This is a genomic window from Microbacterium sp. Y-01 (assembly GCF_003856715.1).
GTDB lineage: Bacteria > Actinomycetota > Actinomycetes > Actinomycetales > Microbacteriaceae > Microbacterium > Microbacterium algeriense.
This window is the reverse complement of record NZ_CP024170.1, coordinates 3,277,034-3,332,369: the sequence shown is the minus strand read 5'-3', so window position 1 is coordinate 3,332,369 and position 55,336 is coordinate 3,277,034. Positions and strand designations below refer to the sequence as shown.

General features: G+C 69.6%; 51 protein-coding genes, 1 tRNA gene and 1 pseudogene (2 of these 53 cut by a window edge). 31 read left to right on the top strand and 22 right to left on the bottom strand.

Translation table 11 applies throughout. The annotated features are described in order from the left end of the window. The 4 genes in view from CSX12_RS16015 to cydC are tightly spaced (at most 14 nt apart) and all read left to right on the top strand, a layout consistent with a single transcriptional unit that may run on beyond the window. Positions 1-1,303, top strand: partial view of a cytochrome ubiquinol oxidase subunit I gene (locus tag CSX12_RS16015; protein ID WP_017202741.1) — the 3' portion only. The gene continues 113 nt to the left of window position 1, outside the view; the window shows 1,303 of its 1,416 coding nt (coding positions 114-1,416); the start codon falls outside the window, past its left edge; the stop codon is at positions 1,301-1,303. Between the two features lie 14 nt (positions 1,304-1,317). After that, positions 1,318-2,346, top strand: a complete 1,029-nt coding sequence (gene cydB / locus CSX12_RS16010; protein WP_017202742.1) for a cytochrome d ubiquinol oxidase subunit II — start codon at positions 1,318-1,320, stop codon at positions 2,344-2,346. Then, complete coding sequence (gene cydD / locus CSX12_RS16005; RefSeq protein WP_124896433.1) at positions 2,343-4,022, top strand: thiol reductant ABC exporter subunit CydD; 1,680 nt, start codon at positions 2,343-2,345, stop codon at positions 4,020-4,022. Before cydB ends, cydD begins: the two co-directional genes overlap by 4 nt. After that, positions 4,019-5,686, top strand: coding sequence for a thiol reductant ABC exporter subunit CydC (gene cydC / locus CSX12_RS16000; protein WP_124896432.1), 1,668 nt, complete (start codon positions 4,019-4,021; stop codon positions 5,684-5,686). The genes cydD and cydC overlap by 4 nt, the downstream gene beginning before the upstream one ends. Before the next feature lie 8 nt (positions 5,687-5,694). Here the strand turns inward: cydC and CSX12_RS15995 are convergent, their stop codons facing one another. Then, the gene (locus CSX12_RS15995; RefSeq protein ID WP_026049791.1) at positions 5,695-6,471 is read right to left on the bottom strand and encodes a hypothetical protein; all 777 of its coding nucleotides are present in this window, start codon (positions 6,469-6,471) and stop codon (positions 5,695-5,697) included. 125 nt (positions 6,472-6,596) lie between these two features. Here CSX12_RS15995 and CSX12_RS15990 point away from each other — a divergent pair, with 125 nt between their 5' ends. The 3 genes from CSX12_RS15990 to CSX12_RS15980 all read left to right on the top strand — a co-directional run bounded on the left by CSX12_RS15990 (position 6,597) and on the right by CSX12_RS15980 (position 8,158). Continuing rightward, positions 6,597-7,643 (top strand): hypothetical protein, encoded by a 1,047-nt coding sequence (locus tag CSX12_RS15990; RefSeq protein WP_124896431.1) that lies wholly within the window; start codon positions 6,597-6,599, stop codon positions 7,641-7,643. Positions 7,644-7,688: 45 nt separating this feature from the next. Further along, a tRNA-Ser gene (locus CSX12_RS15985) sits at positions 7,689-7,779 on the top strand. Between the two features lie 85 nt (positions 7,780-7,864). Beyond that, a complete protein-coding gene (locus CSX12_RS15980; RefSeq protein WP_017201815.1) occupies positions 7,865-8,158 on the top strand; it encodes a hypothetical protein in 294 nt (97 codons plus the stop codon). A gap of 230 nt (positions 8,159-8,388) precedes the next feature. On the opposite strand, the gene CSX12_RS15975 is transcribed toward CSX12_RS15980, so the two are convergent. The 3 genes and pseudogenes from CSX12_RS15975 to CSX12_RS15965 form a co-directional block, all read right to left on the bottom strand. Beyond that, complete coding sequence (locus CSX12_RS15975; RefSeq protein ID WP_241160490.1) at positions 8,389-9,468, bottom strand: CPBP family intramembrane glutamic endopeptidase; 1,080 nt, start codon at positions 9,466-9,468, stop codon at positions 8,389-8,391. Positions 9,469-9,700: 232 nt separating this feature from the next. Then, positions 9,701-10,456, bottom strand: a pseudogene (bla, locus tag CSX12_RS15970) (class A beta-lactamase); the annotation flags it as partial. Between the two features lie 250 nt (positions 10,457-10,706). Beyond that, positions 10,707-11,318, bottom strand: a complete 612-nt coding sequence (locus CSX12_RS15965; protein WP_124896429.1) for a helix-turn-helix domain-containing protein — start codon at positions 11,316-11,318, stop codon at positions 10,707-10,709. An 87-nt stretch (positions 11,319-11,405) separates the two neighbouring features. Here CSX12_RS15965 and CSX12_RS15960 point away from each other — a divergent pair, with 87 nt between their 5' ends. Together CSX12_RS15960 and CSX12_RS15955 are read left to right on the top strand one after the other, a co-directional pair. Next, positions 11,406-12,050, top strand: a complete 645-nt coding sequence (locus CSX12_RS15960) for a hypothetical protein (protein WP_124896428.1) — start codon at positions 11,406-11,408, stop codon at positions 12,048-12,050. A 20-nt stretch (positions 12,051-12,070) separates the two neighbouring features. Next, complete coding sequence (locus CSX12_RS15955; RefSeq protein ID WP_164479595.1) at positions 12,071-13,000, top strand: type II CAAX endopeptidase family protein; 930 nt, start codon at positions 12,071-12,073, stop codon at positions 12,998-13,000. Positions 13,001-13,365: 365 nt separating this feature from the next. On the opposite strand, the gene CSX12_RS15950 is transcribed toward CSX12_RS15955, so the two are convergent. The 3 genes from CSX12_RS15950 to CSX12_RS15940 form a co-directional block, all read right to left on the bottom strand. After that, positions 13,366-13,845 (bottom strand): SRPBCC family protein, encoded by a 480-nt coding sequence (locus CSX12_RS15950; RefSeq protein WP_124896426.1) that lies wholly within the window; start codon positions 13,843-13,845, stop codon positions 13,366-13,368. Positions 13,846-13,855: 10 nt separating this feature from the next. Beyond that, positions 13,856-14,236 carry a metalloregulator ArsR/SmtB family transcription factor gene (locus CSX12_RS15945; RefSeq protein ID WP_124896425.1) on the bottom strand — a complete coding sequence of 127 codons (381 nt, stop codon included), beginning with the start codon at positions 14,234-14,236 and terminating at the stop codon, positions 13,856-13,858. 82 nt (positions 14,237-14,318) lie between these two features. After that, entirely contained in the window at positions 14,319-15,260 is a 942-nt protein-coding gene (locus CSX12_RS15940; RefSeq protein ID WP_124896424.1) for a LysR family transcriptional regulator, read from the bottom strand. 120 nt (positions 15,261-15,380) lie between these two features. On the opposite strand from CSX12_RS15940, the gene CSX12_RS15935 reads away from it, so the two are divergent. From CSX12_RS15935 to CSX12_RS15915, 5 genes are all read left to right on the top strand, one after another. Then, positions 15,381-16,385, top strand: a complete 1,005-nt coding sequence (locus CSX12_RS15935) for a DUF1852 domain-containing protein (protein WP_124896423.1) — start codon at positions 15,381-15,383, stop codon at positions 16,383-16,385. A 20-nt stretch (positions 16,386-16,405) separates the two neighbouring features. Next, a complete protein-coding gene (locus CSX12_RS15930; RefSeq protein ID WP_124896422.1) occupies positions 16,406-17,440 on the top strand; it encodes a methionine synthase in 1,035 nt (344 codons plus the stop codon). Between the two features lie 103 nt (positions 17,441-17,543). Next, positions 17,544-18,194, top strand: a complete 651-nt coding sequence (locus CSX12_RS15925; RefSeq protein ID WP_124896421.1) for a GNAT family N-acetyltransferase — start codon at positions 17,544-17,546, stop codon at positions 18,192-18,194. A gap of 104 nt (positions 18,195-18,298) precedes the next feature. Then, on the top strand, positions 18,299-18,919 hold the full coding sequence (locus CSX12_RS15920; RefSeq protein WP_124896420.1) for a cyclodeaminase/cyclohydrolase family protein: 621 nt from the start codon (positions 18,299-18,301) through the stop codon (positions 18,917-18,919). Positions 18,920-18,969: 50 nt separating this feature from the next. Further along, a complete protein-coding gene (locus CSX12_RS15915; RefSeq protein ID WP_124896419.1) occupies positions 18,970-19,410 on the top strand; it encodes a hypothetical protein in 441 nt (146 codons plus the stop codon). Here CSX12_RS15915 and CSX12_RS15910 read toward each other — a convergent pair. The 3 genes from CSX12_RS15910 to CSX12_RS15900 all read right to left on the bottom strand — a co-directional run bounded on the left by CSX12_RS15910 (position 19,383) and on the right by CSX12_RS15900 (position 21,937). Beyond that, the gene (locus tag CSX12_RS15910) at positions 19,383-20,318 is read right to left on the bottom strand and encodes an aminoglycoside phosphotransferase family protein (RefSeq protein ID WP_241160489.1); all 936 of its coding nucleotides are present in this window, start codon (positions 20,316-20,318) and stop codon (positions 19,383-19,385) included. The two genes, CSX12_RS15915 and CSX12_RS15910, sit on opposite strands and share 28 nt — an antisense overlap. Before the next feature lie 47 nt (positions 20,319-20,365). Then, entirely contained in the window at positions 20,366-20,812 is a 447-nt protein-coding gene (locus CSX12_RS15905; protein ID WP_124896418.1) for a hypothetical protein, read from the bottom strand. Between the two features lie 84 nt (positions 20,813-20,896). Further along, entirely contained in the window at positions 20,897-21,937 is a 1,041-nt protein-coding gene (locus CSX12_RS15900) for an alpha/beta hydrolase (protein ID WP_124896417.1), read from the bottom strand. A gap of 113 nt (positions 21,938-22,050) precedes the next feature. On the opposite strand from CSX12_RS15900, the gene CSX12_RS15895 reads away from it, so the two are divergent. Next, positions 22,051-23,061 carry an alpha/beta hydrolase gene (locus CSX12_RS15895; RefSeq protein ID WP_124896416.1) on the top strand — a complete coding sequence of 337 codons (1,011 nt, stop codon included), beginning with the start codon at positions 22,051-22,053 and terminating at the stop codon, positions 23,059-23,061. Positions 23,062-23,076: 15 nt separating this feature from the next. Here CSX12_RS15895 and CSX12_RS15890 read toward each other — a convergent pair whose 3' ends face one another. Continuing rightward, positions 23,077-24,777 carry a long-chain-fatty-acid--CoA ligase gene (locus tag CSX12_RS15890; protein ID WP_124896415.1) on the bottom strand — a complete coding sequence of 567 codons (1,701 nt, stop codon included), beginning with the start codon at positions 24,775-24,777 and terminating at the stop codon, positions 23,077-23,079. Positions 24,778-24,871: 94 nt separating this feature from the next. Between CSX12_RS15890 and CSX12_RS15885 the strand changes: the two genes are divergently transcribed. Next, positions 24,872-27,679, top strand: a complete 2,808-nt coding sequence (locus CSX12_RS15885) for a hypothetical protein (protein ID WP_124896414.1) — start codon at positions 24,872-24,874, stop codon at positions 27,677-27,679. 40 nt (positions 27,680-27,719) lie between these two features. Here the strand turns inward: CSX12_RS15885 and CSX12_RS15880 are convergent, their stop codons facing one another. Both CSX12_RS15880 and CSX12_RS15875 read right to left on the bottom strand, forming a co-directional pair. Further along, a complete protein-coding gene (locus CSX12_RS15880) occupies positions 27,720-28,781 on the bottom strand; it encodes a zinc-dependent alcohol dehydrogenase family protein (RefSeq protein ID WP_124896413.1) in 1,062 nt (353 codons plus the stop codon). Between the two features lie 117 nt (positions 28,782-28,898). Next, on the bottom strand, positions 28,899-29,948 hold the full coding sequence (locus CSX12_RS15875) for an SDR family oxidoreductase (protein ID WP_124896412.1): 1,050 nt from the start codon (positions 29,946-29,948) through the stop codon (positions 28,899-28,901). Positions 29,949-30,034: 86 nt separating this feature from the next. Here CSX12_RS15875 and CSX12_RS15870 point away from each other — a divergent pair, with 86 nt between their 5' ends. Both CSX12_RS15870 and CSX12_RS15865 read left to right on the top strand, forming a co-directional pair. Next, positions 30,035-30,346, top strand: coding sequence for a metalloregulator ArsR/SmtB family transcription factor (locus CSX12_RS15870; protein ID WP_017201783.1), 312 nt, complete (start codon positions 30,035-30,037; stop codon positions 30,344-30,346). A gap of 55 nt (positions 30,347-30,401) precedes the next feature. Beyond that, the gene (locus CSX12_RS15865; RefSeq protein ID WP_017201782.1) at positions 30,402-30,767 is read left to right on the top strand and encodes a cupin domain-containing protein; all 366 of its coding nucleotides are present in this window, start codon (positions 30,402-30,404) and stop codon (positions 30,765-30,767) included. A 10-nt stretch (positions 30,768-30,777) separates the two neighbouring features. On the opposite strand, the gene CSX12_RS15860 is transcribed toward CSX12_RS15865, so the two are convergent. After that, positions 30,778-32,550: a 2-isopropylmalate synthase gene (locus CSX12_RS15860; RefSeq protein WP_124896411.1), complete on the bottom strand. Its 1,773-nt coding sequence runs from the start codon at positions 32,548-32,550 to the stop codon at positions 30,778-30,780. A 186-nt stretch (positions 32,551-32,736) separates the two neighbouring features. Between CSX12_RS15860 and CSX12_RS15855 the strand changes: the two genes are divergently transcribed. The 4 genes from CSX12_RS15855 (at position 32,737) to CSX12_RS15840 (ending at position 34,931) form a co-directional block, all read left to right on the top strand. Beyond that, the gene (locus CSX12_RS15855; protein WP_124896410.1) at positions 32,737-33,405 is read left to right on the top strand and encodes an FCD domain-containing protein; all 669 of its coding nucleotides are present in this window, start codon (positions 32,737-32,739) and stop codon (positions 33,403-33,405) included. A 331-nt stretch (positions 33,406-33,736) separates the two neighbouring features. Then, a complete protein-coding gene (locus tag CSX12_RS15850) occupies positions 33,737-34,081 on the top strand; it encodes a hypothetical protein (RefSeq protein ID WP_124896409.1) in 345 nt (114 codons plus the stop codon). A gap of 170 nt (positions 34,082-34,251) precedes the next feature. Continuing rightward, the gene (locus CSX12_RS15845) at positions 34,252-34,584 is read left to right on the top strand and encodes a hypothetical protein (RefSeq protein WP_017201778.1); all 333 of its coding nucleotides are present in this window, start codon (positions 34,252-34,254) and stop codon (positions 34,582-34,584) included. A 68-nt stretch (positions 34,585-34,652) separates the two neighbouring features. Continuing rightward, on the top strand, positions 34,653-34,931 hold the full coding sequence (locus CSX12_RS15840) for a hypothetical protein (protein WP_124896408.1): 279 nt from the start codon (positions 34,653-34,655) through the stop codon (positions 34,929-34,931). A 4-nt stretch (positions 34,932-34,935) separates the two neighbouring features. On the opposite strand, the gene CSX12_RS15835 is transcribed toward CSX12_RS15840, so the two are convergent. Together CSX12_RS15835 and CSX12_RS15830 are read right to left on the bottom strand one after the other, a co-directional pair. Then, positions 34,936-35,508 carry a GNAT family protein gene (locus CSX12_RS15835; protein ID WP_124896407.1) on the bottom strand — a complete coding sequence of 191 codons (573 nt, stop codon included), beginning with the start codon at positions 35,506-35,508 and terminating at the stop codon, positions 34,936-34,938. 76 nt (positions 35,509-35,584) lie between these two features. Next, positions 35,585-38,779, bottom strand: coding sequence for a right-handed parallel beta-helix repeat-containing protein (locus CSX12_RS15830; protein WP_124896406.1), 3,195 nt, complete (start codon positions 38,777-38,779; stop codon positions 35,585-35,587). Positions 38,780-38,930: 151 nt separating this feature from the next. Here CSX12_RS15830 and CSX12_RS15825 point away from each other — a divergent pair, with 151 nt between their 5' ends. Both CSX12_RS15825 and CSX12_RS15820 read left to right on the top strand, forming a co-directional pair. Further along, on the top strand, positions 38,931-39,635 hold the full coding sequence (locus CSX12_RS15825; protein WP_124896405.1) for an O-methyltransferase: 705 nt from the start codon (positions 38,931-38,933) through the stop codon (positions 39,633-39,635). 67 nt (positions 39,636-39,702) lie between these two features. Beyond that, positions 39,703-40,083, top strand: coding sequence for a VOC family protein (locus tag CSX12_RS15820; RefSeq protein WP_124896404.1), 381 nt, complete (start codon positions 39,703-39,705; stop codon positions 40,081-40,083). Positions 40,084-40,094: 11 nt separating this feature from the next. Here CSX12_RS15820 and CSX12_RS15815 read toward each other — a convergent pair whose 3' ends face one another. After that, positions 40,095-41,495, bottom strand: coding sequence for a threonine/serine exporter family protein (locus tag CSX12_RS15815; protein WP_124896403.1), 1,401 nt, complete (start codon positions 41,493-41,495; stop codon positions 40,095-40,097). 67 nt (positions 41,496-41,562) lie between these two features. Continuing rightward, the gene (locus CSX12_RS15810; protein WP_017201773.1) at positions 41,563-41,769 is read right to left on the bottom strand and encodes a hypothetical protein; all 207 of its coding nucleotides are present in this window, start codon (positions 41,767-41,769) and stop codon (positions 41,563-41,565) included. A 161-nt stretch (positions 41,770-41,930) separates the two neighbouring features. Here CSX12_RS15810 and CSX12_RS18545 point away from each other — a divergent pair, with 161 nt between their 5' ends. Further along, on the top strand, positions 41,931-42,095 hold the full coding sequence (locus CSX12_RS18545; protein ID WP_017201772.1) for a hypothetical protein: 165 nt from the start codon (positions 41,931-41,933) through the stop codon (positions 42,093-42,095). A gap of 171 nt (positions 42,096-42,266) precedes the next feature. Here the strand turns inward: CSX12_RS18545 and CSX12_RS15805 are convergent, their stop codons facing one another. Beyond that, the gene (locus tag CSX12_RS15805) at positions 42,267-43,301 is read right to left on the bottom strand and encodes a LacI family DNA-binding transcriptional regulator (RefSeq protein WP_017201771.1); all 1,035 of its coding nucleotides are present in this window, start codon (positions 43,299-43,301) and stop codon (positions 42,267-42,269) included. A gap of 111 nt (positions 43,302-43,412) precedes the next feature. Between CSX12_RS15805 and CSX12_RS15800 the strand changes: the two genes are divergently transcribed. From CSX12_RS15800 to CSX12_RS15775, 6 genes are all read left to right on the top strand, one after another. After that, a complete protein-coding gene (locus CSX12_RS15800) occupies positions 43,413-44,714 on the top strand; it encodes an extracellular solute-binding protein (protein WP_124896402.1) in 1,302 nt (433 codons plus the stop codon). A gap of 55 nt (positions 44,715-44,769) precedes the next feature. Next, a complete protein-coding gene (locus tag CSX12_RS15795) occupies positions 44,770-45,663 on the top strand; it encodes a sugar ABC transporter permease (RefSeq protein WP_124896401.1) in 894 nt (297 codons plus the stop codon). Beyond that, positions 45,660-46,520 (top strand): carbohydrate ABC transporter permease, encoded by an 861-nt coding sequence (locus tag CSX12_RS15790; protein ID WP_017201768.1) that lies wholly within the window; start codon positions 45,660-45,662, stop codon positions 46,518-46,520. Before CSX12_RS15795 ends, CSX12_RS15790 begins: the two co-directional genes overlap by 4 nt. Continuing rightward, on the top strand, positions 46,517-49,126 hold the full coding sequence (locus CSX12_RS15785) for an alpha-L-rhamnosidase (protein ID WP_241160488.1): 2,610 nt from the start codon (positions 46,517-46,519) through the stop codon (positions 49,124-49,126). Before CSX12_RS15790 ends, CSX12_RS15785 begins: the two co-directional genes overlap by 4 nt. Before the next feature lie 60 nt (positions 49,127-49,186). Further along, positions 49,187-50,509: an NAD(P)/FAD-dependent oxidoreductase gene (locus CSX12_RS15780; RefSeq protein WP_124896400.1), complete on the top strand. Its 1,323-nt coding sequence runs from the start codon at positions 49,187-49,189 to the stop codon at positions 50,507-50,509. 69 nt (positions 50,510-50,578) lie between these two features. Continuing rightward, positions 50,579-51,472 carry a formylglycine-generating enzyme family protein gene (locus CSX12_RS15775; RefSeq protein WP_124896948.1) on the top strand — a complete coding sequence of 298 codons (894 nt, stop codon included), beginning with the start codon at positions 50,579-50,581 and terminating at the stop codon, positions 51,470-51,472. A 26-nt stretch (positions 51,473-51,498) separates the two neighbouring features. Here CSX12_RS15775 and CSX12_RS15770 read toward each other — a convergent pair whose 3' ends face one another. The 3 genes from CSX12_RS15770 to CSX12_RS15760 all read right to left on the bottom strand — a co-directional run. Further along, positions 51,499-53,757 carry a glycoside hydrolase family 3 N-terminal domain-containing protein gene (locus tag CSX12_RS15770; RefSeq protein ID WP_241160620.1) on the bottom strand — a complete coding sequence of 753 codons (2,259 nt, stop codon included), beginning with the start codon at positions 53,755-53,757 and terminating at the stop codon, positions 51,499-51,501. Between the two features lie 95 nt (positions 53,758-53,852). Beyond that, positions 53,853-54,725 (bottom strand): carbohydrate ABC transporter permease, encoded by an 873-nt coding sequence (locus CSX12_RS15765; RefSeq protein ID WP_017201763.1) that lies wholly within the window; start codon positions 54,723-54,725, stop codon positions 53,853-53,855. Then, on the bottom strand, positions 54,722-55,336 hold the 3' portion of the coding sequence (locus tag CSX12_RS15760) for a sugar ABC transporter permease (protein WP_051000795.1). The gene runs 324 nt beyond the window's last position; 615 of the gene's 939 nt are visible here — the last part of the coding sequence; its start codon lies off the right edge, out of view; it ends in the stop codon at positions 54,722-54,724. Before CSX12_RS15760 ends, CSX12_RS15765 begins: the two co-directional genes overlap by 4 nt.

Genomic DNA, 55,336 nt, shown 5'->3' with positions numbered 1-55,336 from the left:
CCAGACCGCGTGGGTGCGCACCGCCAAGGTCCAGTACCTGCACCTCACCCGCTTCTTCGGCAAGATCTTCCTCATCAACTTCGCGATGGGCGTGGTCACCGGCATCGTGCAGGAGTTCCAGTTCGGCATGAACTGGTCCGACTACTCCCGGTTCGTCGGCGACGTGTTCGGCGCCCCGCTGGCGTTCGAGGGTCTGCTCGCGTTCTTCTTCGAGGCGACCTTCATCGGTCTGTGGATCTTCGGCTGGGACAAGCTCCCGCAGAAGCTGCACCTCGCCACGATCTGGTGCGTGTCGATCGGCAGCATCCTCTCGGCGTACTTCATCATCGCGGCCAACGCGTTCATGCAGAACCCGGTCGGATACACCTTCAACGAGGCCACCAACCGCGCCGAGCTCACCGACTTCTGGGCGCTGCTGACCAACCCGGTCGCGCTCGCCGCGTTCCCGCACACGATCTTCGGGGCGCTGATGTTCGCCGCCGGCGTCGTGATCTCGGTCTCGGCCTGGCACCTCTCCCGCGGCCAGCACTTCGACACCATGCGCATCTCGCTCAAGTTCGGGCTGTGGGCGATGATCGTGTCCACCGCGGGCGTCGTGCTCACGGGTGATCAGCTCGGCCTCGCGATGTACGCCGCACAGCCGATGAAGATGGCAGCAGCGGAGGCGACGTTCAACACCGTGTGCGGTCCGGACGCCTCGTTCAGCATCTTCACGCTCGGCACACCCGACGGCAGCTCCGAGCTGTTCTCGATCCGCGTGCCGTACCTGCTCTCGCTGCTGTCGACGCACACGCTCGACGCCTGCGTGCACGGCATCAACGACCTCAACGCGGAGTACGCGCAGACCTACGCGTCGACCGGGCTGACGGACTTCGCTCCGATCCTCTGGATCACGTACTGGGCGTTCCGTTGGATGATCGGCCTGGGCATCGCCGCCGCGCTCGTCGCCGTCGCCGGTCTCTGGGTCACTCGCAAGGGTGCCAAGAAGCCCGTCGCCCCGTGGATGTGGAAGGTCGCCATCTGGTCCTTCCCGCTCGCGCTGGCCGCCAACATCATGGGCTGGGTGTTCACCGAGATGGGCAGACAACCCTGGATCGTGTTCGGGTTGATGACGACGCAGGACGGTGTCTCGCCGGGCGTCAGCGGGCTCGAGGTGCTGATCTCGCTCATCGCCTTCACCGCGATCTACGCCGCGCTCGCCGTGGTGGAGATCCGGCTCATCATCCGGGCCGCGCAGAAGGGCCCTGACACCGAAGAACAGCCGCACGAAGAGACGGCCCAGCTGCCGTCGGTCGTCTACTGAGAAGGAGGAGCATCATGGATCTCGCAACGCTCTGGTTCTTCATCGTCGCCTTCTTCTTCGTGGGCTACTTCGTCCTGGACGGCTTCGACTTCGGCGTCGGGATGTCGCTGCCGTTCCTCGGCAAGGACGACGTCTCCCGCCGCCAGGTCATCAACACGATCGGCCCGGTCTGGGACCTCAACGAGACCTGGGTCATCGTCGCCGGCGCCGTGCTGTTCGCATCGTTCCCCGAGTGGTACGCGACGCTGTTCAGCGGGTTCTATCTGCCGCTCCTGCTCATCCTGCTGGCGCTGATCCTGCGCGGCGTCTCGTTCGAGTACCGTCACCAGCGCGAGGGCCGGAAGTGGAAGCAGGGTTTCGACCGCATGATCGTGATCGGCTCGGTCGTGCCGGCGCTGCTGTGGGGTGTCGCGTTCGGCAACATCGTGCAGGGCGTCGCGATCGATGAGAACCACATCTACGTGGGCGGCTTCTTCTCCCTCCTGAACCCCTACGCGCTGCTGGTGGGCGTCACCACGCTGCTGCTCTTCTTCCTGCATGGGGTGCTGTTCGTGGCGCTCAAGACCGACGGTCAGGTGCATGAGGATGCGCATCGACTGGCGAAGCAGGCCGCCATCCCCACGATCCTCGTCGCGGCCGCAACGGTGATCTGGACGGTCGCGATCGCGATGGGCCGGGAGGCTCCGCTGCTCTGGCTGGTCATCGGAGCCGGGGCGCTCGCAGCAGTCAGCCTGATTGCCGCCGTGGGGTTCTCGCTCGTCCGTCGTGACGGGTGGGCGTTCTTCGCCGGCATGCTCACGGTCATGTTCGCCGTGGTCATGCTCTTCTCCGCGCTGTTCCCGTACGTGATGCCGTCGACGATCGACCCCGCCTACAGCCTCACGATCGCGAACGCCTCCAGCACGCCGTATACGCTGCAGATCATGAGTTGGACGGCCCTGATCGCGATGCCGCTCGTGATCGCGTACCAGGCGTGGACCTACTGGGTCTTCCGCAAGCGCGTCACCCGGACCTCCATCGAGGGGGCTCCGGCGCACGCGTGAAACCCGTCGATCCGAGACTGCTGAAGTACGCAGGTGCCGCGAGGGGCTTCCTCGCGGCATCCGCGTTGATCGGCATCGTGCAGACAGCCGTCACGATCGTCTTCGCCTGGCTGCTGACCGATGCGATCACGGGAGCCATCGCGGGTCGCGACGTCTCCGGCTCGCTGCTCTGGCTGCTGCTGACGGCGTTGCTGCGGGGCCTGCTGATCGCGGCTTCGGACGCGGCAGGCACCCGCGCGGCGGCGAAGACCGGGATGCAGCTGCGTTCCGCTCTGATCGCCGCCGTCGGACGCCTCGGTCCCGGGTGGCTCGCGCAGCGGAACCAGGCCGCGCTCGCGGTCACCGCCGGGCACGGACTGGAGGCGCTGGACGCGTACTTCGCCCGCTACATCCCGCAGCTGGTCCTCACCGTGATCGCGACGCCCGTGCTGGTCGCGGTCATGTGGTGGCAGGACTGGCCCAGCGGCTTGACCGCCGTGATCACGCTGCCGCTGATCCCGCTGTTCCTGATCCTGATCGGCATGGCGACCCGCACGGTGCAGACCCGGCAGTGGCAGACGCTGCAGCGGCTCGCGGCCCGCTTCGCCGACACGGTGCAGGGGCTGTCGACGCTGCGACTGTTCGGGCGTGACCGCAGGGCGGCCGACCGCATCGAGGTCACGGCCGAGGAGTACCGCCGCGAGACCATGAAGGTGCTCCGGTTCTCGTTCCTGTCGGGCTTCGCGATGGAGCTGCTGGCCTCGATCGCGGTGGCGCTGATCGCGGTGTCGGTCGGATTCCGGCTGCTGTCGGGCGACCTGACGCTCGAGGTCGGGCTGTTCGTGCTGCTGCTCGCGCCGGAAGCGTTCCTCCCGATCCGCCAGGTGGGGGTGCAGTTCCACGCCGCGTCGGAGGGCGTCGCCGCGACCGAGGACGTGTTCGCCGTGCTCGACGCCGACCGCACCCGCGCGGACGCGGCCGCGGGCGCGGGCGCGGGACGGATGTCGGACGGATTCACGGATGTCGGACGGACCGGTGGGAAACCGTCCGACAGGCGGGAAACGGTCCGACAGATGGCGGCGGGCGGGGCGCTCGTGGTCGAGGGCCTGCGGGTTCGGGACCTGCCGCCCGTGTCGTTCACGGCCGAGCCCGGCACGATCACCCTCATCGAGGGACCGAGCGGATCGGGCAAGTCGAGCCTGCTCGCGGCGCTGCGGGGCGCGAGCGACTTCGACGGAACGGCCGTCTACGGCGGACGGGATGTGCGTGACCTCGCGCCCTCGGCGTGGCTGGCGTGGGCCGGGCAGAGCCCCGGTCTGATGCGGGGGACCGTGGCCGCGAACGTCGCGCTGGGAGAGGGAGAGCCGGATGCGGAGGGCGTCCGCACTGCTCTCGCCGCTGCCTGCGCCGAGGGCATCGACCCCGAGCGCGAGCTCGGCGTGCAGGGCGCAGGCCTCTCCGGGGGTCAGGCGCAGCGGGTCGCCGTCGCGCGGGCGCTGTACCGGCAGGGTTCAGGGGGCGGAGCGGTCCTCGCGCTGGACGAACCTTCCAGCGCCCTGGACCCCGAGACCGAGCAGCAGCTGTGGCGGTCGCTTCGAGGCAGGGCGGATGCCGGAGCCACGGTGCTGCTCGTCTCGCACCGCCGCTCCGCACGCGAGATCGCGGACCGGATCGTGCCGCTCGGGGTGCGCGTATGAGCGCCGACACGCGGGGACAGCGGGTGCGAGGCGTTCTCCGTCTCGCGCAGCCGCCGACCGGACGTTTCATCCCGGGACTGGTGTGGGGAGTGCTCTCGGCCGGGGCGGCGGTGAGTCTGCTCGCGGTCAGCGGCTGGCTGATCGTCAGCGCCTCGATCGTCGACTCCCTGGTGCCGCTGTCCGTCGCGGTGGTCGGGGTGCGCTTCTTCGCGGTGACGCGTGCTGTGACGCGGTATCTGGAGAGGCTGAGCGGACACGACGCCGCCCTGCGCCAGCTCGCCGCGACCCGTGCGGACATGGTGCGTCGTCTGACCCCGCTCTCTCCCGCCGGCCTGGGCTCGACCGACCGCGGCCAGGTGCTCACGGCTCTCGTGGACGATGTGGAGAACCTGCAGAACCTGCCCCTCCGAGTTGTCCAGCCGCTCGGCGTCGCTGCCCTCGTCGCCGTCGGCGCCGTGGGGTTCATGGCGTTCGTCTCGCCCGCTGCCGCCCTCACTCTTGCGATCTGTCTGCTCCTGGCCGCGGCGGCCGCGATCGGGCTCGGCTGGCTCTTCGGATCGAAGGCCGAATCGCTGGTCTCCGCACGGAGGGCTGAGCTCTCCGCCGCGCTGGTCGACTACTTCGGCAGTCTCGACGTGCTCCTCGCGTACGGCGTGGAGGGGCAGGCCCGTGCGCGCATCGCCGCTGCCGACTCGGCGCTGCGTCGGGTGGTCGACAGGGCGTCGCTCGCACAGGCCGTCGCCGCGGGTGCCGTGTCGGCGGTCGCTGGCGCCGCATCGGTCTGGGCGCTGGCGGCAGCCGCTCCCGGACTCTCCGGCGGGACGATCGACGGGCCGTGGCTCGCCGTCGCGGTGCTCGTCCCCATGGTCGTGTTCGAGATCTTCGGGGCGGTCCCGATCGCCGCCGCGTCCTGGCGCAGCGTCCGCTCCAGCGCCGAGCGCATCGTCGACGTGCTCCCGGAGCGGGTGCCGGACGAGCTGCGGCCCGACGCGGGGGAGGACGTCGCGTTCGACGGGACGCCCGAGGTGCGGCTGCGCGGTGTGCGGGCGAACTGGCCCGGCGGCGCGGCTGCCTTACGGGGTGTGGACCTCGACCTCGGGTCGGGTGAGCGGGTGCTGGTGGCGGGACCGAGCGGTGCGGGGAAGAGCTCCCTGGCTGCCGCTCTCGTCGGGTTCCTGCGTGTGGAGGGCGAGTACCGCATCGGCGGGCACGATGCCACGGGGCTTTCGGGTCCCGCGCTGCGTCGCGTGATCGGGCTGTGCGAGCAGAGTCCTCAGCTGTTCGATGAGGACGTCCGCCAGAATCTGCTGTTCGCGCGTGACACCGCCACGGACGACGAGCTGCTGGCGGTGCTCGACCGGGTGGGGCTGGGCGCGTGGGTGCGCGAGCGCGGCGGCCTCGACGCGCGGGTCGGCGATCGGGGAGCCCTGGTGTCGGGCGGCCAGGCGCAGCGCATCTCACTCGCCCGGGCGCTGCTGCGCGGTTTCCCGATCCTCGTGCTCGACGAGCCGACGGCGGGCGTCGATCCCGACGCCTCCGACGCCCTGCTGCGCGATCTGCTGCAGGCGGCCGGTGACCAATCGGTGCTGCTGATCTCGCACGTGGCGCCCCCGGCGGGGACGGTCGACCGCGTGGTCCGCCTGGACGGCGGTCGCACGGTCTGAGCGTCTGCTCAGACGCTCATGTCGACCGGGGGCTCCATCACGATGCCCTGGGCTTCGAACGCGCGGCGACGTTCCTCGATCCGACGGTGCATCTCGACCTGGGCGGCGTCGACGAACTCCGGGTCGAGGTCGACCGTGCGGGGGTGCGGGTCGCCGTGGTTCGCGGCGATGTATGCGTCGAGCTCGGGACCGCTGGTCCACGACGTGATGAGCGCGTAGCGCGGAGCGGTGCCGCGGTGCCAGACCGCGTGCCAGAAGCGCTGGGTGTCGACGATGATCCGCGATCCGGCACGCAGGGGCAGACGGATCTCGGTGGCCGGGTCGAAGCGGTCGGAACGGAGGATCAGCATCGAGTCGGCGTCGTCGGAGAGGTTGAAGAACCCGCGGACGACCCAGCCCGTGCCCTCCTCGTTCAGGCGGTTGTTGTCGTCCTGGTGCAGGTTGTAGATCGCGTCGGCGTACTCGTTCGGCTGGAGCTCGATCACCCGGCAGCGTCCGACGCCGGCGCCGGGTTCCTGGGCGCACCGCTGCAGCGTCGGAGCGACCGCGACCTGCGAGGCGACCCAGACGCCGTCCTTGTCGGTGCGGGGCGGGGTGTGGTTCCAGAAGCCGTTGCAGTCGACGTCGCCCGCATAGCTGGTGAGCGGAGCGAAGCGGGTGATGCCGGACGATCGCCAGCCGACGTACTCGAGGTCACGCCATTCGGCGGGATCGATCGACGTGGTGTGATCGTCGAGGACCACGTATCCGGTCTCGCCCAGAGCCTCGGACCTGATGAATCCCACGGTGCGCATCCTTCCCGTCATCGCTGCCCCCACAGGCGGCGGGTTCTTAGGCAATCCTAACCGGGTTCGTCGCGATCTGCTCTCGAGCTGCTCCATGCAAAAACCGGCGCCGATATCCTGAGGTGATGACTCAGCCGCAGGGCGCCCTCCTCGTGGGCAGCGTGAACTACGACGACGCCGAGACCACGATCCGCACGGCGGCGGACATGCTGGGCGACCGGCTCCGCCGCATCCCCGACGGCGAGGTGGGCAAGCGGTTCCACTGGATCATGTTCCAGCCCGACGTCATCGGACAGGCGGAGGGGATCGAGCGCATCGGCGATGAGCCCATCCCGTTCCCCGCGGGGATCGACGCCCGCGGACTGCGCATCGGCGAGGGCGTGGACGCGGCGGAGATCCAGCTGCCCCCGCTCGGCTACGCCGCTGCCGCGATCGAGTCGTATGTCGTGTTCACGCGTCTCCGGGCCGAGGGTGCGGTTCCCGCGGGCGTGCGGTTCCAGGTGTCGCTGCCGACGCCGCTCGCGGTGATCTCCTCCTTCTTCCACGGCGACGATCGCGCGGCCATCGAGCCCGTGTACACCGCCGCGATCCTGCGTGAGCTCGACGAGATCCTGGCGGCGATCCCGCACGAGGACCTCGCGGTGCAGTGGGACGTCGCGAGCGAGATGGGCATCATCGAGCGCGCGGCCGGGTACGGCGCCGTGATGGAGGCCTGGTGGCCCGGCGATCCGTTCGACGGTCTCGTCGCGCGGCTGGCATCCCTGGTCGACGCCGTGCCCGCCGACGTCGAGGTCGGTGTGCACCTCTGCTACGGCGACGCGGGGGAGAAGCACTTCTTCGAACCGGCCGATGCGGCGAATCTCGTCCGGTATGCGAACGCGGTCATCGCGGCATCCGCCCGTCCGCTCACCTGGCTGCACCTGCCGGTGCCGATCGCGCACGACGACGAGGCGTATTTCGCTCCGCTCGCCGACCTCACCCCGGTCGAGGAGCTGTACCTCGGACTCGTGCACCGCGAGGACGGCGCGGAGGGCGCTGCACGCCGCATCGCTGCCGCCGCCCCGTACCTCACCGCGTTCGGCGTCGCGACCGAGTGCGGGATCGGACGCGCTCCCGCGGGTTCGACCGAGGGCATCCTGCGCACCCACGCCGAGGTCGCCGCCGCCTGGTGACCGTTCGATTCGCGCGTCCGGCCCGCGTCGCGTAAGCTGTTCCGCGGTGACGTGTCCGAGCGGCCGAAGGTGCAACTCTCGAAAAGTTGTGTAGGGTAACCCCCTACCGTGGGTTCAAATCCCACCGTCACCGCCACCACGAAGGCCCCGACTCCCTGAGAAACACTGGGATGCGGGGCCTTTGTTCTCTGCGGTCGAGGCATTCGTCGTACCCTCGATCCATGGCGGGATCGATCGACCGGCGGAGCCTTCGCTTCCATCGCGCCATGCTCGGGTTGTGCGCTGGCCTGTTCGGATACATGGTCGGCTTGCTCACGAGGACCATCCAGGCCGGCAGCGACTATTCGCTGCCCCAGTGGATTCTCGTCGGATCACTGGTCGTCGGTTCGGCGGTGCTGCTCACGTATCAGATCGGGCAGGTCCGGCGTCGTGGCGGCGGACGCCCGCGGGGCTCCAGACGAAGTCGACGCCTCGAAGCCTCCGCCGCCGACGGGAGCGACGATGCAGGACAGTGACGACGACGAGGACCTGGGCGAAGCCGAGCTGAGGGCTCGCCTCCGCAGTATCGAAGACGAACACACGGCGCTCCTGTCGACGACGATCGGAGCGGTCAGCCTGGGTAACGCCGAGCTCGCTGAGCGGGCCAACGAGCTCGAACGTGAGGCTGATCTTGTTCGCGTTCGTCTCGGCGAGCCGACCCGTCATCCACCGGCCCCGCCGCGTCGCCGCGCGATCTTCGGTTGGGTCACTCTGTGCGCGGCAGTCGTGGGGATACTCGCGCTGACTCTGCTGCTGCCTCACTGATGCGGAATCCATTCTCGGTGGGGGCAGGCACGGTCGATCGACCCGCTCGTCGGCTCGCACTGGCAGGCGTGCCGCTCTCTTCGACCCGACTCGGCGCCGGGGTGCGTGCGGGACCGGTTCTCCGCGTGATCCACCAGACGGCGGAGGTGATCAGGACCAGTGCCGCGCTGGGGATGAGAGTGGCGATGGATCCTGCGATCTCTCCCCGGCTGTTGAGCGCGCCGCCGAGATCGACGTGCAGCGTCGTGCCGAGCACGAGGGCCGACACGTTGTAGACGACGTGGAGGACGACGGCGGTCTCGAGCCCGCCGGTGCGCCAGGTGACGATCGCCAAAGATCCGAACAGCACGAGGTAGGAGGTGAGGATGTACGGGTCGAGCGAGCCGTGGAAGAGAGAGAAGAGGACTGTCGGGATGACGATGCCGATCACTGCGCCGAGACGCGCACCTCGCGTCCACCCGCCGATGATGCGGAACATGAACCCGCGGAAGCCGTACTCCTCGCCTGCTGCCGCGAGTGGTGTCAACAGCATGCCGATCACGAAATAGGCGACGAGGTCGAATGTCGACCAGGGCACCTGGTCGACGGGCGCCAGGAGGAAGCCGACAGCGACGACGACGAGCAGCAACGGACCGAAGGCGAGCAGCGCTCGCCCGAGCACGCCGTATCGGAAGCGCCCGGCGACCGAGTGCAGCGACCGGAAGGGCACGCCGTAGAGCAGGCGCTGCAACAGCATGCAGTAGGGGATGAGCGCGGCGAGCGACAGTGCACCCGCAGCCTGCTGAAGAGGCGTGAAACCCGAGCGCCCCAGGATCTCGGTGTCGAGATAGCGTGCCCCGAGCAGGAGCAATTGCGCGAAGACGACCATCCCGACGACCACCAGCACGATCGCGAGGATGCCGCGGCGGATGCGGCGCCTCTCGCCGGCGTAGACGCGGTGGTACTCGACGCCAGGGGGAACTCGAGGACTGGGGACGGGGTCGTCCAGCTGGAGGAGCCAGTTCGGCGCGGTGTCGGTCATGGGTGATCCTCTTCGGTGCTAATACAGCGTGATAGTTGCAAGAGGTATCAAACTAGCACAGTGTGCTAGACGGTCGTGGACCGGGGAGCGAGAGGGGACAGAGCGCGTCGAGTACGCGATCCGCCCAGGCGATCTGCTCGCCGTGGCCTTCAGTGCCTGAATGCGATCGTGAGCCAGCTCGATGCCACGCCCGTGATGCCGACGAGCGTCGACGGACGTCTGCGAACGGCGATTATGAGTTACTGCGGTCGAGCGCGTGCAGGGTGATCGATGCGGCACTCGCCACAAGCGTGTCGTCGAAGTCTGCGTGCGGGTCGTTCCGCGACGTCAGCACCGTGATGATGATGGGGTCCTGTCCGGGGCGCGTGACGACGGCGATGTCGTTGCGGATCGGACCTGCGCCTCCCGATTTGTCGGCGACCGTCCAGCCGGCGGGCGCGCCGGAGCGGATGAGGGCGTCTCCGGTCCGGTTGTCGCTCATCCAGTCGACCAGCAGCGCCGCATCCGCAGCGGACAACGTGGAACCGTCCAGGATCCGCGTAAGCGAGGCGGTGAAGGCGGCGGCGGTCGTGGTGTCGTCGGTGCTGCCGGGTTCGATCGTGTTGAGAGTCGGCTCGTCGTTCACGACCTCCGTGGTGGCATCGCCCAGCTCGGCGAGTGCGTCGTCGAGGGCTGCGGAACCACCGATCCGGTCGACGATGAGATTGAGAGCGGCGTTGTCGCTGACCCGGACGGCCGCTTCGGCGAGCTGCGCGTAGGTGAGGCCGTCCTCGACGTGCTGCGACGTCACGGGTGCGTGGCCGGCAGCGGCGGCTTCTTCTGCCGTCCAGTGCACCATCTCATCGCGGGCTGCGCCCGGCACGGACTGGAGGAACACTGCAGCGGCGAAGGCTTTGATGGTGGAGGCGAAACCGAAGCGGCGGTCCTCGCCGTACGAGACGGATTCGCCGGTTCCGGTGTCGACCGCCATGACGCCGACAGTCGCGTCGTACTCCCTGTTCGAGTGCCGTCAGTTCGTCTGCCACGAGCCCGTCGAGGTCCGTTGTGGTCGCACGGGCCGTCGGGGATGCCGGGGCAGCGTCGGCGGCAGGCGGGGGCGCGCCCACGCACCCCGCGAGCGCGAAGCCGGCGAGAAGGCAGCAGAGGCTGAAGGCCGGAGTTCGGCGCATGTGGTCACGCACCGAGGAACGCTCCGGTTGGCGCGAGGACGAGGTCTCGCACGTTCGTGAGCAGCGAGGTCACGCGGCGGGCCACTCGCTCAAGACCGCGTGGACCGCGAGCCGCAGACTCGTCGTCTCGGCCTCGATGCCCACGGCGTCGGAAGGCAGCGCGCGTTCGGTCATGAGCCCCGCCAGCACGGTCGAGAGGAACCGTGCTCGCTCCTCTACTCGACCGGCGGGGACCGCGCCCTCGTCGATCAAGACGGTCAGCCATTGCGCGATCCGATGTCGCCCCATGCGGTCCAGCGCGATGTAGGTGGCTGCCTCGTCTTCGGACGGAGCCGTGGCCACGTACGCCTCGTAGAGCGCCCCCCACTGCCTCCGTGCGCTTTCACCCACGCCGACTTGACGGAGGATGAGCTGCAAGCACGCGATGAGTCGCTCCTCCGCCGTCAGAGAGCGGTCGTTGATCGGATCATCGGGGAGCTCCAGGTCGTACATCGCGGCCACCACTGTCTCGATGAGCTCCCGCTGTGTTGGGAAGAAGTGGCGTAGCGACCCCGTGCTCACCTGAGCGCGGGCGGCCACTGCTCTCACGCTCAGGCGTGCGGTGGGGTTCTCGCCCAGCATGGTCGCCGCGGCGATGAGGATCTTCTCCCGCGTTCCCGGTTCCTTCGACGCTTCGTCCATTTCTCCCTCATGAGCCATCCGTCTATAACAGTGTGCTAGTTTAGCCCGTCGTCGGCTATCACGCTGTATTAGATTATGGAGGGCGAGATGATGGCGGGAAACAACTGGCGGAACCGTCGCGTCCGTGTCGGTTCCGGCGAACCGCTGCGCCGCTATCGCTGGTGGCAGATGTTCGGCCGGTCTCTCCGATCGATCACGCTGCGCTCTGACGCCGGCACGATGTCGACGTACACGATCGACGTCCGTCATGCCGGCGATATGACCGACGGCGAGATCCGTGCGCGTCTCTACGTCGACGGAGCTCTGCAGTCCTACGCGAAGATGCCCACACGCTTCGCCGTGCCTGGCGGGCACATCGAGGTGGCGATCACCGGGTTCGGGCTCAAGCGGTGCCACTATGTGCGGGCAGACGGCACCGAGCAGCAGCTGTCGCCCGATCCTCGATCCGCCGAAGGGCGTCGCGCTCGTTTGCACGAGCGGCATCCCGGAGTGAGCCGCGTGATCGGCCTCGTCTCCATCGCGTTCGTCGTGGTGGGCCTCAGTGTCGAGGTCCCTCAGATCATCGAGGCCCTCTCGAAGATCCCCCTGATCGCCGACTCGATCGGTACCTTCACCTCTCCCCTCCGACTCCCGCTCGAGCTCAATCTGCTCGTCGGTCTCGCCGCTGTCCTCGGCAGCACGGAACGAGCCCTGCGAATGCGTTCGAGCTGGATCGACGAGCTCGCCAGCTGACCTCTCCGAAAGGGATGACCATGCATCAGATCGGCCCTGCCACGACACCGGTACCGCATGTCGGCGACAGCCCCGGCGTGGGGAGAGGAGGCCGCCCCTTCGGAGTGCACTTCCGGATGGCGGGGTGGAAAGCACTCATCGTGATCGTGGCGCTGCCGGCGACGCTCCTGGTCACTCAGCTCGGGCTGTACCTGCTCGCGGGACTCGTCGAAAGCGGGGACCCGTTCGCACCCGAGCTGACGCCCCTGAAGCTCCTGGCGGCGAACATCAGCACCGGCCTCACCGCGTTGTTGGCGCTCGCCCTCGTCGGGTGGTTCGCGAAGGTGCCGTGGCGCGTCGTCTTCAGCGCGCCGCGCATCTTCGACCGCCGTCGTCTGGTGACGTACTTCCTGGGCTCGCTCGCGATCGTCGGCCTGGTCATGGGGGCAGTCGGGCTGACAGCTGCGGAACAGGTCGGCTGGACCGGGCTCTCGATCACCGGCACGACGGCAGGCCTGCTCATCGTCATGCTCCTCTCGACGCCGATGCAGACCGTCGGTGAGGAGATCATGTTCCGTGGCGTGCTTCTGCCCGCTGCCGGGTCATGGTTCCGGTCTGCGAAGCCGGCCTTCCTTGCGGGCCTCATTCTCTCGAGTGCGATGTTCGCCCTCCTGCACGGTTCCAGCGACCCGCTGCTGTTCGCGTACTACCTCTTCTTCTCCGTGTGCACGGCGGTGATGGGACTGCTCACCCGCGGACTCGAAGCAGCGATCGCCTTTCATACGGCGAACAACCTCCTGACGACGACACTCAACGCGGTCTTGAGCGGGGGCGGTGCTGTTGCTGTCGATCGCTCAGAGGGGTCCACCGGCGGGTTCGCCCTTCTCCTGCCCGCAGCCGGGAGCCTCGCAGCGCTCGTCATGGTCGGGATCCGGGAGCGTTCGCGCCGCCGCGCCGGGACGCACCGCTAGGTTCGCCGGGATGGCGACGCTACCGGCCCGCTGCCACATTCGCGAGACTCTCGGCGAGCTCTTCCGCGCCTTCAGGGACATCGAGCGCGGTGTGACGAGGGAGCTCCCCGTCCTCGCCGCGAGCGTAGAACGCAGCCAGGAGCGCGATGATGTTCGGGTACCAGTCACCACGTACGATCGGCGACCGCGGCGATCGCTCTCATCGCGCGGGCGGCACAGCTGGCACTGACGGATCCTCGCTTGCGGTTCTGCGCAGGCGCCGAGTGCGCGCGAAGGCGGCAGCGTACCGCCGTCGCGTCTCCGCGAGGTCCTAGTCCTATCGGAGCTCCGACGCCCGCAGGGCCCGTTGCGTCGAAGCCGATCGGTCAGACCTCCCCGGCGGTCAGCAGCGCGTCGAGCTTCGCGTAGCCGTCGTTGACGCCGACTTCCATGCCCGACTCGAGCCAACCGTCGCGCGCTTCGAAGGAGTCGACGAGCGACTGTGCATGCAGTCGGGTGCGCCCGTTGCCGAGATCCTCGAACCAGAGCGTCTCGAGGGAGACGTTCTCCGGCATCGCATCCCAGGTGAAGGTCTGCACGATACGGTCCTCGGTCACGTCGTGGAAAGATCCGTGGAAGCTGTACTCCTCGCCACCACGGATGTTGCGCATGCGCCAGCTGCCGCCGGTGCGGGCCTCCCACACGTCGAGCACGGTGGTGACGTCATTGGGTCCGACCCACTGGGCGTAGAGCTCGGGGTCGAGGTGTGCGCGCATGAGCTGCGCGGGGGTCGCGTCGAAGTCCCGCGTGGTGCGGATGATCGGGAGAGTCGGGTCGGCCTCGATGGTGGCGGTGGTGGTGGTCATGGCATGCTCCTCATTCGTGGTGTTCGGCGGGTGCCGAGTCGTCCTGCGGTAGCTGTGCGAGCAGCGCGTCGAGGCGCGTGAAGCGCTCCTCGGCCTGTCGCTGATGGCGCTCGATCCATGCCGTCATGAGACCGAGCGTCTCCGCCTCCAGGTGCACGAGCCGCCGCTGGCCGTGCTTGTCCTTGGTCACGAGACCCGCCTGCTCGAGCACGGTGATGTGCTTGGAGACGGCCTGGAGGCTGACGTCGAACGGGGCCGCGAGTTCGCCGACAGTCGCATCCCCGACCGCCAGTCGTGACACGATGTCGCGACGGGTCGGATCGGTGAGCGCCTGGAAGACCTGGTTCAGCGTCGCCGCGTCGCCGGTGGATTCGCCCGAGGTCCTGTTCATGATGTACTCCTCAACCGTTTGGTTGAATATGAGAATACGAACCGGACAGCTCTTTGTCAACCGTTTTGTTGAGAACGGATGCTCAGCCGAGCAATTCCACCCCGAACTCGGAGACGACGGCGCGCAGTTCGGCGAGGTAGCGCTGCGCCTGCTCGGTCAGCGGGATCGCCGAGTGACCGATCCATCCGATCTCGATGTTCTCGTCGACGTCGAGCGGGATGGCGACGATCTCGGGGTCGAGGTCGTCGCTGATGATGCCGGTCGAGATGGTGTAGCCGTCGAGGCCGATCATCAGGTTGAAGATGGTCGCGCGGTCGGAGACGCGGATGTCCTGCGGGCTGGAGAGGGTGGAGAGGATCTCCTCGGCGAAGTAGAAGGAGTTGTTCGCCCCCTGGTCGAACGTGAGCCTCGGCACACCGGTGAGATCCGCGAGAGTCACGCGATCCCGGGTGGCGAGCGGATTCTTGCGGGAGATGAAGATGTGCGGGTCTGCGACGAAGAGCGGATGGAAGGCGAGTCCGGAGTCGCGGAGCAGCTTGTCGATCACGTTGCGGTTGAAGTCGTTCCGGTAGAGGATCCCCAGCTCGCTGCGGAGGGTGCGCACGTCTTCGATGATGTCCCAGGTGCGCGTCTCGCGCAGGGAGAACTCGTACTCGGTCGCCGCAGTCGCCTTCACCATGCGCACGAGGGCGTCGACCGCGAACGAATAGTGCTGCGTCGAGACGCCGAGGAGCCGCCGGGAGGGCGGACGCCCGAGGTAGCGCTGCTCGAGGAGTGCCACCTGCTCGACGACCTGCCGGGCGTACCCGAGGAACTCGACACCATCGGTGGTGAGTGTCACACCGCGAGCGGAGCGGATCAGCAGTTCGCGTCCCACTCTGCCCTCGAGATCCTTCATCGCCGCGGACAGGGTGGGCTGGGCGACGTAGAGCAGGTCGGCGGCAGCACTGATCGACCCCTCCGCGGCGACCTCGATGTAATAGGTGAGCTGCTGCAGGGTGATGCCGTTCGAACGCTTGGCCATAGATTCAACCTATGCCACGGCATAGTCGACGCGCATTACCCGATGGGAGCCTGCAGTCGTCATCATGGAGAAACCCCGATCGAGGCCGAGCCCGGCCGATCTTCCACCGATTGGCCGCTCATGGCATCCGAATTCACGTTCCGCATCACGACGACCCGTTTCGACGAGGACTACTCGCCGTCCGACGACTCGCGCATCACCACGAACTTCGCCAATCTGGCGCGCGGCGAGCACCGTCAGCAGAACCTCCGCAACGCCCTGACGATGATCGACCGACGGTTCAACGATCTGGCGCACTGGGACAACCCGAGCCGTGATCGCTACACCCTCGAACTCGAGATCGTCTCGGTCGCGATCCAGTTCGCCACGGAGGGGGAGGATCGGGAGTTCCCTCTTCTCGAGGTGCTGGAGGTGACCATCGTCGATCGCCTCACAGGCGCGCGCACCCAGGGGATCGTGGGCAACAACTTCTCCTCCTACATCCGCGACTTCGACTTCAGCGTGCGGTTGCCGGCGGCCAGCGAAGCCGCTGGCGGATTCACCGTTCCCGACGACTTCGGCGACCTGCACGGCAAGCTCTTCCAACACTTCCTCGACTCCGAGGCGTACCGGGAGCGGTTCGCGCTGTCACCCGTCATCTGCATCAGCGTCTCGACGAGCAAGACGTACCGCCGCACCGAGAACCACCACCCGATCCTCGGCGTCGAGTACGAGCAGAAGGATGGCTCGCTGACCGACGAGTACTTCGGCAAGATGGGCCTCTCGGTCCGCTACTTCATGCCGCGGGGCAGTGTCGCCCCGCTGGCGTTCTACTTCCGCGGGGATCTGCTGAACGACTACACGAACCTCCAGCTCATCGGCACGATCAGCACGATGGAGACGTTCCAGAAGATCTATCGGCCGGAGATCTACAACGCGAACTCCGAGGCGGCGAGCATCTACCGGCCGACGCTGGAGCAGCAGGACTATTCGGTGACCAAGATCGCCTACGACCGCGAGGAGCGGAGCCGGCTCGCGACCGAACAGGGGCAGTACGCGTCGGATCACCTCATGAAGCCGCACGGCGAGCTCCTCGAGAGATGGGCCGCCGGCCGCTCCGCTGACTCGCTGGTGTCCGTCGGATGACGAACGGACGAGCCCCGATCATGCCCGGGATCCTTCCCACGTCGATCGTCGGCAGCCTGCCCAAGCCCTCCTGGCTGGCCGAGCCCGAGAAGCTCTGGTCTCCGTGGAAGCTGGAGGGCGATGCCCTGGTGGAGGGCGTGCAGGACGCGCTCCGCATCACCGTGCACGAGCAGCGTCAGGCGGGCATCGACATCATCAGCGACGGGGAGCAGTCGCGCCAGCACTTCGTCACGACGTTCATCGAGCACCTCTCCGGTGTCGACTTCGACCAGCGGGAGACCGTGCGCATCCGCGACCGGTACGACGCCAGCGTGCCGACCGTGGTCGGTGCGGTGAGCCGCGAGAAGCCCGTGTTCGTCGAGGACGCGAAGTTCCTCCGCCAGCAGACCGACCAGCCCATCAAGTGGGCCCTCCCCGGTCCGATGACGATGATCGACACGCTCTACGATCGCCACTACAAGAGCCGCGAGAAGCTGGCCTGGGAGTTCGCGACCATCCTGAATCAGGAGGCGAAGGAGCTCGAGGCGGCCGGCGTGGACATCATCCAGTTCGACGAGCCCGCCTTCAACGTCTTCTTCGACGACGTGCAGGACTGGGGCGTGGCTGTGCTCGAACGCGCAGCCGAGGGGCTGCGCGCGGAGACCGTCGTGCACATCTGCTACGGGTACGGGATCAAGGCGAACACCGACTGGAAGGCGACCCTCGGCTCGGAGTGGCGGCAGTACGAGAAGTCGTTCCCGCTTCTGCAGCAGTCGAGCATCGACACCGTCTCGCTGGAGAGTCACCACTCGCACGTTCCTCTGGATCTCATCGAGCTCATCCGGGGCAAGAAGGTCATGCTCGGCGCCATCGATGTCGCCAGCCGGACCATCGAGACTCCGGAAGAGGTCGCCGACACGCTCCGCAACGCCCTCCGCTTCGTCGACGCGGACAAGCTCGTGCCGAGCACGAACTGCGGATTGGCGCCGTTGTCGCGTGACGTCGCCCGCGGCAAGCTGCGGGCGCTCAGCGCGGGCGCCGCTCTCCTTCGCGAGGAGCTCGCCTCCGCGCCCTGATGGGCCTCGGCTTCCGCGCAGCGGTCCGAGGAGGTGGCGAGCGTGAACGCCCTCACGTCAGAGGCTTTTCCGTCGGGCGCGTGTCCGGCGGTATGGTCGCGGGATGGATCTGCAGAGCATCTGGCCGCTGTTCGGCCTCTCGATCGAGACTCCCCGCCTGCGGCTGCGTCCCGTGCGCGACGAAGACCTCCCCGGCCTGGTCGATGCGGCCCTGGGTGGGGTGCACGAGCCGGAGCGCACGCCGTTCGGGTTCCCGTGGACGGATGCACCGGAAGACGAGCTGCCGGGCAACATGGCGCGGTTCCATTGGAGTCTCCGCAACCGCGTCGCCCCGCACGACTGGACGGTGGCCTTCGCCGTGCACGAGGGGGAGCGGATCATCGGCGCGCAGGATCTCGCGGCGTACGGGTTCTCGGATCGCCGCACCGTGAACACCGGATCCTGGCTCACCCGCTCCGCCCAAGGACAGGGGTTCGGGACGGAGATGCGGGCCGGCCTGCTCTCGTTCGCGTTCGACACCCTCGGGGCCGAATGGGCCGAGTCCAGCGCGGCGACGTGGAATGAAGCGTCGCTCCGCGTCTCCTCGAAGCTCGGGTACCTTCCCAACGGTGTGACGCGCGTCTCGCCACGGGCCGGGGAACCCGTCGACGAGCAGCGGGTGCGGTTGCGCAGGGCGGACTTCGTCCGTCCGGACTGGGCGATCACCGTCCGTGGCCAGGGCCCCGCTCTGCGGCAGCTCGGCATCACGGCGTGACGCGACGACGCGCGGCGTGAACCGCAGCGCAGGCAGCAGGTCGGGCTCGGAGCCCCGTTGATGGCGATCGGTCCGTGCACGGGACGCTCGGTAGTCTGGCGCGCATGACGGATTCCGCAGCCATCCCCACATCGCGCCCGATGGATGCGTGGCTCGACGCCCTCAGCGAGCCCACCGGCTCGCCGGGAGGGGGAGCGGCGTCGGGGGTCATGCTCGGAATCGCGGCATCGTTGATGCGGATGGTCGCCGGTTACACCCCGGACGAGCCCGCCGTGGCCGGGAGCGCCGACCGTCTCGCGCGTGTTCGCACCGATCTCCTGGAGGCGGTCGAAGCGGATGGCGTGGTGTCGGCGCGCTTCGGAGCCGCGCTGGCGCTCGACGCCGACGACCCGGAGCGGGACGAACGGGTCGCACAGGCCGCCCTCGACGCCGCCGCTTCCGTGGCGGAGCTCGGCTCCCTCGGCATCACTCTCGTCTCGGACGCAGACGCGCTCGCCGCGGACGGAAACCCCAACCTCGCGGTGGACCTCGCTGTCGCGATGGAGGCTCTGGTCGCGGGGCTGTCGGGTGCGTCCGTGAATCTCCGCGCGAATCTGAAGACGGCGCGCGCCCACGGTGCATCCTCTTCCCTGCTCGGCAGCCGGGAGGAGGACGTCGCGCGTTTGGCCGAAGCGCGGACCCGGATCGGGCGGATCTCCGCCGCGCTGTCCGCCCGCCTGGAGTGACGACGCGTCCACCCACGGTCGCGGATTCCCGACTCCGTTAGGCTCGCGTCATGGCACAGCCGCAGTCCCCCGGCCGGGGCGCCGACCCGAAGGCAGGCCACGACGCGGCGAGACGGCGGCGGACGGTGTGGACCGTGATCGTGACGCTGCTCGTGCTGCTCGTGCTGTTCTATGGCGCCCGCGTGGCATGGCTGTCCATGATGGCCACAGAGGGCGACGTGCCTCCCGCGTCGGCCCTTCCGCTCCCTCCCGGGGCGGAGATCCTGGGCGACAGCGTGGGCTGCGGCAGCGGAGGCTGCTCCGTCACGTTCACAGTGCGCCCCCCAGCCGGGCAGTCTCCGCACGCTCTCGCCGAGGAGATGGGGGCGACGCCGCAGCTCGCCGTCCCGGGGAACTTCTTCGATCCGCGAACCGTGTGGGTGTCGGCGCGGCCTGCCGGCCCCGTCCTCAACCTCGTCGTGGACTACTGGTCGACGGAGTGGGTTCCCTGAGCCCTTCGAGCGAGTGCGTCATCGAGCAGTCCGGCGGCAGCGCTGATCGCGGGTTCGCCGTCCTCGATGTCCCAGAGGGTGTTCTGGAGAAGACGGGCCCAGGTCCACCCGACTGCGCGGCCGCGGTCGAGGCCCAGCATGTCGGTGAGAAGGTCGAACCGCCGCCTGACGATCCGGGGGGCATCCGCGCGGGTGGGGTCGCTGCTCCATCCGCTGTCCAGGGCCGGCCACAGATCGAAGCCGGCGTCACCGATGAGCGGCTCCGGGTCGATCGCCAACCACGGTTCGCGCTCCGCAGCCAGCACGTTGCCGAAGTGCAGATCCCAATGCAGGAAGCAGTCGCCCGGCTCGGCGACCAGCTCGGCGACGCCGCGCACCCATCGGTCGAAGCGCCTCCGATCCTCGACCGGCAGCTTCTTCGCCGCATCCGGCGCCGCGTCGAGCATCTGCTGCACCACCGTCTGCAGGCGCGGAAGACCGGCGGGAGTCGGAACGCCGTGCAGACGCGCGAGGAGGGAGCCGACGACGCTCGTGGCGTGGTCATCGCGGATCGACTCCAGCGTGCGGTCGGCATCGAGTCGCTCCAGGAGCATGGCGCCGCGGTCGGCGTCGCTTGCGAGCAGTCGGACGATGCCCTGGCCGTCCCATCGGGTCAGGCCCAGAATCGCCGCGTCGACCTCCGGCCCGGGCCTCTGCACCTTCAGGGCGGCTTCCTTCCCGTCCGCCTGCACGACCGGAACGACGATCCCCGCTTCGCCGGACCGGTTCGGGCCGTCACGACGGAGATCCCAATCAGCCAGGAGCTCGTCGGCCGTCCGCATGCGGAGCCGAGCGCTCCGAGCGGAGCCCGGTCCGTGGCGGTCTCCCGTGCTGGGGGTCGGGGCGGTGGCGCGGGGCGTCGGGTCCACGATGCCAGTCCATCACAGTGCGGCGAGTCCCGTGGCCGCCGCCTGGGCTACCCCTGCGCGGCGTTCCGCTCGTCGTCGGAGTTCGGGGTCCAGCCGTACCAGCCGCCCGAGGCGGGGATCACGCTCCAGTCGCCGCAGACGAAGACCGTCTTCGCGTCGTACGCCGACGGAGCGTCGTCGAGTGTCCACGACGGCGCAGACGTTCGGGAGGTGTCCACGCACTCGGCCGGGAGCGACGCAGACGCGCTCCGCAGCAGGATGACGGCATCGGCGGCGTCCTTCATCGTCGACGTCCTGACCGTGATGGCGGTGGCGTCGTCGGGCACCCAGTCCGCCTTCACCGGTGCCTCCGCACGGAAGGCGGCGCTGTCGTCGAACGTCTGGGTGGACTGCTTGTGCACGAGCCCGTCGACGGCTGCGCATCCGCCGAGCGTCAGAGCGCCGCCGAGGAGAAGGAGGGCGGTGGCGGGGAGGAGCAGGCTTCGTCGTGTCATGCTTCCAGCCTCATCGACGTTGCGGGCCGACGCGTCAGCCTGGGGAGGTATCCCTGCTCCGCCGAGGGAGGGATCTCGTCCGCATCAGCGCCACGCGTCGGCGACGCCCTCGCGCATCTCGGCCCCGGTGACGTCGCGGAGGAACGCGACCTGGGCGACCATGGCCTGCTTCGCCTGCGGGGTGTCGAGCGCCAGCTGGTACTCGTGGCCGACCGTGTCGGGTGTCGTGGCCGGGTCGAAGAACAGCTCCGTGATGTCGACGCCGGCCCCGTCCAGCGCCTGCGCCCACTCCTGGTTCTGCTTCAGGAGCGGGTCGGCCGGGCCGGTGGAGACCAGGGTCGGCGGATACTCCGCGTCCACGTACTTCGGGAGCGCCGTGTAACGGAACTCCTCCGCGTCGAGGAAGGACTTCGTCCCGGAGTACGACCACATCACGGTGCGCATGAAGAATCCGAACGTGTCGTTGTCGTAGTCGACGGTGGTGGGGTCATAGGGGCCGCTGAACAGGACGACGCCGCGGAGCTGGTCCGCCGCGACGGATGCCGGCAGCCCCGCGGCCTCCGCGTAGTCGGGCTGCGCGATCGCCATCGCCGACTGCGCCGCGATGTGGGCCCCGGCGGAGTCGCCGGCGAGGACGAGACGTTCCGGATCCACTCCGAGCTTCTCGGCGTGCGCGACGACGTAGTCGATCGCACGATCGACCTGGCGGATCGGCGTCGGGTAGACGGCTTCGGGGGCATGGGTGTACTCGACGTTCACGACGGTGAAGCCGTGCGAGGCGAGAACCTGGAGGTAGTTCCGCAGCGGTTCCTTCTGTCCGGCGATGAAGGCGCCGCCGTGCACCCAGAAGATGGTCGGCAGCGGAGCATCGGCGTCGGCGGGGCGGAACACGTCGAGCCGGCCCTCGGCCGAGGACTCGTCGTAGACGAGGTCGAGGTCGGCATGGATGTCGTCGGGGACGTACTCGGCGGCGGTCTCGGCATTGTGCAGGCCGGCGGGGTCGGGAGCGGAGCGGATGATCCAGACGCCGGGCCAGGGGCTGACGTTCCAGAAGATCGCCCCGGCGACCGCGAGCGCGGCGATGACGCCGACGATCCACAGGACGACGCGAACCCACCGCTTCATTCCGCCCGACCCCCTCAGGTTCTGATGCCGCACAGACCGGACGGGCTGCGCGCGTTCGAACCTATCGCGCCTCTGCCTCGGGCGCTGTCGCCGGGCGACCCTATGCTGACGACATGAGCGAAGACGCTGGCCGCGCAGTGATCGCGGATCTCTCTCGCATCCCCAATCCCGATGCGATCGACCGCACCGCCTTCGTCGAGCTCGGGGGCGTCGAGCAGTTCGTGTCGATCCGCGGCCGAAGCGCGGCGAACCCGGTCCTCATCGTGTGCCACGGCGGCCCGGCGCTGCCCTCGCTGCCGTCATCGTGGATCTGGCAGCGCGCGGTCGAGGACTACTTCACCGTGGTCAACTACGACCAGCGGGCCAGCGGCAGGTCGGCCGGGAGCGTGACCGAGGGGATGGATCTGCGCGTCGACCGATACGTCGACGATCTCGTGGAGCTGATCGCCTGGCTCCAGGATGAGCTCGGCGTGCGGAAGGTCGGCGTCCTCGGTCACAGCTGGGGGACGATCCTCGGCCTCACCCTCGCCGAGCGGAGGCCCGACCTGCTGTGGGCGTACATCGGGGTCGGCCAGGTCATCTCCGGACCCGAGAACGAAGCGGAGAGCTTCGGGTTCGCGATGCGGAGCGCGATCGCGGACCAGAACCGGCAGGCCATCGCGGAGCTGCAGGGCCTCGGCGACTACCCCGGAACCGAACCGCTGACCATGGACCGGATCGTGACGTGCCGGAGATGGGCGCAGTACTACGGCGGCCTCTCCGCGTACCGATCGGATTTCGCGTACTTCACCGAATCGCAGGAGCTGTCTCCGTACTACACGGACTCCGACCTGAGTCTGATCGGCGTGGGACAGCAGGCGACCATGCCCCAGGTGCTGCCCGCCCTGCTCGGCTTCGACGCACGGGATCGGACCGCGTTCGAGGTGCCGATGCTCCAGTTCCTCGGACGCCACGACTGGACGACGCCCACGGGTCCCGTCGCGCGCTGGCTCGAGCACGTGACGGCACCCGCCACGCATGTCGTCTGGTTCGAGAACTCCGCGCACCTGTGCATGTTCGAGGAGCCGGGGAAGTTCGTCGTGAGTCTGGTGACGCACGCTCTTCCCCATGCCGCGGCCGAGTAGGACGGCGCTGTTCCGTCAGCGCTCTTCGAGCAGCCGATCGCGCACCTGACGGCGCAGCACCTTGCCGATGAGCGAGCGGGGGAGCTCATCGACGGCGGTGATGCGCCGGGGCACCTTGTACGGGGTGAGGCGGGTGCGGCAGAAGTCGCGCAGGGCGTCCACGTCGAGGACGGCGCCCTCACGGAGGACGACGGCGGCGGCGACATCCTCCCCGCCGTGCGGACGCGGGAGTCCCACCACCGCCGCCGCGGCGACGTCAGGGTGCGCTTCGAGCACGCCCTCCACCTCGCTCGGCGACACGTTGAACCCGCCCGTGATGATGAGCTCCTTCAGGCGATCGACGATGGTCACGAATCCATCGTCCGAGACCCCGACGATGTCGCCCGTCCGGAGCCAGCCGTCGGGCAGCAGGGCATCGGCTGTGTCGCCGGCGCGCCCCCAGTACCCCTGGAACACCTGCGGTCCTCGGATGAGGAGCTCCCCGCTCTCCCCGGCCGGCCGGTCGACGGTGGGATCCGCCGGGTCCACGACGCGGATCTCCGTGCTCGGGAAGGGGACGCCGACGGTGCCTGGTCGACGGGTGCGCCCCATCGGATTGCCGAGCGCGACCGGAGAGCTCTCGGTCATGCCGTACCCCTCGACGAGGATTCCGCCGGTGGCCTCCTCCCAGCGCTCGACGGTCGCGACCGGCAGGCTCATGGCGCCCGAGATCGCGAATCGCACGGTCGAGAGATCGATGGTGCCGCGTCCCGCGGCCCGGGCCAGGGCGTCGTAGATCGGCGGCACCGCCGGGAGGAACGTGGGCGGGGCGGAGCGCACGGCCGCCGTCACCAGATCCAGATCGAACGTCGGGAAGAGGACGAGGCGGGCGCCGATGCTCATCGCGAAGGTGAGGCACAGCGTCATCCCGTAGGCGTGGAAGAGCGGGAGGACCCCGTAGAACGTCTCCTCGCCGTCGACGAGGCCCGGGACCCATGCCCGACCCTGCATGGCGTTGGCGCGGAGGTTCGCGTGGGTGAGGATCGCCCCCTTCGGCACGCCCGTGGTGCCGCTCGTGTACTGCAGCAGGGCGGTGTCGCCCAGCGCGGGACCCGGTACGCGCCGGGAGAGCCGCCGGTGGTCGACGAGCTTCTTCCAGGGGAGGAGATGCCGCGCCTCAGGCCTCGCCGTCAGCTTCGCTTGGGCCGACCGCGCCTGGGGGAGCGGAAGGCGGAGCGCGAGCCGCTTCGACAACGGCATCGCCTCGGTGAGGTCGACGCTGACGATGTGCTCGACGCGGAGGTCGCTCGGGAAGCCGGCGATCATGTCGGCGGCCTTGTCCCACACGATGGCGACCCTCGCGCCGTGGTCTTCGAACTGGTGCCGGAGCTCGCGCGGTGTGTAGAGCGGGTTGTGCTCCACCACGATGGCCCCGAGGCGCAGCGTCGCATAGAAGGCGATGACGTGCTGCGGGCAGTTCGGCAGCACGAGCGCGACACGATCGCCGTGGACGACGCCGAGTCGGCGCAGACCCTCCGCCGCACGCTCGATCTGCTCTCCGAGCTCGCGATAGGTGGTGACGGCTCCGAAGAAATCGAGTGCAGGGCGCCGGGCGAAGGCCTTCACGCTGGCGGCCATCATCTCCGGGAGCGTCTGCGTCGGTCGATCGATCTCCGCAGGAACGCCGTCCGCGTAGGAGTCGAGCCAGGGTCGCGAGTCGAGAGGATGGGCCGTCATGGTCCCATCCTGCCTGCTCCGACCTATCTGCACACCGAGACCGGACTGTGGGTAGCATGGGCCGCAACGCCCATCCACGGCGAAGCGGAGAGTCATGCGACACCGTTCCTCTGTCCGTGCCGCGCTCGCGGCCGTCCTGGTGATCGCGGCTGCGATCCTGGTCGCACCCACGACGACCGCCACGGCGGCCGGGGAGGCGAGACTCTCGCTGTTCAAGCGGATCGAGAATCTCGACACGGGCTCGAGCATCGGCGATCGTTCGCTCTGGGATGTGCAGGCCGTCAACGTCGCCACAGGGCAGACGTTCCGCGGGCAGGGACTCAACGGCATCCAGAGCACGCCGGTGCCGCCGGGGACGTACCGCATCTCGGAGATCGTCCGCCCGGATACGCCGGGCGGCTATCGGTTCACGGAGTGGGACTGCGGGGGCAGCATCACCACCGCGCCGGTGCGCACCATCACGCTCACGGCCGACCAGCAGCTCACCTGCACCGTCACGAACGAGGCCATCAGCCCGACCCTCACGCTCATCAAGGAGGTCGTCGGCGGCAGCGCCGATCCGTCGCTCTGGCTCCTGCGGGCGGACGGCCCGTCGAGCATCCAGGGGCAGGGGAATTCGGCCGACGTGACCGCTCGACCCGTCCGGGTCGGCCGGTATCAGCTCAGCGAGACGGGGGGACCGTCCGGATACGTCGCCGGTGGGTGGTCGTGCAGGTCCACGACGCTCGCCGGGGCTTCCGCGCCGTTGCCCGTCGAAGCGGGCGGCTGGATCGACGTCGGGCTCGACCAGTCCGTCACCTGCACGATCCGGAACACCGGCTCGCTTCCGCAGCTGACGCTGCGGAAGCAGGTGGAGGGACCGGGAGGAGCGCCGGTGGATTCCGCCGCGGAATGGACGCTGTCCGCGGCCGGCCCCACCCCGGTGTCGGGCACGACCGGCTCCACCGAGGCCAGCCACGTCGCGATCGCACCGGGGACGTATGCGCTGTCCGAGGCCGGGCCCGCCGGCTATGCAGCCGGTGAGTGGGTGTGCGTCAACGTGGCGACGACCCCGGCGACCCCGCTGCCGGTCACGGCCGGCACCATCACGATCACGGGCGCCGAAGACGTGCAGTGTTCGATCGTGAACACGTTCTCCGGGGGATGGCTCACGCTCGTGAAGGAGGTCGACGGGCCGCAGCCTCCGCAGGCGTGGACCCTGATCGCGGACAGCGGCGCCGATCACGTCGAGGGGGTCGTCGGTGATGCGGACGTGACGCGTGAGCCCGTCGCGGCCGGCACCTACGACCTCACCGAGTCCGGCCCGACGGACGGGTACACGACCGACGGCTGGCAGTGCTCGAACTCCACCGGATTCGTTGACACGGTCGACGTCGCCCCGGGCGAGGAGATCACCTGCACGATCGAGAACGTCTCGGTGACCTCGCATCTGACCCTCGTGAAGCAGGTTCAGAACGCGGGCGGCGGGGTCCTCGCCCCGGGCGACTGGACGCTGGCGGCCACGGGGGACGTCGATTCCTTCTCCGGGCCGAGCGGGAGCCCCGCCGTGACCTATGCTCCTGCGGACCCGGGCGTGTACGAGCTCGGGGAGACGAGCGCGTCGGCCGATGCGGATCTCTACGCGGCGGGGGCCTGGTCGTGCATCGACGACGCGACAGGTGAGCCCGAACCCATGCCGACCGCGACCTCGGTGGTGATCGACGGCACCGACGACTCGGTCACCTGCACCATCACCAACACATGGACGCGCTCCACCCTCACGCTGCGGAAGCGTGCGATCGCTCAGTTCGGGACGGTTCCGCCGCCGAGCAGCTGGACTCTGCAGGCCCAGTCGGGGGCGACCACCATCACCGGTGCGGCCGGGTCGCCCGAGGTCACGGCGGTGTCGATCCCCGGCGGGCTGACCTGGTCGCTGTCGGAGGTCGCCGGGCCCGGCGGCTTCGAGCAGGTCGGGTGGTCGTGCCCCGGCGTCGACCCGACCGGCCGGATCACCATCCCGGGCGGGCGAGACGTCGTGTGCGAGGTGCTGAACAACGGCCTCCCGCCGCGGATCACCCTTGTCAAGCAGATCGACGACGCCGCCGGAGGTACAGCCTCGATCGGAGACTTCGAGATCAAGACCCGCGGCCCGGGGAACGCGGCTTTCGCGGGCGCGAGCGGAACACCGGCGGTGACCGGGCTGCTGACCCCTCCGGGGGAGTACGTGTTCAGTGAGGATGGTCCGGCGGGCTACGACGTGTCCTGGTCGTGCACCGGCACCGCGTTCGATCCGGCGACGGAGACGGCCACGCTCGGGTTCGGCGACGTCGCCGTGTGCACCGCCCTCAACACCGCGATCGCCCCCTCGCTCAGCCTGGTGAAGGAGGTCGAGGGCGGCGAGGCCGGTCCGGCGCTCTGGACACTGCGCGCCGACGGGCCGTCCGACCTCGAGGGCCGCGGCGCGGTGGACGAGACCGACGTCATCGCGGGTGTCTACACCCTCTCCGAGACCTCGTCGGCTGAGGCGGCGACCGACTACGGCGCCGGCGACTGGGTCTGCGAGGGTCCGGGATTCCCGGGAGCGGGCGGCGTCCGCCAGACGGGTGAGGGCACCGCCGAGCTGACTCTGCCGCTCGACGCCGCCGTCACGTGCACGATCGTGAACACGTTCGGAGATCCCGTCGAACCGACGGACCCGCCGACCCCGACGGGTCCGCCGAGTCCGACCGGTCCCCCGAATCCGATCGACCCGACCGACCCGACGGGCGGAGGTTCCGGCGGGGCGCTGCCGGGAACCGGCGGTGACGGCACCCTCGCCCTGATGGTGGGCGGAGTCGCGCTCCTCGTCGTGGTCGGCGGCATCACGCTGATCGTGGTCTCGCGTCGACGCTCGCGTGCCGCCGAGGAGCGGGACGCCGAGTAGCGGGGGCCTCGCGCGGCTGCCCATGGCGCGGTCGCGCTGATCAGCGCGGCGCGTCCAGGCGGGCGACGACGATTCCTGAGCTCGACTGCGGATCGTCCATGGCGACGAGGGCGTCGACCGCGCCGTCCAGATCCACGGTCGAGCCGAGGAGGAGCTCGGGGCGCAGGCGTCCCGCTCGCACCAGATCGAGCAGTGCGGGGTAGTCCGCTCCCGGCATCCCGTGGGACCCGATGATGCTCAGCTCCCAGGCGATCACGCGTCCCCAGGGCAGGGCGGCCTCCTCGCTCTCGCCGAACATGAGCCCGACCTGCACGTGCGTCCCTCGACGGCGCAGACTCCTGATCGCCGTCTGCGCGGTGGCCGCGGAGCCGATCGCGTCGATCGTGACGTGCGCGCCCCCGGATGTCGCCCGGCCGATCGCCTCCTCGGCGTCGGCTCGTGTCGCGTCGACCGTGTGCGCGGCGCCGAGCACGCGAGCTCGTTTCAGTGCGACCGGGGAGACGTCGACGGCCGTCACCGTCGCGCCGAGAGCCGTGGCGATCATGACCGCCGACAGCCCGACACCACCGCAGCCGAACACCGCGACCTCGGTCCCGGCGTCGACCCGGCCGTGCGCTGTGACCGCCCGGTATGCGGTGGCGAACCGGCAGCCCAGCGAGGCCGCGGCCACGGCATCGACGCTGTCGGGGATGGCGACCAGGTTGGTGTCCGCAGCACGCACCACGACGTACTCCGCGAACGAGCCGGGGTGCGTGAAACCGGGCTGGGTCTGATCCGGGCAGACCTGCGCCTGTCCGGAGAGACACCATTCGCACCGCCCGCAGCCGTTCACGAACGGCGCGGTCACCCGATCGCCGGGCGAGAACCGGTGCACCTCGGCTCCGACCTCCGCCACGACGCCGGCGTACTCGTGACCGGGGACGTGGGGGAGGGCGACCGGGTCGTGTCCTCGCCAGGCGTGCCAGTCGGAGCGGCAGACGCCGGTGGCCTCCACGCGGACGAGAGCTCCGTCCGCAGGGCACTCCGGAACCGGGATGCGGGTGACCGTGGGGCGCTCGCCGGTTCGCTCGTAGACGACGGCACGCATGTCGAGGGGAGGCATCCCCTCATTCTGCGCGCTTCGGCGCCGCACGGGGATGTGCAGAGCGCTGATCCGGCCCGATGGAGCGTCGCACTCTGCACATCCGGGCGGAGGTCCTCCCCACCGGCGGAGCGTCGATCAGGGGATGATCCGCCGATCGCGCAGGTCCTGGAAGATGCGCGTGAACATCGCCTCCGTCTCGACGTACTCGTGGAAGCCGGCGCGGCGCACCTTCGAGGAATCGGCGATGACGTCGTAGTCCCAGCCGAAGACGAAGTCGCCGAAGGGCCAGGACGCGACCTCGTCGTACGGCGTCGGCACCAGGCCGTGGCGTCGGACCATCGCCGCCCAGACCTCCGCCTTGTCCGCCATCACCTCCGTGAGGCTCAGCGGCAGCGGCGGAGCGACTTCGAGGTCGAAGAACGCGGCGATCCGGGGCCACAACGCTGACCATCGGAACATGTCGCCGTTGGTGATGTTGAACGCCTGGTTCCGGGCGGCTTCGCTCGACGCCGCCCACGTGGTCGCCTTCGCCAGCAGGTCGGCGTCCGTCATCTCGAGCAGGCTCGAATATGCGCCGGGCTTGCCGGGGAACCGCAGCGGGATCCCGAGCTCCTTGCTGATCGACGCGTACACCGCGATGACCATCGCCAGATTCATGGGGTTCCCGAGCGCGACGCCGGCGACGACCGAGGGGCGCAGCGCCGACCAGGTCCATGTCGCCCCGCCCTGGCGTCGCTCCAGGAAGCGCTGCTGGTCGACGTTGAACTCGGGCGGCATGTGCGGCGCGTCGTCCTCTCGCGCCGGGGTGGCGAACGGTCCGAGATGCGCGCCGTAGACCTTGTATCCCTGCATGAGGCTGATGTGCGCCAGCCGCGGGGCGATCGGCTCGATCGCGTCGACCACGTTCTCGAGCATCGCGAGGTTCGGCGCGACCAGGTCCGCCCATCGCGCGCGATCCTGGTAGGCGGCGTAGAAGATGTGCGTCGCGTCCGTGAGTCCGGCCAGCTGCTCCCGCGTCGCCGCCCCGTCGAGCAGATCGACCGCGATGTGTCTGACCGCCCCGGCGTCGCGGCCGCCCCTGCGCGACAGTCCGACGACCGACCAGTTCCCTTCTCTCTCGAGGTGTGCGATCAGGTTTCCGCCGATCACTCCCCGTGCTCCGACCACCACTGCTGTGCGTTGCATGCGCTGCCTCCATCGTAAAATCGCGATCTAACGATGAACTATGACGGATGTATCGGTAAATCGCAATATTGCGATACAATCGATCCGTGAGCGAAGCGGACGACGAGACGATCGAGGCGGCCTTCAAGGCCCTCGCGCACCCCACCCGCCGTGCCATCCTCGAGTGGCTGAAGGAACCCGACTCCTTCCCGCCGCAGGACCGCCCCGCCGAAGAGGTCGGTGTCTGCCTCAAGCACATCCAGGCGCGCGCCGGCGTCTCGCAGTCCACCGCCTCGCAGTTCATGGCCGCGTTGCAGCGGGCGGGGCTCGTCACGTGCACGCGGATCGGACAGTGGTCGCACTACCAGCGGGACGAGCGAGGGATCGACCGCCTGCGTCAGCACCTGAACGCCCTTTAGCCCGCGTTCGATCCCGGCGGACGAGGACGCGGTCGCGGGCTCCTAGACTCGGGACATGAGCGACGACGTGCGCAACCTGAAGACAGCTCTCTCCGCCATCTCCGAGCACTGGCAGCCGCACCGGCTGACCAGCGTGAACGACTATGACGTGAAGGTGGTGAAGCTGCAGGGCGAGTTCGTGTGGCACACCCACCCCGACACCGACGAGCTGTTCCTGGTCGTGCAGGGTGAGCTGACGATCCAGCTGCGCGACCGCGACGTGGTGCTCGGCCCGAACGACGTGTTCGTGGTGCCGAAGGGCGTGGAGCACTGCCCGAAGGCGGACCAGGAGGTGCACGCGATCCTCTTCGAGCCGCAGGGCACCGTCAACACGGGCGACGCGGGCGGCGACCGGACCTCCGAACTCCGCGAGCTGGACTAGCGGTCGTCGCTCACCGCATGCTCGCCTCCTGACCGAGCGCCGTCGCGTTCATCACGGCGTCGAGGGAGGCCGTGAGCACCGACCGGTCCTGGCCGGCGGCCCATCCCGTGCGTGAGCCGTGGCGGTACTCGATGAGGGTGATCGCCTCGCTGTCGCTCCCGACGCCGGTGCTGGTCTGGTGGAGGCTCAGGATCTCGGTCGCGAATCCGAGCCGTGCGAGCGCCTCGGTGAGCGCCTCGACCGGGCCGACGGCATCGTGGCGGGTGGTGGTCTCGATTCCCGCCACGCGGAGCGTGATGGTGGTGCTCCGGCCCGTCGTGTCGAATCCAACGAGTTCCACGGGGGTATGGCGCGGATCGGCGAGGTACGCGGTGCGGAAGAGGTCCCAGAGCTGGGTGGCCGTGACCTCGCTGCCCCTCTCGTCGGTGTGCCGCTGGACGTGGCGGGCGAAGTCGATCTGGAGCCGGCGGGGCAGCTCGAGCCCGTACTCCGCCTCCAGCAGGTAGGCGATGCCGCCCTTGCCGGATTGGGAGTTCACGCGGATGACGGCGTCGTAGCTGCGTCCGATGTCGGCGGGGTCGACCGGCAGGTACGGCACCCGCCACTCGATCTGCCGTTCCGGGCGCCCCTCGGCGGCGGCGCGGGACCGATGCTCGGCGAAGCCCTTCTTGATCGCGTCCTGGTGCGTTCCGGAGAACGCCGTGTGGACGAGGTCTCCGACGTAGGGATGGCGGGGATGGATCTCGATGCCGTTGCAGTGCTCGACCGTGCGGCGGATCTCGTCGATGTCGGAGAAGTCGATCATCGGATCGACGCCCTGCGCGTGGAGGTTCAACGCCAGCGTGGCGAGGTCGACGTTCCCGGTGCGCTCTCCGTTGCCGAAGATGCACCCCTCGACGCGCTGCGCACCGGCGAGGACGGCGAGCTCCGCGCAGGCCACGCCGGTCCCTCGGTCATTGTGGGGGTGCACCGACAGGATCACCGCGTCGCGGCGGTCGAGGTTCTTGTGCATGTACTCGATCTGGTCGGCGTAGACGTTCGGGGTCGCGATCTCCACGGTCGCCGGGAGGTTCAGGATCACCGGACGCTCGGGGGTGGCGTCCCACAGCGTGGTCATCGCATCGCACACGTCGAGGACATAGTCGGGTTCCGTGAGGTTGAAGACCTCGGGAGAGAACTCGAACCGTACGTTCGGCAGCTCGCCGGCGAACTCCCGCACGTCGCGGCCGCCCGCGAGGATCAGTCTCTTCAGTCCCTCCCGGTCGTGCCCGAGCACGACGTCGCGCCACGTCGGGGCTGTCGCGGTGTACATGTGGACGACCACGGGATTGCGGATGCCGCGGATGGACTCCACCGTGCGCCGGATCAGCTCCCGCCGCGCCGGCGTGAAGACCACGACCGTGACGTCCTCGGGCGCGATGTCGGACTCGGCGATCAGGCGAACGAAGTCGTAGTCCGTCTGCGACGCGGAGGGATAGCCGACCTCGATCTCCTTGTAGCCCATCGCGACCATCAGTTCGAAGAAGAGCCGCTTCCGTTCCGGGTCCATCGGCTCCGCCAGGGCCTGGTTCCCGTCGCGCAGATCCACCGGCACCCACAGCGGAGCCCGGGTCAACCGGTGGGAGGGCCAGTCGCGGGTGGTGAGCGGGACCGGCACGCGGGAGTACACGTCGCGGTAGCGCTGCGACGGCATCTGCGAGTGCCGCTGCCTGTTCCATTCCGGCGCATCCGCCGGGATCGCTCCTGCCGGAGTGGCGAGGGTGGGGAAGGTGCTGCTGTGCATGGTCTGGTTCCTGTCGGGATCGTTCGCGAAGATCGACCGGCGCGTTGCGGCTCCACGGTGGGGAGCCGGTCAGGCTAAGCCCCGCCGTGGCGGCGAAGGAGGAGGAATCTCGAGAGGAGCACGAGTCGAAGCTACCACAACTCCTCAGACAAGTAGAGAAGTCTGCCGCAGTGAGAGAATGACCGCATGACGACCGTCCGCCGCGAATCCCTCGCCGAGCAGGCCGCCGAGATCCTCGCCACCCGCATCCGTGACGGCGAATGGGAGATCGGCGGGAAGCTGCCAGGGGAGACGACGCTGGCCCCGCAGCTCGGGGTCGGGAGATCGACCGCCAGGGAGGCCATCCGCATCCTCGCCGGCCGCGGGATCCTCGCCACCCGCCAGGGGTCCGGAGTGTTCGTCGCCGCGACGGATGACGCGGCGACGTGGGACAGCGTCCTGCGGCGTGCCGACATCGTCGCGGTCATCGAAGCGCGGACCGCGATCGAGGTCGAGGCCGCCGCCCTGGCCGCGGAGCGCCGCACGGCCGCACAGCTGAAGCTCCTGCGAGAGGCGCTGGACGAACGGGAACGACACCGCGGCGACATCGACGAACACGTCGCGACCGACATGGCCTTCCATCGCCAGATCGTCGTGGCGGCGCACAGCCCGATGCTGCTGGACCTGTTCGATGGGTTCGCGCCGCGCAGTCGCGAGGCCATGGTGGACATGCTCCGCCTCCGCGGGCGGTCCGGGGACGACGCCGATCACGGAACCCACGTCCGCATCACCGAGGCGATCGCGTCCAGGGACGCGGCTGCCGCGGCCGCGCTGACCCGCGACCACCTTCGCGCGCTCACGGCGCAGCTCGGCTGAGAGGGAGCAGTCCGGTCCTCCGCGACCCGAACGCGGAGGACCGGCGAAGTCGAGCGAGAAGGTTCGCGAACGCACCCACCCCCAATCGAGGCTCCCAGACCCGAGAGAGATCTGAGCGCGTCGTCTGGTTCGACCGACGCAGAGCGCGAAGCGACTCCGTGTGCCTGCAACGATACGGGTGGTCGACCCGTGCGCCCGTATCGGGGGCCGTCCCTTGACGCGGGCACCGGAGCACTGCTAGCGCGAGGGGCGACGGGGAGCGGATAGCGCGCGCTCCGGCCTCCGCGCAAGCCCTTCGACCGCGCGGGCGGGATGGGTGAGGCTCTCGGGCATGAAGCTCGTGTCCTACGCCGGTCAGCAGATCACCACCACGGATGAGGTGGCCGAGGCGCTCGTCGCGCTCGCGGCCGCCATCGCCAGGGAAGGCGAGTCCGCGGCTCTGCGGATCCCGATCGCTGTGGACGGACGGAAGGAGGCCGCCGATCTGATCGTCGGTGTCGGCAACGACATCCTCGTCGGGCCGCAGGCCTCGGACGGCGACGACCCCGACTTCTCCGCCGAGGCGGCGCAGATCCGCGCACACCGCCTGTACCCGCAGCGCGTGGAGGGCGATGAGGGCGACGAGGAGGTCGTGGCGGTGCTGCCTCTCGACCTCGACATCGAGCGCGGAGTCTGACCCGTCAGCCGACGGAGCGAACGGGATCGGACAGCACGCGCACACTTCGCCTCATCTCACGCCCCCGCGAGCCTTTCGCCGTCAACGGGCGTAGGCTGAACGCACCACTCAGCGATCATCTCGGTTGCGCCTCTTGGCACGGGTTCCGTGGCAGAACAGAAGAGGCTGTGATGGGTACGTTCATCTACGAAGGCAACGTCAAGACCGAGATCGAGGATCGTGCGCTCACGCACCTTCAGCTCGTGATGACGGCGAAACTGCGCCGCGGGGAGCCGTTCCCCTTCACCTGGAAGCAGGACGCGAGCATCGGCGGCGGTCGTCTGACCGTCTGGATCCACGCCGGCAGCTCGATGGTCTTCAAGTACCACGGCAGCCGCCAGCCGTCGGTCAACCGCGAGTGGATCGAGAATCTCGCCTTCACCGCCAGCGCCCCCGGCGGCCTGTATCTCGTCCCCGAACCCGCACCCTCGTCCGTCCCGGAGCGCGTCGCCGAGTCGGTGTAGCTACCGAACCGGCAGGCTTGGCGCAACCCCTCTTCTCGCTCTTCGAAACGGGGCATACCGTGGTCCCCATGGACAGGGCGGACGCGACAAGGACGATCACACGGTTGGAGATCGACGGGCACGCGATGGTCCTCTCGGCGGAGCACGACGTCCTCGACCTCATGCGTCGCATCGAGGAGGCGGCGCGGGGGCAGCCGACGTTCGTCGATGTCGCCGGCGACCGCGCGATCATGAGCGTGCTGATCACGGCGAACACCCGCGTGATGATCTCCGTCGAGCAGGTCGATCGGGTCGCGCCGACCGTCGCCCCGAACGAGGCGCCGTTCCTCGACTGGGACAGCTGGTAGCGTCTCAGAGCGCCGGGCGCTCATCCGTGCTGAGGGCGGCCATCAGGATCGAGTCCACCCACTCGCCGTCCCAGAAGAGCGTGTCGCGCTGCCGCCCTTCGTGCCGGAATCCCGCCTTCTCATAGGACCGTTCGGCGCGCGGATTGAAGGCGAACACGTCGAGGCCGACGCGGTGCACGCCCAGGTCGTCGAACGCGTGATCGAGCACGGCGCGCGCGGCCTCGGTGCCGTAGCCGCGCCCCATCCATCCGGGATTGAGAGCGACGCGGAAGTTCATCGCCGCGTCGTCTGGTTCGAGCTCGTTGAGCACGACCTCCCCGACGTACCTCTCCGTGGCGAGGTCGATGATCGCCCAGTCGGCGCGATCATCGCGGTCGGCGAGCGAGGTCAGGTGCCGCAGCACGTCGTCCCGCGAGAACGTCCGGCGCGTGCCGGTCAGCCGCAGGGTCTCCGGATCGGAGATGCCCTCCATCGCGCCGTCGATGTGCGACGGACCCAGGGGTTCGAGCCGGAGCCGCGGCGTCATGAGCGTGGCCACGGCGGTCAGGAGGGAGGTGTCGATGGACGGCGGATTCATGGGTCCTCAGAGGTCGGCAGAGCATCGGGCCGAAGGCGGCGCGCCCGTCCATCGTGGCACGGCCGCGACTCCGCCCTCACACCCGCGGACGCTGGAAACGGCGCGCCGAGAGGATCAGCAGCCCCGCGACGGCGAGTGCGCCGCCCAGGAGCAGGAACCCGGTGCTGTCGGCGCCCGTGGCCGGCAGCGCCCCCGAGCCCGGCCCTGACCCGCCGCCCGAACCGCCGCCGCCCGAACCGCCGCCGGAGGAACCGGAGGGCGCGACGGCCCAGACCCCCTGCGTGTCGTTGTCTGTCTCCGTGGCATCCGTATCGGTGTCGATGGTGGGCACAGCGAGCGGACTGAACTGCTCGATCAAGAGGTCGACGAACCCGTCGCCGTCGAGGTCGGTATCGGGCGCAGGGGCGATGTAGGCCACGTTGCGCATCGTCGCGGCCCCGGACGGCGGGGCGACGATCCGCACCGTGACCATCAGGGGCGGCCCATCCTCGCCGGCGGGGAGGTCGCTCTGGGCCGTTGCGGTCAGTCCGTCGATGTCATAGCGGTCTCCGCGCAGCGAGACCAGTTCGACACCCTCGGGGAGCAGCTGCTGGACGGTCCACCCCGCCGGAGCCGCTCGCGGCCCGTCGTTGTGCGGCGTCAGCATCCAGGTCACGGTGTCACCGGCGGCCACGGGGTCGGTCGCCGCGAGCGCCTCGGTGAGAGACAGGTCGACGCAGTTCATCGGATACAGCACCGGGGCATCGGACAGTTCCCGGACTTCGGCTCCGCCGCCGTCGTAGTACGGCTCCCCATCGAGGAACCCGGTTGCCCGGCACCGCGAGCCCCAGTCGTTCGGATCGTCGTGATCGCGCGCATCGACGGCGATCGGCCCGTCGACGCCCACGATGAACGGAGACACTGCGTTCTGCGCCGCGGTGTCGTCTCCGATCACGGCGTTCGGGTGGGTGACGATGGCGGTGGAGGCCGCCGGGAACACGTTGCCCGTGACCAGGACCGCGTCCTGCAGCGTGCGGCGATCGGCTTCGGGGTCGGTCGCGTCAGCGGTCCCGACGCTGATCCAGGTCCCCGTTCCGCGGAAGGTGTTGTCGGTGACGCGGATGGCGGAGGAGGAATACGACCCCGGTACCTCCGCGTCCTGCCAGCGCGGCGCGATCGTGAGGGCGGCCATCCCCTCGACGGCGGCCTGGTCGACGGTGTTGTCGGCGAACGTGACGCCGTGGGCGGAGCCGGCGGTCAGGGCGGTGCGCTGGCCGCTGATGGCGTTGCGGACGACATCGACGTCGCTCGTGCCCTGGAACAGGGAGATGCCGTCGTCGTTGTCGACCATGGTGTTGTCGTGCAAGGCGATGTCGTGACTGAGGCCGTTCGCCGGTTCCGTCGCCACGAGCAACCCCACGGCGGAGTTGCCCCGGAAGGTCACACCGGACACGTCCAGCTCGCTCACGCTGCGGCCGTAGACGCCGTACTCGACGAGGTCGGCGACGGTGGCGTTCGTGATCCGGGAGCCCTGCGTGGCCGAGTAGAAGAAGCCGTAGGAGCCGCCGGCGATCGAGGAATCCGACACGTCGACGCGCTGCGAGCCGTAGGCGCGGAGGATCGCGGAACCCGTCGTCGGTGTCGGACCCTCATGCCCGGTCACGACGACGTTCTGGGCGACCACTCCCCGCGACTGGTGGATCACGAGCGCCGCGCCGGTGATGTCCGCCTCGACGCCCGTGATCGTGGCGGCGCTCACCCCGAGCAGGTAGATGCCGTGGGAGGCCACGGGGGCGCCCGTCACGGTGACGTCGGAGATCGTGATGTCGACGCGGTCGGAGGCGGGATCGACCGTCGACTGCGAACCCACGGCGTACAGGAATCCGGTGGCTGTCAGGTCGGTGACGGTTGCGCGGCCGGAGTTGACGAGGTTCACGCCCGTCCCCCCGACGGCGGCCCCGGACTGGATGACGGCGTCGGTCACGGATGCGCCCTGCGTGGAGCCGAGGGTGATGCCGCCGAACGCCGTGATCTGCGGGGCGGCGATCGCGGGGCCTGTGCCCGTGTTGAGGGCGCTCGTGGTGATGCCGTACATCATGCCGCTGATCCGGGGCTCCGTGATCGTCGCCGCGTTCGAGAGCAGCACCAGGATCCCGGTCGACTGCGCCGTGTCGGTTCCGGCGATGGTCGCGCGCTCGACCCGGGGGGCGGAAGTCGCGCCGAGCGCGATGCCCTCGCGGGAGCTGCCGTCGACGACCGCGTCGGTGATGGCCGGCCCCGTGCCGGTGTTCGTCGTGGCGGTGCCGATCCCGCGCGCGAAGCCGTGCACGGTCGCGGACGCCACCACCGCTCCGGTGCTCTGCGCGAGGTCGATGCCGGTTCCCACGCCGGTGGCGCCCGTCACCTCGACGCCGCTGACGGACGGCGCCTGCGTCGCACCGAGCGAGATGCCGGACGTGGCGGCCGAGATCGTGCCCCCGGAGACGGAGACGTCGGCGGCCGTGGAGGCGGCGGTGGCGATGACCCCCGTGGCCACCCCCGCGATCCGCGGGTCGGCGACCGTCGCCGACCCGGTGGTGAGGTTGATGCCGTAGGACGACGGCTCGCCGGCCCCGTCCATGTCGAGCGAGACGATCTGGACGCCCGTCACACCAGCTCCCAGCTGCACGCCCGTCGGACGGAGGACGGGAGTGGGGTTCCGGATGACGAGACCGGTCAGCACGGCGCCGGACGCGGTCACGCTCACGATCGCTCCCGTGTTCGCGGCCGCGATTCCCACGCCTGCGCCCAAGGTGAGGCCGCCGCCGGACACGGTGAACCGCGCGTAGAGCGTGGCGGCCGATGCGGAGGCGAGCGTGGTCAGCCGGGGCACGGTCAGCGCCCCCGTGAACGCGTAGGCGTCGGGGTCGAACGACACGGTGCCGCCGGCGGGCACGGCGTTCAGCGCAGCCTGCAGCGTGAGGAGCGCGGCGTCGGCGGGCCGCTGGTCCGGCGTGCCGACCCAGGCCATCCGGACCGTGTTCGCGTTCGGCACGATGGACGGTGAGGCGGCGGGCGGCATCTCGACGATCGACTCATCCGGCACCGGAGCCGGATCGTCCAGACCGTCCGGGACCGTGTGGTCGGCGGGCGGCGGCGGGTCCCCGGTGTCGAGCAGGCCGGGCGACGAGGCCGCGATCGCGCTCATCGGGGAGAGGGCCACGAGACCGGCGAAGGCGACGGCCCCCGCGGTCAGCCCGATCACGACGGCGCGCCCGATCGCGCTCGCCCTTCTGCCCGGCATGGTCGACATCGCAGCCCTCCGTTGCTCCATCCATCGCTGGACGGGCCCCCGCCCCGAACCGGCTGGCACCGAGCAAACCACACAAGCGCCGTGTGCGACAGGGGGAGAGCCCTCATCCGGCGCGCAGTCACCCGGGTGAAACGGTGCCAGCATGGGAGTCATGACGTCGAACGATGACCGCGTGCCCGAGAACCGCTACGAATCGCCGCGCGCCTGGCGCGACGTCGACGACTACTTCTCCCGAGCGCTGGTTCCCGAGGACGATGCCCTGGTCGCGGCGCGGGAGTCCGGCGCACGGACCACGATGCCGAATGCGGAGGTGGCGGCGAATCAGGGCGCCCTGCTGGGACTGATCACCAGGATCTCGGGGGCGCGGCGCGTGCTCGAGTTCGGCACGCTGGCCGGCTACTCCACGATCTGGTTCGCGCGTGCCGTCGGACCCGAAGGGCGCGTCGTGACGCTGGAACTGGAGGAGGACAACGCGAAGGTGGCCCGCGAGAACCTCGATCGCGCGGGCGTCTCCTCCCAGGTGTCCGTCGTGGTGGGTCCGGCTGCGGACTCGGCCGCGACACTGATCGCGCAGGGCGAGCCGCCGTTCGACCTCGTCTTCATCGACGCCGACAAGCCCAGCAATCCGATCTATCTCGACGCCGCTCTGCGGCTGACCGGCACCGGCGCGGTGATCATCATCGACAACGTGGTGCGCAACGGCGCCGTGACGGCGACCGACAGCGACGATCCGCGTGTGCGGGGCGTCCAGGCGGTGACCCAGGCGATCGCCGCGCATCCCGAGCTGGATGCGACGGCGCTCCAGACTGTGGGCGTCAAGGGGTGGGATGGCCTGATCGTCGCGCGCCGGAGGTAGTCGCGGCGGCCCGGGGTGTCCGGAGCCGTCGATAGGGTGGGGCCGACCTCGAGGAAGGATTCGATCCATGGCACCCGTCGTCACGGCGCTCGACCACATCCAGCTGCCCGTCCGAGACCTCGGCGAGGCCGTCGCCTGGTATCGGGACGTCCTCGGCTTCCAGCTGCTCACCGATTACGGGGCCTACGCCATGCTGCGACTCGAACCCGCCCTCGACCTCATGCTGTGGGAAGCCCAGGAGTACACCCCGATGCGCGTCGCGCTCGACGGCGAGATCAAGCCGGTCTTCTTCCTCAAGAGCACGGCGCTCGACGAGCTCGCCCGTCGTCTGGAGCGCGCGGAGGCGGTCGTCGGCAGCGCGGAGGACCTGGGGTTCGCCCGGGTGCGCAAGTTCTCCGATCCGAGCGGGAACCTCCTCGGCGCGATCGAGTTCGCCGCGCAGGGCTAGCGGTCCGGGGCTCAGCGCCGCACGCGCGCGCGGGTCTTCGCGACGCTCGCGAGGGTGGCCCGCAGCGGCGTCCCGAGGTACAGGCCGAGTGAGGCGCCGGATGCGAGTCCGATCCCGATCACGGCGGCGTCGATCAAGGAGCCGCCGCTGTCGAGCATGCCCGACGACGTGCCGGCCGAGTGCACCATCTCCAGCAGCCCCTGGAACACGGCGACACCGGGGACCAGCGGGACGATGGCCGCGGTGGTCACGGCGACGGACGGCACATGCAGGTTGCGGGCGATCAGCATGCCGACGAAGCTCGCGAGCAGTGCTCCGATCGCGCTCGCGGCGGCTGGATGCAGGTTCACGGCGATCGTGGACGAGTACCCCGCCAGGGTGACGGCGCTGAGCAGCGCGCTGACCAGGATGATCCGGAGGCCGGCGCCGTTGAACACGGCCACGGCGACCGCGATGATGATCGCGCCCGTGAACTGGTTCAGGAGCGGGCCGAACAGGGCGGGATCGTCGGGCAGGTCCATCGTGAACCCGAGCACGCCGCCCAGCTCCAGCCCCACGAGGATGCCGATCACGACTCCGAGCGTCTGCATCGTCAGATCGAGGATCCGCCCGCCGGCGGTCAGGGCGAATCCGTCGATCGCATCCTGCGCAGCCCCGACGACGGTGAGCCCGGCGAGCATGAGCACGATTCCCGAGGCCACGATGATCGACGGGCGGATGTCGACGAACGGCTCGATCCCCGCCGTGCCGAGCGCGGAGACGACGACCGCGACGACCGTGGTCACGAACCCGCCGGCGATCTGGCTGAAGAACAGCGGAACCCGCAGCCGGGCGAGACCGGCCTGCGTGAGGGCGGCGCACAGTGCCGCGATGAAGGTGAGACCGACGATGATGGGAGCCGCGCCGAGCATGATGCTCACGCCGACCGCGAGCAGTGCGCGGGCGACGATCACGACGGGCTGCTGGTAGCGGAACGGCATGCGCCGGATGACCCGGAACGCGGTGCGCGCGGCTTCCAGATCGAGGCCGTCGTCGATGTCGGCGACAAGCGCCTGCACTCGCTGCAGCTTCGCGTGATCGGGCGCCGTGACGCGCACCACGCGGACCAGCGTCTCCGGCCACACCTCGCCGCTCAGGTGGAAGGACACCGTGATCGAGTTGTAGGTGACGTCGACCTGCACCCCGCGCATCCCGTAGGCATCGCACACGCGGGTGATCGCCAGCGTGACCTCGTGGGCCGACGCGCCGACCGCGAACATCGACTCCCCGATGCGCGTGGCGAGATCGAGCACGCGCGGCACGGTGCGCTCGTCGATGATCGGCATCGCCTCGGTGTGCGCGACGGCCGAGGGATCGGTGTGCAGCAGACGGCGGACCGAGGTGAGCAGGGGGCGGCGGGATCTCGGAGCCATATGCTCCATTCTCGCGCCCTGCCGGCCTGCTTCGCGGCGGCGACCCGGCCGACGCCGGATACCGCGCTCAGCGGGACGTCGGCGGGAGCTTGTCGACGCCGTGGCGGTTCGGCTTGCCCGGTTCGGCGGCGGTCTCCGGAGAAGCGTGGGGCGTCCCGCTGGGCGACTCGGAGGTCGGGTAGCTGGGTTCTTCGATCTCGACCGCCTTGTCGCGCTCCTCCAGAGGAGGCAGGTGGTCGAGCGGCTGCTTGATGTCATCGGGGTTGTGGCTCATGACTCCAGGCTCCGATGGGACACGCGCGCGGACCAGGGGGTTGTCAGGGTGAGCCTGCTGTGGTTCGGGCCCAGTGTCGCGAGGGGATGCGCGCAGGTCAACCCCCTGATCACGACGCGCGAACCGGCCTACGGTCGAGCCACCGAACAGAGGAGAAGAGCATGAGCGATCCGCAGAACACGCAGGGCACGCCCGGACCCGACGAGGAAGCCGACACCGCGTCCGGCGGCGCGCCCGACGACTCGTCCCCCGACACCGACGAGGTGCTGGAGGACGAGACGACCGACGATGAGGGCAAGCCCCTCGAGAACCCCTCCGGAGGCTGAGCGATGCCCAAGTGGGTGACGTGGATGCTGGTCGGCAGCGCGGCGACGGCGGCCTTCATCGCCGGCGTCCGCACCGGCCGCACCCCGCGTTAGCGGCGCATCCCATCCCCTGTTCCGGTCGCGATATAACAGCCTCCGGGGCCGGTTTTGGCTGTTGTATCGCGACGGGAGTCAGACCGCCGTCGAGCTCGTGCGGGGGAAGAGGGTCGGCGTGAGGGTGATCGTCCGGTGGCGGTGCTCGCCGGGGGAGGAGATCTCCTCGTAGAGCACCTGCGCGGCGATCCGCCCCATCTCGTGGCCGGGCTGGCCGACGCTCGTGATGGGCACCGAGCTGTCCTGGGCGAAGTGGTTGTTGTCGTAGCCGACGACCGCGATGTCCGCCGGCACCCGGACTCCCGCGAGCTGCATGGTCTGGATGGCTCCCGCCGCGAGCGCATCGGAGGCGGAGACGAGTCCCTCCGGGCGTTCGGCGGCCGGGCGTGAGCTGAGCTGCTCGCCCAGGGCGTATCCACCGCGGACGGTGATGCTGTGCGTCTCGATGGTCTCCAGCCGGGCATCGGGAACCTCGGCCACCGCGCGTCGCGCCCCGGTATGACGTTGGGCGATCGCCGAGAGCGAGAACGGACCGCCGGCGAACGCGAGGCGGCGGAGCCCCTGATCCAGCAGGTGCCGCGCGGCCAGGTAGCCGCCGAGCTCCTCGTCGACCACGACGCCGCACGCGTCCTCATCGCCCGGCCAGTTCACATGGACGACGGGCATGCCGCGGTGTCGAGCGGCGCGGGCCGCGTCGAGGGGCGCGTCGAGCGGCGCGAGGAGGATCCCGGCCACCTTCGCCTCCTCGAAGACTCCGATGTACGAATCCTGCTTGGCCAGGTCGACGTCGCTGTTGGCGAGCAGCAGCCGGATGTCGTGCTCGTCGAGCTCTTCCTCCACGCCGCGCGCCATGTCGACGAAGAACGAGTTGCCGACGTCGACGATCACGAATCCGACCGTGTCCGCGCGCCCGGTGACGAGCGAGCGAGCGGCGTTGTTGCGGACGAAGCCGAGTTCGTCGATGGCGCGGAGCACGCGCTCGCGGGTCTCCTGCGCGACGATCTGCGGATTGTTGAGCACGTTCGAGACGGTGCCGAGGGCGACGCCCGCGTGTCGCGCCACGTCAGCCATGACCGGCCGGGGTCGACCGGTGTCGGGCGAGGAGCTGGTCATGCGGTGTCCGTTCGTCGAGCTGCATTTGCGTCTTGGAGCGCTTCAAGCGTACTATCTGAAGCGCTTCAAGTGTGTGATCGACGCGGCTCGCCCGTTTTCAAGGAGGAAAGAATGAAGCTGACCACAGCCCAGCTCTGGAGGCGCGGTGCATTCACCGCGATCGCCGGAGCATCGGCCCTCGCCCTGACCGCCTGCGGCGGCGGCGGCGGATCGTCCGCGGGAACCGACTCGCTGTCCCTGTTCGTCAACGTGGAGAACACCGAGGTTCCCGCGATCCTGGAGACGCTCGCGGCAGACGCGTGCGCTGCCGAGGGCGAGACTCTGCCGCTCGACGTCGAGACCGTCCCGCAGTCCAACCTCGACCAGCAGCTGCAGCTCAAGGCCGGACAGGGCGACCTGCCCGTACTCTTCAGCGCCGGCAACGCGCCGGCCCTGACCAAGACGCTCGCCGATTCGGGCAACGTCGCCGACTTCGACAAGCTGCTCACGGACCTCGACGTGATCGACAACATCGAGCCGGCGGCCATCTCGACGATCGAGAACCTCTACGGCGGCTTCCGCGCCCTGCCCTTCGAGTACAACGTCGAGGGCATCTGGTACAACAAGCAGATCTTCGCCGAGCAGGGCATCGAGGAGCCGCAGACCTTCGACGACCTGGTCGCCGCCGCCGACACGCTCGACGCCGCGGGCATCCAGCCGTTCTCGGCCAGCGGTGAGCAGGGCTGGCCCATCACGCGTCTCATCTCCAGCTACCTCTTCCGCGACCTCGGTCCGGATGCGCTCCAGAAGGTCGCCGACGGCGATGCGAAGCTCACCGACCCGGAGTACGTCGCGGCCGCTCAGGCGATCGCCGACCTCGGCACGAAGGGCTACTTCGGTCAGGGCGTCGGCAGCATCGACATGGCCACCAGCGAGAACCAGTTCCTGAACGGCTCCGCCGCGATGTTCTACATGGGCTCGTGGTTCCTCAGCTCGGCGAACGACCCCGAGGTCAACCGGATCGGCGCCGAGAACGTCGGCTTCATGCCCTTCCCGGGTGTCGACGGCGGCAAGGGAGACCGTTCGCAGCTCGCCGCGAACGTGGGCCTGCCGATCACCATGAACGCCAAGGCCGTGAACGACGACACCGAGGCGTGGCTGAGCTGCATCACCGAGAACTACGGCTCGGTCGCCCTCGAACAGGAGAACCGCGTGTCGGGCTTCGCCCTCAACACCGAGGTCGCCGACGTCCCCCCGCTCACCCAGATGGTGCAGGAGCAGGTCGCCGACACGGAGACCACCGTGCTCTGGTTCGAGGCGCTGTTCTCCGCGGAGGCCACCACCACGAGCCAGCGCAACGCGGCTCCCCTCGTCAGCGGCAGCATCTCCGCCGAGGACTTCATGTCGATGGTCCAGGCCGACCTCGACCAGTAGCAGCCCTGAGGGGGCGGCGACCCGCACGCCGCCCCCTCATCCTTCAGGAGAACGAATGCAGAACGTGCTCGGCGACCGCAAGGCGATCGCCATCCTTCTCGGTCCGGCCCTGCTCATCTACTCGGTGGTGATGCTCATCCCGGTGATCTGGTCGATGGGCTACACCCTGTTCGAGGGCAACGCCATCGTCGGCTTCCAGTTCGTCGGCTTCGACAACTTCGCCCGTCTGATCGGCGACTCCGAGGTGCATGCCGCGCTGCTGTTCACCCTGAAGTACGCGGCTGTGGTCACGGTCGGCCAAGTGCTGCTGGGATACCTGCTCTCACTCCTCTACGTCTTCGCGCTCAAGCGCGCCTCCGGGATCGTCCGGACGCTGGTGTTCTTCCCCGTGGTCATGCCCACGGTCGCCGTCGCGCTGCTCTTCCAGCAGCTGTTCTCCATCGCACCGACGGAGGGCGTCGTGAACTCGGTGCTGTCAGGCCTCGGCGGTGTCCCGGTGGACTGGTTCGGCGACGGCGGCAGCGCGTTCATCGTGATCGCGATCATGGACATCTGGCGCTCGATGGGGTTCTACGGCGTGCTGCTGTACGCCGGGCTGATCGACATCCCCGAGGACGTGCTGGAGTCCGCGCGCCTCGACGGCGCGAGCGGCTGGAAGCTCGTGCGGCACATCGTGCTGCCGCTCTCGGCGCCCGTGCTCGTCTCCTCGCTGATCTTCTCCGTCAACGGCACGCTGAAGGTCTTCGACAGCGTGCTCGCCCTCACCAACGGCGGGCCGGGCACCTCGACGAGTCCGCTCACCATCTCGATGTTCGACAACGCGTTCACGTACGGCAACTACGGGTACGGCTCGACCATCGCCATGCTGCTCACCATCATCTGCCTCGTGGTGACGGTGTTCATCTTCCGCGCCAATGCGCGCACTGCGAAGAAGGGAGGCGTGGCATGAGCGCCTCGACGACCGCATCGCGCCGCGCGACGAGAATCCTCCGCAAGGCGCCCATCGGGATCCTCGTGGCCGTGCTCCTGGTCATCGTCGGCTATCCGCTGATCTGGCTGCTGCTCGGGTCGTTCAAGTCGCAGCGAGAGTTCCTCGAAGCGCCCACCTGGGCCCTCCCCGAGCAGTGGAACTTCGACAACTACGTCATCGCCTGGGACACGGCCGGGCTCGGACAGTCGCTCTTCAACAGCGCCATCACCGTGCTGCCCTCGCTCTTCCTGATGCTGCTGCTCGGCACCGCGGCCGCCTTCGCGCTCGAGGTGCTGGTCTGGAAGGGCCGCAGCGGGGTGCTGATCGTGTTCCTCGCCGGCATCATGGTGCCGACGCAGATGATCCTGCTGCCGCTGTTCAGCACCTACTTCCAGCTCGGGCTCACCGGGTCGCTCTGGCCCCTCATCATCACCTACACCGCGACGGGCATGCCGCTGACGGTGTTCCTGATGGCGACCTACTTCCGGGCCATCCCGCGCGAGGTCTTCGAGGCGGCGACCCTCGACGGTGCGAGCATCTACCGGCAGTTCTTCTCGGTCGCCCTCCCGATGATGAAGAACGGTCTGTTCACGGTCGGACTCGTGCAGTTCTTCTTCTTCTGGAACGACCTGCTCATCGCGCTGACGTTCGCGAACTCCGGCAACCTGCGCACCCTGCAGGTCGGCCTCCTCAACTTCAACGGGCAGTTCGGCACGACCCAGTACGGCCCGCTGTTCGCCGCCATCAGCATCAACGTGTTCGCGCTGCTGATCATCTACCTCGTGCTCAACCAGCGCATCCAGAAGGGCCTGACGGCCGGAGCGGTCAAGGGATGAGCGCCGACATCTCCGAAAGGTCCACAGTGAAGGTCTCCCTCCCGCGTTTCGAGCACGTCGACGATGCCCTCGGGCTCGGTTCGCGCACCCCGCGGATCTCGTGGCGCATCCAGGCGGCCGAGGGCTGGACGCAACAGGGCTGGCAGCTGGAGTGCACCCGGGATGGGGGCGCGGTCGTGGCATCGGGCACCGGCGCGGATCAGATCCTCGTCGCCTGGCCGTTCGAGCCGCTCGTCTCCCGCGAGCGGGTGCAGGTCCGGGTCCGGGTGCGCGGCGTCGACGGCGCGTGGTCGGACTGGAGCGCGCCCGCGCAGGCGGAGGCCGGGCTTTTGGACGCCGAGGACTGGATCGCCGCCCCGGTCGGCGCGGGCTGGCCGGAGGTGCCGGACACCGATCGTCGCCCCGCGCTCGTGCGCCGATCCTTCACGGTCGACCGCCCCATCGCCCGCGCGCGACTGTACGTCACGGCGCACGGTCTCTACGAGGCGGAGATCAACGGGGTCCGCGTCGGCGACCACGAGTTCTCGCCCGGCTGGACGAAGTACGACGAGCGCCTCGTGTACTGGACGTTCGACGTGACAGACCACCTCGCCGAGGGGGAGAACACTCTGGGCGCCTGGCTCGGCGACGGGTGGTACCGCGGTCGGCTCGGCTTCAACGGCGGCTACCACGACCTGTACGGCACCGACCAGTCCCTCATCGCGCAGCTCGAGGTCACGCACGACGACGGCTCCCGCACGACCGTCGCGACGGACGAGGACTGGTCGGCCGCGCCGAGCCCGATCCTCGTCTCCGGGCTCTACGACGGCGAGAGGCACGACGCCCGCGCCGAGCAGCCCGGATGGTCGCGCCCGGGGGCGCAGACCGCCGGATGGACGCCCGTGCGCGTCGGCCGCCGCGACCCCCGCACGCTCGTCGCCCCGGTCCTTCCCCCGGTCCGCTGCACCGAGGAGCTCGCCCCCGCGACCGTCACCCGCGTCGACGCGACCACGCACCTGCTCGACTTCGGGCAGAACCTCGTCGGACGGCTGTGCGTGCGAGTGCACGGCGACGCGGGGCGCACGATCGAGCTGCGGCACGCGGAAGTGCTCGAGGACGGCGCACTGGGCACCCGTCCGCTGCGCCTGGCCGCCGCGCACGACACCATCACGCTCGACGGCGGAGCCGAGCGGTTGTGGGAGCCGAAGTTCACCTTCCACGGCTTCCGGTACGCGACCGTCACCGGCCTCGACCAGCTGCGCGAAGGCGACGTCGTCGCCCGCGTCATCCACACGGACATGCGACGCACCGGCTGGCTGGAGACGTCGAACCCCGACCTGAACCGTCTCCACGAGAACGTCCGGTGGGGCATGCGCGGGAACTTCCTCAGCATCCCGACCGATTGCCCGCAGCGCGACGAGCGCCTGGGCTGGACGGGGGATGTGCAGGTGTTCGCGCCGACTGCATCGTTCCTGTACGACTCGGCCGGCTTCCTGGAGAGCTGGCTGACGGACGTCGCGCTGGAACAGCTCCCGGACGGCACCATCCCCTGGTTCGTGCCGGTGATCCCCGGCGGTCCGACGTGGAACCCCATCCGCACGGGCGCCGTCTGGGGCGATGTCTCGGTGCTCACGCCGTGGACGCTCCACGAGCGGTTCGGCGATCTCGGGGTGCTGCGCCGACAGTACGATAGCGGCCGCGCCTGGGTGGAGCGGATGATCGCGCAGTCCGGCCCCTCCCGGCTGTGGCGCGACGGACATCAGCTGGGCGACTGGCTCGACCCGGCCGCGCCGCCGCATGACCCCGCCGACGCCCGCACCGACCGCTACCTCGTCGCGGCCGCGTACTTCGCGTTCTCCACGAGGCGCCTGGCCGACACGGCACGCCTGCTGGGACTCTCCGCCGACGCCGACCGCTACGCGCGCATCGCGGAGGAGGCGCGGGACGCCTTCCGCGCGGAGTACGTGCGGCAGGACGGCACGCTCACCTCCGATGCGCAGACCGCGTATGCGCTCGCGATCCGCTTCGGACTCCTGAGCGCCGCGGAGCAGGACGCGGCAGGCCGCCGTCTCGCCGCGCTCGTCCGTGAGGCGGGCAACCGCATCGCCACGGGCTTCGCGGGCACGCCGGTGATCAGCGATGCGCTGACCGCCACCGGCCACGTCGACACCGCCTACGACCTGCTCCTCGAGACCGAGTGCCCCTCCTGGCTGTACACCGTGCGCATGGGCGGCACCACGATCTGGGAACGCTGGGACTCCATGCTCCCCGACGGCACCATCAACCCGGGTGAGATGACCAGCTTCAACCATTTCGCGCTCGGCAGCGTCGCGGACTGGATGCACCGGGTCATCGGCGGGCTCTCCCCGGCGGCCCCCGGTTACCGGCGGGTCGAGTGGGCGCCCCAGCCCGGCGGAGATCTCGATCACGCTCGCATAGCCTTCGATTCGCCCTATGGAGTGATCGAGGGATCCTGGGAGCGCGTGGCCGACGGCATCCGCTATTCGCTCTCATTGCCGACCGGCGTCGAGGGGACGATCCGCCTCCCCGGCCTGCCGGACCAGCCCATCGTCTCCGGTGGCCGCTTCGAGTCCGTCATCCCATCCCCTGTTCCGGTCGCGATATAACAGCCTCCGGGGCCGGTTTTGGCTGTTATATCGCGACGGGAGCGGCGATACGCTGACAGCATGGAGCACGTCGACACGATCGTGGTGGGTGCCGGCGTCGCCGGGCTGACCGCGGCACGCCTGCTGCAGGACGCCGGTCGCCGCGTGATCGTGCTCGAGGCGCGGGATCGCGTCGGGGGGCGCGTGCACACCGACCGCACCTCCGGGACGGTGGACCTCGGGGCCTCCTGGATCCACGGAGTCACCGGCAGCCCGGTCGCCGCCGCGGCGGAGGCGTTCGGGATGCGCATGGTCGAGTTCACCGTCGGGGGCTACCAGGTCGACAGCAGACCCATCGCCTCCTTCGATCCTGACGGTCGTAAGCTCTCGGACGAGGCCGCGCGTCGGTTCGCGGCCGATGTGCACGCGGTCGACGCCGCGCTCGTCGAGGTGATCGCCCACTCCGCCCCCGAGGCCTCCTACCGCGACGTCACCGAGGCTGCTCTCACCCGGTACGGCGCGGATGCGGACCGGACGCAGCGCGTGCGGGAGTATCTGGAGCACCGTGCCGAGGAGCAGTACGGCGCGTGGATCGAGGACCTCGCCGCGCACGGCTTGGACGACGACGAGATCGACGGCGACGAGGTCGTGTTCCCCGACGGCTACGACGTGCTCCCCGACCGGCTCGCGGCGGGGCTCGATGTGCGCCTGGGGCAGGTCGTCACGGGCATCGACTGGGGGGACGGCGTCCGGGTGCGCACCGCGTCGTCCGAGTTCACGGCCGACACCGCGGTCGTGACGCTGCCGGTGGGGGTGCTGCAGTCCGGAACGGTCGAGATCACACCGCCGCTGCCGCCGCGGAACGCCGAGGCGCTCGGGCGTCTGCGCATGAACGCGTTCGAGAAGGTCTTCCTCCGCTTCCCGGAGCGCTTCTGGGACGAGGGCGTGTACGCGATCCGGCAGCAGGGTCCGCAGAGCCGGTGGTGGCACTCCTGGTACGACCTCACCGCCGTGCACGGCGAACCGACCCTGCTCACATTCGCCGCGGGACCTGCCGCGACCGCGACCAGGGACTGGGACGACCGGCGCGTGGTGGAGTCGATCCTGGTGCAGCTGCGCCGGCTGTACGGCGATCGGGTCGTCGCGCCCACGCACGTGCACCGGACGAGCTGGCAGGACGACCCCTACTCCCGCGGCTCGTACGCCTATATGACGCTCGGGTCGACCACGGCCGACCACGACGACCTGGCCGCACCCATCGGCGACGTGCTGCACCTCGCGGGAGAGGCCACCTGGACCGACGACCCGGCGACGGTTCCGGCCGCGATGCTGTCGGGACACCGCGCCGCCGAGCGGATCCTCGCACGCGCCGTGCCGATCGATCGGCTCTGGGCCGGAGCGTAGGCGCACAGCCCACCCTGCCGCGGCGGCTCCGCGGACACTACGCTCGGTCTCGTGACGAACACGCGCGACATGGTCCTCATCCCCGGCGGCACGTTCCTGATGGGGTCCGAGGAGTTCTACCCCGACGAGCGGCCCGTCCACGAGCGCGCGGTCGAGTCGTTCTTCATCGACCGCTACCAGGTGACCAACGAGCAGTATGCGGCGTTCGTCGACGCGACCGGATACGTGACCGTGGCCGAGCGCGGGCTCGACCCCGCCGCGTTCCCGGGCGCCGACCCCGCCGACCTCGTGCCGGGATCGATGGTGTTCACGCCCACGTCCGGACCGACCGACCTGCGCGACTGGCGCAACTGGTGGCGCTGGGAGCCCGGCGCGATGTGGCGCCGTCCCTTCGGCCCGGAGTCCTCGATCGATGACCGCCTGCAGCATCCGGTCGTGCACATCGCCTTCGAGGACGCGGTGGCGTACGCCCAGTGGGCTGGCATGCGGCTGCCCACCGAGGCCGAGCACGAGTACGCGGCGCGCGGCGGACGGGACGGCGCCCGGTTCGCCTGGGGCGACGAGGCCTATCCGGACGGGGTGGCGCAGGCGAACTCCTGGCTCGGCCGTTTCCCCTACGACAACCAGGGCGTCGGCGGCACGGCGCCCGTGGGTTCGTACCCCCCGAACGGGTACGGCCTCTTCGACATGATCGCCAACGTGTGGGAGTGGACGACCGACTTCTACACGCCCCGGCACGTGCGGCTCTCCGACCACCCGGTCGACGCCGGCAAGCGGACCAACCTCCTCGCGGCGGCGAGCGCCCAGGAGGGCTTCCCCGACATCCCGCGCCGCGTCCTCAAGGGCGGCTCGCACCTCTGCTCCCCGGACTACTGCCTGCGCTTCCGGCCGGCGGCGCGCTCGCCGCAGGCCGAGGACACCGGGATGTCGCACATCGGGTTCCGTCTCGCGCGCTCCGCGTGAGACGGCCCCGCCCTCGTCCACCAAACTCAGCCGGCGGCGACGATGTCGATCGTCGTGACGGTCTCCTCGTGATCGCAGGCGGAGCCGACCCACAGCCGGATCCTCCCCGGCTCGACGCGGCGGATGCCGTCCGTGCCCGTGAACGCGAGGCGCTCCGCCGGCACGGTGAACTCGATGCGCTGCTCCGTCCCCGACTCCAGCGTCACGCGCTGGAAGCCGATCAGCTGGGCGACGGGCCGTGCGACGCTGGCGACCTCGTCGTGGGCGTAGAGCTGCACGACGTCGGAGCCCTCGCGGGGGCCGGTGTTGCGCACGAGCACGGAGGCGCGGATGATCCCGTCCGCGGGAACGGTCGGCGCGCTTGTGAGATCCTCGTGCGCGAACGTCGTGTAGCCGAGGCCGAAGCCGAACGGCCGGACCGGCGTGGGGTCGACGCTCGTGACGTCGGTGCGTCCGCCGAGCGCGGCGTGCAGGTACGAGGAGGGCTGCGCGCCGGCTGACCGGGGGAGCGAGACCGGCAGCCGCCCGGACGGCGAGATCCGACCGCTCAGCACGGCCGCGACGGCGGGGCCGCCCTCCTCTCCGGGAAAGAAGGCCTGCAGGACCGCGGCCGGACGGGGCCGGTCCGAGCGGCGAGCGCCGACGGTCGCGGCGGAGCCGTTCACGGACCCCAGGCCGGCGGTCATCCCCGACGCCCCCTCGCGGTGCGGCAGTGCCCAGTCGAGGGCGTACGGTCGACCGGTGAGCGCGAGGAGCACCACCGGCGTCCCGCTCGCGACGATCGCCTCGACCAGAGCGCCCTGCACGCCGGGCAGCTCCAGGGAGTCGACGTCGTTGCCCTCGCCGACCGTGCCGCGCCCGAACAGTCCGGCACGGTCTCCGACCACGACGACGGCCACGTCGGCCTCGGACGCCGCGGCCACCGCGGCGGGGAAGCCGCTGCGGTCCTCGCCTTCGACGTCGCACCCGACGGCGGTCGTGAACTCGGCATCCGGCAGCTCGGCGCGCAGTCCCTCGAGCACGCTCGGCAGTGCGATGCCGGCGGGAACCTCCGGGTGATGCGCCAGCACGTGGTTGACGAACGAGTAGCAGCCCATGAGCGCCTCGGCGCTGTCGGCGTTGGGGCCGATCACGGCGATGCGCGGTGAACCGGAGGGGTCGAGCGGCAGGATCCCGTCGTTGCTCAGCAGGACGATCGACTCCTCGGCGAGGCGGCGGGCGAGCGTGCGGTGCTCGGCGGAGTCCAGGTCGATCGCGGTCGGCGGCGCGGTGAAGTCGGCGTCGAGCAGGCCCAGCTCCTCCTTCTGCGCCAGCACGCGTCCGACCGCCCTGTCCAGGATGTCCGGAGCCAGCGAGCCGTCGCGCACCTGAGCCGCGAGGGTCGTGTAGGCGTCGGGGGAGGGCAGCTCCACATCGATCCCCGCGGTGAGGGCGAGCGCCGCGGCCTCCGCCGAGTCCGCGGCGACGTGGTGCATGGTGCGCAGGAAGTCGACCGCGAAGTAGTCCGACACGACCACGCCGTCGAAGCCCCAGCGCCCGCGCAGCACCTCGTCGAGGTAGTACGGGTCCGCCGCCACGGGCACGCCGTCGATGTCGGTGTAGGAGTTCATGACGCTGCGCACACCGCCCTCGCGCACGGCCATCTCGAACGGGGGGAGCAGCACGTCCTCGATCTCCCGGCGTCCGGCCGACACCGGCGCGTGGTTGCGTCCGGCCCGCGAGGCCGAGTAGCCGACGAAGTGCTTGAGCGTGGCGTGCACGCCCTCCGCCTGCATGCCGCGCACGTAGGCGGTGCCGATCATGCCGACGACCAGAGGATCCTCCGCGATGCACTCGTCGACGCGCCCCCACCGCGGGTCGCGGATGACGTCGAGCACGGGGGCGAGCCCCTGATGGATTCCCAGCGCCCGCATCGACGAGCCGATCACGCGACCGACCTGCTCCACCAGGTCGGGGTCGAAGGATGCTCCCCAGGCGAGCGGCGTCGGGAAGGTCGCGGCCTGCCACGCGGCGAGCCCGGTCAGGCACTCCTCGTGCACGAGCGCCGGGATCCCCAGTCGTGTCTGGGTCTGCAGACGCGACTGCTCGCTCCAGAGCCACCGCGCACGGGCGATCGGCTCGACGGGGCGGGTGCCGTAGACGCGGGTGAGGTGCCCGATCCCGTGCGCCGTCGCCTCTGCGTAGCGCGTGGAGGTCTTCTTCTCCCCGGCCATCGGCGCCACGAGCTCATCGCCCTGATCCACCCAGAAGCCGACGAGCTGCGCCTGCTTCTCCTCCAGCGTCATCTGATCCAGGAGCCCCTCCACGCGGGGGGAGAAGCGGGGGCGGGTGTGCGGAGAGGACACGTCGGCCTCTTTCTGTGGTGATTCGATCGACATCGTCAGCCCTTGACCGCGCCGGTGAGTCCGCCGACGATCCGGCGCTCGAAGAGGCTGAAGAAGATCAGGGCGGGGATCATCGACAGCGAGGTGAAGGCCAGCACTTTCGCGGTGTCGACCGAGTATTGGGAGGCGAAGGACTGCACGCCGAGCGGGAGCGTGAACGAGGCGGCGTCGTTGAGCACGAACAGGGGCAGGAGGTAGCCGTTCCAGCTGCCGATGAAGGCGAGGATGCCGGTCGTGATCACGCCGGGGATCGACAGCGGCAGCACCATGCGCCAGAAGAAGCCCATCCGGCTGCATCCGTCGATGAACGCCGCCTCCTGGATCTCGTCGGGGATCGCGCGCAGGAACGGGACCAGGATGATGATCGTCGTCGGCAGGGCGAACGCGATCTGCGGCAGGATGACCCCGCCGAGCGAGTTCATCAGCCCGAGGCTGCGGACGACGATGTACAGCGGCGTGATCGCGACGGTCAGCGGGAACATGAGCCCCGCGGCGAAGAACGCGTAGAGCACCCCGCGACCGACGAACCGGTATCGCGCGAGCACATAGGCGGCCATCAGGCCGAGCGCGACCACGCCGATGGTCGTGGTGAGGGCGACGATCGTGGAGTTGAGCACCTGCCGCCAGAAGATCCCGCCGGTGATGACGTCGAGATAGTTCGACAGTACCCAGGGCTGCGGCAGCCCGGACGGGTCCGTGGTGATCTGCGCGTTCGTGCGGAAGCCGCCGATGATGATGTACGCGATCGGGGCGAGCATGAGCCCGACGACGATCAGCGCCACGAAGTACACGGTGGGGTTCGCCCACGGCAGTCGTGCGCGTGCGGGCCGTCCCGGCCGCTGGGTGACGAGTACCGAGGTGGCGGTCATCGCGTCGTCCTCTTCTTTCGTGAGGGAGCGCCGGTGAGGGCGCCGTCGGTGTCGCGTCGCAGCACGGCACGCTGGTAGATCAGCGCCACCACGAGCGAGATCAGGAACAGGACGACGGCGACGGCGTTCCCGTAGCCGAAGTTGCCGGCGTTGCGCCCCTCGGAGACCATGTAGGTCGCCATGGTGGAGGTCCCGGCGGTGGAGGCGATGTACTGCCCCCAGATGATGTAGACGAGATCGAACAGCTGCAGCGAGCCGATGATCGACAGGAAGGCCCAGATCCGCAGTGTCGGCGCCAGGAGCGGGAGCGTGATGCGCCACTGGATCTGCCAGTACGACGCCCCGTCGATCGCCGCGGCCTCGTGCAGCTCCTCGGGGATCCCCTGAAGGCCGGCGAGGAAGAGGATCACCGCGAACCCGATGTACTTCCAGGTGATGATCACCATGAGGGTCCAGATGGCGATGTCCGGGTTGGAGAGCCAGTCGTTCGCGAGGAAACCGAGGCCCATCTTCTGCAGCAGGTCGTTGAACGCCCCGCTGGTCTGCAGCATGAGGCTCCAGCCCGTGCCGACCACGACCTCCGAGATCACGTAGGGGACGAAGATCAGCAC

Bases quoted from the DNA above. Each gene is read 5' to 3' on its own strand.
- cydB (WP_017202742.1), top strand. From the start codon at position 1,318: ATGGATCTCGCAACGCTCTGGTTCTTCATCGTCGCCTTCTTCTTCGTG.
- cydC (WP_124896432.1), top strand. From the start codon at position 4,019: ATGAGCGCCGACACGCGGGGACAGCGGGTGCGAGGCGTTCTCCGTCTC.
- CSX12_RS15990 (WP_124896431.1), top strand. From the start codon at position 6,597: ATGACTCAGCCGCAGGGCGCCCTCCTCGTGGGCAGCGTGAACTACGAC.
- CSX12_RS15980 (WP_017201815.1), top strand. From the start codon at position 7,865: ATGGCGGGATCGATCGACCGGCGGAGCCTTCGCTTCCATCGCGCCATG.
- CSX12_RS15975 (WP_241160490.1), bottom strand. From the start codon at position 9,468: ATGACCGACACCGCGCCGAACTGGCTCCTCCAGCTGGACGACCCCGTC.
- CSX12_RS15965 (WP_124896429.1), bottom strand. From the start codon at position 11,318: ATGGACGAAGCGTCGAAGGAACCGGGAACGCGGGAGAAGATCCTCATC.
- CSX12_RS15960 (WP_124896428.1), top strand. From the start codon at position 11,406: ATGATGGCGGGAAACAACTGGCGGAACCGTCGCGTCCGTGTCGGTTCC.
- CSX12_RS15955 (WP_164479595.1), top strand. From the start codon at position 12,071: ATGCATCAGATCGGCCCTGCCACGACACCGGTACCGCATGTCGGCGAC.
- CSX12_RS15950 (WP_124896426.1), bottom strand. From the start codon at position 13,845: ATGACCACCACCACCGCCACCATCGAGGCCGACCCGACTCTCCCGATC.
- CSX12_RS15945 (WP_124896425.1), bottom strand. From the start codon at position 14,236: ATGAACAGGACCTCGGGCGAATCCACCGGCGACGCGGCGACGCTGAAC.
- CSX12_RS15940 (WP_124896424.1), bottom strand. From the start codon at position 15,260: ATGGCCAAGCGTTCGAACGGCATCACCCTGCAGCAGCTCACCTATTAC.
- CSX12_RS15935 (WP_124896423.1), top strand. From the start codon at position 15,381: ATGGCATCCGAATTCACGTTCCGCATCACGACGACCCGTTTCGACGAG.
- CSX12_RS15930 (WP_124896422.1), top strand. From the start codon at position 16,406: ATGCCCGGGATCCTTCCCACGTCGATCGTCGGCAGCCTGCCCAAGCCC.
- CSX12_RS15925 (WP_124896421.1), top strand. From the start codon at position 17,544: ATGGATCTGCAGAGCATCTGGCCGCTGTTCGGCCTCTCGATCGAGACT.
- CSX12_RS15920 (WP_124896420.1), top strand. From the start codon at position 18,299: ATGACGGATTCCGCAGCCATCCCCACATCGCGCCCGATGGATGCGTGG.
- CSX12_RS15915 (WP_124896419.1), top strand. From the start codon at position 18,970: ATGGCACAGCCGCAGTCCCCCGGCCGGGGCGCCGACCCGAAGGCAGGC.
- CSX12_RS15905 (WP_124896418.1), bottom strand. From the start codon at position 20,812: ATGACACGACGAAGCCTGCTCCTCCCCGCCACCGCCCTCCTTCTCCTC.
- CSX12_RS15900 (WP_124896417.1), bottom strand. From the start codon at position 21,937: ATGAAGCGGTGGGTTCGCGTCGTCCTGTGGATCGTCGGCGTCATCGCC.
- CSX12_RS15895 (WP_124896416.1), top strand. From the start codon at position 22,051: ATGAGCGAAGACGCTGGCCGCGCAGTGATCGCGGATCTCTCTCGCATC.
- CSX12_RS15890 (WP_124896415.1), bottom strand. From the start codon at position 24,777: ATGACGGCCCATCCTCTCGACTCGCGACCCTGGCTCGACTCCTACGCG.
- CSX12_RS15885 (WP_124896414.1), top strand. From the start codon at position 24,872: ATGCGACACCGTTCCTCTGTCCGTGCCGCGCTCGCGGCCGTCCTGGTG.
- CSX12_RS15880 (WP_124896413.1), bottom strand. From the start codon at position 28,781: ATGCCTCCCCTCGACATGCGTGCCGTCGTCTACGAGCGAACCGGCGAG.
- CSX12_RS15875 (WP_124896412.1), bottom strand. From the start codon at position 29,948: ATGCAACGCACAGCAGTGGTGGTCGGAGCACGGGGAGTGATCGGCGGA.
- CSX12_RS15865 (WP_017201782.1), top strand. From the start codon at position 30,402: ATGAGCGACGACGTGCGCAACCTGAAGACAGCTCTCTCCGCCATCTCC.
- CSX12_RS15860 (WP_124896411.1), bottom strand. From the start codon at position 32,550: ATGCACAGCAGCACCTTCCCCACCCTCGCCACTCCGGCAGGAGCGATC.
- CSX12_RS15855 (WP_124896410.1), top strand. From the start codon at position 32,737: ATGACGACCGTCCGCCGCGAATCCCTCGCCGAGCAGGCCGCCGAGATC.
- CSX12_RS15850 (WP_124896409.1), top strand. From the start codon at position 33,737: ATGAAGCTCGTGTCCTACGCCGGTCAGCAGATCACCACCACGGATGAG.
- CSX12_RS15845 (WP_017201778.1), top strand. From the start codon at position 34,252: ATGGGTACGTTCATCTACGAAGGCAACGTCAAGACCGAGATCGAGGAT.
- CSX12_RS15840 (WP_124896408.1), top strand. From the start codon at position 34,653: ATGGACAGGGCGGACGCGACAAGGACGATCACACGGTTGGAGATCGAC.
- CSX12_RS15835 (WP_124896407.1), bottom strand. From the start codon at position 35,508: ATGAATCCGCCGTCCATCGACACCTCCCTCCTGACCGCCGTGGCCACG.
- CSX12_RS15830 (WP_124896406.1), bottom strand. From the start codon at position 38,779: ATGTCGACCATGCCGGGCAGAAGGGCGAGCGCGATCGGGCGCGCCGTC.
- CSX12_RS15825 (WP_124896405.1), top strand. From the start codon at position 38,931: ATGACGTCGAACGATGACCGCGTGCCCGAGAACCGCTACGAATCGCCG.
- CSX12_RS15820 (WP_124896404.1), top strand. From the start codon at position 39,703: ATGGCACCCGTCGTCACGGCGCTCGACCACATCCAGCTGCCCGTCCGA.
- CSX12_RS15815 (WP_124896403.1), bottom strand. From the start codon at position 41,495: ATGGCTCCGAGATCCCGCCGCCCCCTGCTCACCTCGGTCCGCCGTCTG.
- CSX12_RS15810 (WP_017201773.1), bottom strand. From the start codon at position 41,769: ATGAGCCACAACCCCGATGACATCAAGCAGCCGCTCGACCACCTGCCT.
- CSX12_RS18545 (WP_017201772.1), top strand. From the start codon at position 41,931: ATGAGCGATCCGCAGAACACGCAGGGCACGCCCGGACCCGACGAGGAA.
- CSX12_RS15805 (WP_017201771.1), bottom strand. From the start codon at position 43,301: ATGACCAGCTCCTCGCCCGACACCGGTCGACCCCGGCCGGTCATGGCT.
- CSX12_RS15800 (WP_124896402.1), top strand. From the start codon at position 43,413: ATGAAGCTGACCACAGCCCAGCTCTGGAGGCGCGGTGCATTCACCGCG.
- CSX12_RS15795 (WP_124896401.1), top strand. From the start codon at position 44,770: ATGCAGAACGTGCTCGGCGACCGCAAGGCGATCGCCATCCTTCTCGGT.
- CSX12_RS15790 (WP_017201768.1), top strand. From the start codon at position 45,660: ATGAGCGCCTCGACGACCGCATCGCGCCGCGCGACGAGAATCCTCCGC.
- CSX12_RS15785 (WP_241160488.1), top strand. From the start codon at position 46,517: ATGAGCGCCGACATCTCCGAAAGGTCCACAGTGAAGGTCTCCCTCCCG.
- CSX12_RS15780 (WP_124896400.1), top strand. From the start codon at position 49,187: ATGGAGCACGTCGACACGATCGTGGTGGGTGCCGGCGTCGCCGGGCTG.
- CSX12_RS15775 (WP_124896948.1), top strand. From the start codon at position 50,579: ATGGTCCTCATCCCCGGCGGCACGTTCCTGATGGGGTCCGAGGAGTTC.
- CSX12_RS15770 (WP_241160620.1), bottom strand. From the start codon at position 53,757: ATGACGCTGGAGGAGAAGCAGGCGCAGCTCGTCGGCTTCTGGGTGGAT.
- CSX12_RS15765 (WP_017201763.1), bottom strand. From the start codon at position 54,725: ATGACCGCCACCTCGGTACTCGTCACCCAGCGGCCGGGACGGCCCGCA.